The organism is Bartonella sp. CL63NXGY (assembly GCF_042194905.1).
In the GTDB taxonomy this organism is placed as follows: Bacteria; Pseudomonadota; Alphaproteobacteria; order Rhizobiales; family Rhizobiaceae; genus Bartonella.
Genome location: NZ_JBHINK010000003.1, coordinates 100,751 through 158,421 on the forward strand (window position 1 = coordinate 100,751; position 57,671 = coordinate 158,421).

The 57,671-nt window shown below is 39.1% G+C and carries 39 protein-coding genes and 2 pseudogenes (1 of these 41 cut by a window edge); 15 read left to right on the top strand and 26 right to left on the bottom strand.

The annotated features are described in order from the left end of the window. Both pyk and ACFIK0_RS02800 read right to left on the bottom strand, forming a co-directional pair. The coding region (pyk, locus tag ACFIK0_RS02795; protein ID WP_375663454.1) for a pyruvate kinase at positions 1 to 1,224 on the bottom strand (1,224 nt) is incomplete at its 3' end. Further along, positions 1,221 to 1,709 (bottom strand): DUF1036 domain-containing protein, encoded by a 489-nt coding sequence (locus tag ACFIK0_RS02800; protein ID WP_273790491.1) that lies wholly within the window; start codon positions 1,707 to 1,709, stop codon positions 1,221 to 1,223. The genes ACFIK0_RS02800 and pyk, both read right to left, overlap by 4 nt. A gap of 262 nt (positions 1,710 to 1,971) precedes the next feature. Here ACFIK0_RS02800 and ACFIK0_RS02805 point away from each other — a divergent pair, with 262 nt between their 5' ends. Then, positions 1,972 to 2,232, top strand: a complete 261-nt coding sequence (locus ACFIK0_RS02805) for a DUF2312 domain-containing protein (protein WP_005774567.1) — start codon at positions 1,972 to 1,974, stop codon at positions 2,230 to 2,232. Positions 2,233 to 2,769: 537 nt separating this feature from the next. On the opposite strand, the gene rimJ is transcribed toward ACFIK0_RS02805, so the two are convergent. The 4 genes from rimJ to ACFIK0_RS02825 form a co-directional block, all read right to left on the bottom strand. Continuing rightward, the gene (gene rimJ, locus ACFIK0_RS02810; protein WP_375630918.1) at positions 2,770 to 3,333 is read right to left on the bottom strand and encodes a ribosomal protein S5-alanine N-acetyltransferase; all 564 of its coding nucleotides are present in this window, start codon (positions 3,331 to 3,333) and stop codon (positions 2,770 to 2,772) included. 570 nt (positions 3,334 to 3,903) lie between these two features. Beyond that, positions 3,904 to 5,766 (bottom strand): ABC-F family ATP-binding cassette domain-containing protein, encoded by a 1,863-nt coding sequence (locus tag ACFIK0_RS02815; protein ID WP_375659929.1) that lies wholly within the window; start codon positions 5,764 to 5,766, stop codon positions 3,904 to 3,906. After that, positions 5,766 to 6,152 (bottom strand): hypothetical protein, encoded by a 387-nt coding sequence (locus tag ACFIK0_RS02820; RefSeq protein WP_273790493.1) that lies wholly within the window; start codon positions 6,150 to 6,152, stop codon positions 5,766 to 5,768. Before ACFIK0_RS02820 ends, ACFIK0_RS02815 begins: the two co-directional genes overlap by 1 nt. A gap of 100 nt (positions 6,153 to 6,252) precedes the next feature. Beyond that, positions 6,253 to 6,888, bottom strand: coding sequence for a thiamine diphosphokinase (locus tag ACFIK0_RS02825; protein ID WP_273790494.1), 636 nt, complete (start codon positions 6,886 to 6,888; stop codon positions 6,253 to 6,255). 147 nt (positions 6,889 to 7,035) lie between these two features. Between ACFIK0_RS02825 and ACFIK0_RS02830 the strand changes: the two genes are divergently transcribed. Further along, a complete protein-coding gene (locus ACFIK0_RS02830; RefSeq protein ID WP_375654374.1) occupies positions 7,036 to 8,613 on the top strand; it encodes a M48 family metalloprotease in 1,578 nt (525 codons plus the stop codon). Between the two features lie 310 nt (positions 8,614 to 8,923). Here ACFIK0_RS02830 and ACFIK0_RS02835 read toward each other — a convergent pair whose 3' ends face one another. After that, positions 8,924 to 9,835: an RNA polymerase factor sigma-32 gene (locus tag ACFIK0_RS02835; RefSeq protein ID WP_015856975.1), complete on the bottom strand. Its 912-nt coding sequence runs from the start codon at positions 9,833 to 9,835 to the stop codon at positions 8,924 to 8,926. A gap of 577 nt (positions 9,836 to 10,412) precedes the next feature. Here ACFIK0_RS02835 and ACFIK0_RS02840 point away from each other — a divergent pair. The 3 genes from ACFIK0_RS02840 (at position 10,413) to ACFIK0_RS02850 (ending at position 13,245) form a co-directional block, all read left to right on the top strand. Continuing rightward, entirely contained in the window at positions 10,413 to 11,993 is a 1,581-nt protein-coding gene (locus tag ACFIK0_RS02840; protein ID WP_375663455.1) for a hypothetical protein, read from the top strand. Positions 11,994 to 12,014: 21 nt separating this feature from the next. Beyond that, on the top strand, positions 12,015 to 12,356 hold the full coding sequence (fdxA, locus tag ACFIK0_RS02845; protein WP_273790498.1) for a ferredoxin FdxA: 342 nt from the start codon (positions 12,015 to 12,017) through the stop codon (positions 12,354 to 12,356). Between the two features lie 304 nt (positions 12,357 to 12,660). After that, positions 12,661 to 13,245, top strand: coding sequence for a CarD family transcriptional regulator (locus ACFIK0_RS02850; protein ID WP_273790499.1), 585 nt, complete (start codon positions 12,661 to 12,663; stop codon positions 13,243 to 13,245). 904 nt (positions 13,246 to 14,149) lie between these two features. On the opposite strand, the pseudogene ACFIK0_RS02855 reads toward ACFIK0_RS02850, so the two are convergent. The 4 genes and pseudogenes from ACFIK0_RS02855 to rpmF form a co-directional block, all read right to left on the bottom strand. Then, a pseudogene (locus tag ACFIK0_RS02855) lies at positions 14,150 to 14,871 on the bottom strand (tyrosine-type recombinase/integrase); the annotation flags it as partial. A 1,299-nt stretch (positions 14,872 to 16,170) separates the two neighbouring features. Beyond that, positions 16,171 to 16,365, bottom strand: coding sequence for a hypothetical protein (locus ACFIK0_RS02860; protein ID WP_375663456.1), 195 nt, complete (start codon positions 16,363 to 16,365; stop codon positions 16,171 to 16,173). Between the two features lie 145 nt (positions 16,366 to 16,510). Further along, positions 16,511 to 16,705, bottom strand: coding sequence for a hypothetical protein (locus tag ACFIK0_RS02865; protein ID WP_375663457.1), 195 nt, complete (start codon positions 16,703 to 16,705; stop codon positions 16,511 to 16,513). 301 nt (positions 16,706 to 17,006) lie between these two features. Next, the gene (gene rpmF, locus ACFIK0_RS02870; RefSeq protein ID WP_005774555.1) at positions 17,007 to 17,186 is read right to left on the bottom strand and encodes a 50S ribosomal protein L32; all 180 of its coding nucleotides are present in this window, start codon (positions 17,184 to 17,186) and stop codon (positions 17,007 to 17,009) included. Positions 17,187 to 17,611: 425 nt separating this feature from the next. On the opposite strand from rpmF, the gene ACFIK0_RS02875 reads away from it, so the two are divergent. Further along, the gene (locus tag ACFIK0_RS02875) at positions 17,612 to 18,514 is read left to right on the top strand and encodes a polyprenyl synthetase family protein (protein WP_273790503.1); all 903 of its coding nucleotides are present in this window, start codon (positions 17,612 to 17,614) and stop codon (positions 18,512 to 18,514) included. 1,680 nt (positions 18,515 to 20,194) lie between these two features. Here the strand turns inward: ACFIK0_RS02875 and ACFIK0_RS02880 are convergent. From ACFIK0_RS02880 to ispG, 3 genes are all read right to left on the bottom strand, one after another. After that, positions 20,195 to 20,737: a hypothetical protein gene (locus tag ACFIK0_RS02880; protein ID WP_375663458.1), complete on the bottom strand. Its 543-nt coding sequence runs from the start codon at positions 20,735 to 20,737 to the stop codon at positions 20,195 to 20,197. An 855-nt stretch (positions 20,738 to 21,592) separates the two neighbouring features. After that, positions 21,593 to 22,744 (bottom strand): MFS transporter, encoded by a 1,152-nt coding sequence (locus ACFIK0_RS02885; RefSeq protein ID WP_375663459.1) that lies wholly within the window; start codon positions 22,742 to 22,744, stop codon positions 21,593 to 21,595. Positions 22,745 to 23,242: 498 nt separating this feature from the next. Then, positions 23,243 to 24,484: a flavodoxin-dependent (E)-4-hydroxy-3-methylbut-2-enyl-diphosphate synthase gene (ispG, locus tag ACFIK0_RS02890; protein ID WP_273790506.1), complete on the bottom strand. Its 1,242-nt coding sequence runs from the start codon at positions 24,482 to 24,484 to the stop codon at positions 23,243 to 23,245. An 849-nt stretch (positions 24,485 to 25,333) separates the two neighbouring features. Between ispG and ACFIK0_RS02895 the strand changes: the two genes are divergently transcribed. After that, entirely contained in the window at positions 25,334 to 25,618 is a 285-nt protein-coding gene (locus ACFIK0_RS02895) for a hypothetical protein (protein ID WP_273790507.1), read from the top strand. Between the two features lie 2,026 nt (positions 25,619 to 27,644). Here the strand turns inward: ACFIK0_RS02895 and ACFIK0_RS02900 are convergent. The 8 genes from ACFIK0_RS02900 to ACFIK0_RS02935 form a co-directional block, all read right to left on the bottom strand. Next, positions 27,645 to 28,652, bottom strand: a complete 1,008-nt coding sequence (locus ACFIK0_RS02900) for an HlyD family secretion protein (RefSeq protein ID WP_273790508.1) — start codon at positions 28,650 to 28,652, stop codon at positions 27,645 to 27,647. 31 nt (positions 28,653 to 28,683) lie between these two features. Continuing rightward, on the bottom strand, positions 28,684 to 30,312 hold the full coding sequence (locus tag ACFIK0_RS02905) for an MFS transporter (RefSeq protein WP_375630912.1): 1,629 nt from the start codon (positions 30,310 to 30,312) through the stop codon (positions 28,684 to 28,686). A gap of 23 nt (positions 30,313 to 30,335) precedes the next feature. Then, a complete protein-coding gene (gene atpC / locus ACFIK0_RS02910) occupies positions 30,336 to 30,752 on the bottom strand; it encodes an ATP synthase F1 subunit epsilon (protein ID WP_375663460.1) in 417 nt (138 codons plus the stop codon). A 108-nt stretch (positions 30,753 to 30,860) separates the two neighbouring features. Further along, positions 30,861 to 32,486 (bottom strand): F0F1 ATP synthase subunit beta, encoded by a 1,626-nt coding sequence (atpD, locus tag ACFIK0_RS02915; protein ID WP_375663461.1) that lies wholly within the window; start codon positions 32,484 to 32,486, stop codon positions 30,861 to 30,863. A 19-nt stretch (positions 32,487 to 32,505) separates the two neighbouring features. After that, positions 32,506 to 33,417, bottom strand: coding sequence for a F0F1 ATP synthase subunit gamma (locus ACFIK0_RS02920; protein ID WP_375663462.1), 912 nt, complete (start codon positions 33,415 to 33,417; stop codon positions 32,506 to 32,508). A gap of 20 nt (positions 33,418 to 33,437) precedes the next feature. After that, complete coding sequence (atpA, locus tag ACFIK0_RS02925) at positions 33,438 to 34,973, bottom strand: F0F1 ATP synthase subunit alpha (RefSeq protein ID WP_375663463.1); 1,536 nt, start codon at positions 34,971 to 34,973, stop codon at positions 33,438 to 33,440. Then, positions 34,973 to 35,554 carry an ATP synthase F1 subunit delta gene (atpH, locus tag ACFIK0_RS02930; RefSeq protein ID WP_273790514.1) on the bottom strand — a complete coding sequence of 194 codons (582 nt, stop codon included), beginning with the start codon at positions 35,552 to 35,554 and terminating at the stop codon, positions 34,973 to 34,975. Before atpH ends, atpA begins: the two co-directional genes overlap by 1 nt. Positions 35,555 to 37,522: 1,968 nt before the next feature. After that, entirely contained in the window at positions 37,523 to 39,718 is a 2,196-nt protein-coding gene (locus ACFIK0_RS02935; RefSeq protein ID WP_375663464.1) for a primosomal protein N', read from the bottom strand. A gap of 1,152 nt (positions 39,719 to 40,870) precedes the next feature. On the opposite strand from ACFIK0_RS02935, the gene fsa reads away from it, so the two are divergent. After that, positions 40,871 to 41,524, top strand: a complete 654-nt coding sequence (gene fsa, locus ACFIK0_RS02940; RefSeq protein WP_273790517.1) for a fructose-6-phosphate aldolase — start codon at positions 40,871 to 40,873, stop codon at positions 41,522 to 41,524. Here the strand turns inward: fsa and lptE are convergent. Together lptE and leuS are read right to left on the bottom strand one after the other, a co-directional pair. Beyond that, positions 41,521 to 42,129 (bottom strand): LPS assembly lipoprotein LptE, encoded by a 609-nt coding sequence (gene lptE / locus ACFIK0_RS02945; protein ID WP_375637557.1) that lies wholly within the window; start codon positions 42,127 to 42,129, stop codon positions 41,521 to 41,523. The two genes, fsa and lptE, sit on opposite strands and share 4 nt — an antisense overlap. After that, positions 42,116 to 44,758, bottom strand: a complete 2,643-nt coding sequence (gene leuS / locus ACFIK0_RS02950; RefSeq protein WP_375663465.1) for a leucine--tRNA ligase — start codon at positions 44,756 to 44,758, stop codon at positions 42,116 to 42,118. The genes lptE and leuS overlap by 14 nt, the downstream gene beginning before the upstream one ends. A gap of 165 nt (positions 44,759 to 44,923) precedes the next feature. Between leuS and ACFIK0_RS02955 the strand changes: the two genes are divergently transcribed. The 7 genes and pseudogenes from ACFIK0_RS02955 to ACFIK0_RS02985 form a co-directional block, all read left to right on the top strand. Beyond that, positions 44,924 to 45,613 (top strand): YggS family pyridoxal phosphate-dependent enzyme, encoded by a 690-nt coding sequence (locus ACFIK0_RS02955; protein WP_375643243.1) that lies wholly within the window; start codon positions 44,924 to 44,926, stop codon positions 45,611 to 45,613. Positions 45,614 to 46,822: 1,209 nt separating this feature from the next. Further along, a complete protein-coding gene (locus ACFIK0_RS02960) occupies positions 46,823 to 46,993 on the top strand; it encodes a hypothetical protein (RefSeq protein ID WP_273790522.1) in 171 nt (56 codons plus the stop codon). 526 nt (positions 46,994 to 47,519) lie between these two features. Next, a complete protein-coding gene (gene acs / locus ACFIK0_RS02965; protein ID WP_375663466.1) occupies positions 47,520 to 49,463 on the top strand; it encodes an acetate--CoA ligase in 1,944 nt (647 codons plus the stop codon). A 535-nt stretch (positions 49,464 to 49,998) separates the two neighbouring features. Continuing rightward, on the top strand, positions 49,999 to 50,658 hold the full coding sequence (gene ftsE, locus ACFIK0_RS02970; protein WP_273723097.1) for a cell division ATP-binding protein FtsE: 660 nt from the start codon (positions 49,999 to 50,001) through the stop codon (positions 50,656 to 50,658). After that, positions 50,651 to 51,604, top strand: a complete 954-nt coding sequence (locus ACFIK0_RS02975; protein ID WP_375663467.1) for a cell division protein FtsX — start codon at positions 50,651 to 50,653, stop codon at positions 51,602 to 51,604. The genes ftsE and ACFIK0_RS02975 overlap by 8 nt, the downstream gene beginning before the upstream one ends. A gap of 4 nt (positions 51,605 to 51,608) precedes the next feature. Further along, a complete protein-coding gene (locus ACFIK0_RS02980; protein ID WP_273790525.1) occupies positions 51,609 to 52,274 on the top strand; it encodes a YdcF family protein in 666 nt (221 codons plus the stop codon). 1,243 nt (positions 52,275 to 53,517) lie between these two features. Beyond that, positions 53,518 to 53,740: pseudogene (locus ACFIK0_RS02985) on the top strand (Arm DNA-binding domain-containing protein); the annotation flags it as partial. Between the two features lie 1,159 nt (positions 53,741 to 54,899). Here ACFIK0_RS02985 and ACFIK0_RS02990 read toward each other — a convergent pair. Together ACFIK0_RS02990 and ACFIK0_RS02995 are read right to left on the bottom strand one after the other, a co-directional pair. After that, positions 54,900 to 56,888 carry a MacB family efflux pump subunit gene (locus ACFIK0_RS02990; protein ID WP_273790526.1) on the bottom strand — a complete coding sequence of 663 codons (1,989 nt, stop codon included), beginning with the start codon at positions 56,886 to 56,888 and terminating at the stop codon, positions 54,900 to 54,902. Between the two features lie 3 nt (positions 56,889 to 56,891). Then, positions 56,892 to 57,671, bottom strand: the 3' portion of a protein-coding gene (locus ACFIK0_RS02995) for an efflux RND transporter periplasmic adaptor subunit (RefSeq protein ID WP_273790527.1). It continues 447 nt past the right edge of the window; only the last 780 of its 1,227 coding nucleotides appear in the window; the start codon falls outside the window, past its right edge — the gene reads right to left on this strand; its stop codon occupies positions 56,892 to 56,894.

Here is a 57,671-nt window from a genome sequence, read left to right on the forward strand (position 1 = left end):
CAAACGCCGTGCTGTTTCCACAATGGGCGATAAAGCAATAATCGGTCTATTAGGGCGTTCACGAGAGGCGCGCACCCCCGTTGTTCCTGAAGCCGTATAGGCAACGATAGCGGATAGAGCAAGTGTTTCAGCAATCTGACGCGCAGCAAGAGAAATCGCATCCGTTCCTGTTGATTCTGGTGCTGGATGTTGTGCCCCAACCTGAGCAGCATAAGTGTGATCCTGTTCGATTTGCCGCGCGATTCGGTCCATCATAAGCACAGCTTCTTCAGGATAGCGACCAGAAGCAGATTCAGCAGACAACATCACCGCATCTGTTCCTGCATAAACTGCTGTAGCAACATCCGACACTTCTGCGCGTGTGGGAACAGGAGATGTAATCATTGATTCGAGCATTTGTGTTGCCACCACAACAGGCTTTCCTGCTAAACGACAAGCTTTTATGAGCTCCATCTGAAGTGCAGGGACCTTTTCCAAGGGCATTTCCACTCCAAGATCACCCCGTGCAATCATAATACCATCGGATACCTCAATAATTTTCTCTATATGCTCCAAGGCTTGAGGTTTTTCGATTTTAGCCATCAAAGACACCTTGCTTTTCGTCAACTGACGCACCGCTATAATATCTTCTGGACGTTGAATAAAAGAAAGAGCAACCCAATCAACAGGCTGCTGTAAAAGAGCCTGAAGATCCTCCTTATCTTTTGACGTCATCGAATCAAAAGGCAAAATTGTATCGGGAAAACTGACACCCTTTCGATCAGAAATACGGGTTCCAGAAACCACGCGACACTGTACAGAATGACCATCACAAACTTGCGCACGCAGTTCCACCCTTCCATCATCAATCAACAACCGATCCCCTGGTTTAACAGCCGAAAATACATCCTCATGAGGGAAAAAAACACGCTGTGCGTCACCAAGAACATCGCGATTATCTAATGTAAAGCTTTGCCCAACACGCAAATCTTCTTGCCCCTTAGCAAAACGCCCCACACGCAGTTTTGGCCCCTGAAGATCCACTAAAATACCAATGGGGCGTCGAACTGTTTTTTCAACTTCTCGTATAGACTTGACCAAATCACCCAGCATATCACGATCAGTATGGCTCATATTAAGACGAAAAACGTCTGCCCCTGCCCTAAAAAGCTTCTCAATCATCAAACGAGAAAAAGAAGAAGGACCAAGAGTCGCAATAATTTTTACTTTACGTGCACGTTTCACGGTGGAGAATTTCCTGAAAGAGAAGGTATAACTGAATTGTTTAACAAAGACTCATCCGTCAACTGTACCATCCAACTGGTTTGATTTCCGGTATCGATCTCTTTAAATTCAGCCTTTTGATATCCTCGAGGGAAACAATCATGAACCCCTTGAATGGTAAATTGGCTATCTTGTACACACATGGTCACAGAGCCTGCCCAGTTCCCTTTTTTTTGTGCTCCTTCCGCATAAAAATAATAAAACCGTGAAGCAAGAGGCCCCTCAATTAAAGTTTTACATTCCGTCACTGGTACCGTCCACCAGCCTTCGCTCACCCACCCTGAAAATGTACGATATCCAAGAGCAACCCCTACAGACTGTTGGGTTGTATTACAAACTCTAAAGTCAGCTTTTGCAAAAACAACGAGGGGAAACAAGAGCAAAATACTCAAGAGAAAAACTTTTAATCCTTTCTGAAACACCCAATATCGTTTTTTTAAAATCACAAAACTTCCTCTATAATGTCAAATTCTCAAAACAAATTACACATTTCTTTTTTAAAAGCTTTTCAAGTCTAAAACGTATATTTTCATATTTTTCTTTTTATAGCCCTTTTATCAATGCATATATCTTAAAAATTTTACAAAATATTTAAAGTCAATTTGTAAAAAAGCTGTGTAGCTTGATTTACTTTTTATTTTCAAGCTTTTTTAACATAAATTCGTCGTCGAAAAACAACTTTAAATATATAACTTGGAGAAAAATACAATGAACGATACAGTAACCGATCAAACACACGCTATATCCGTAAACCAATTACGCTCTTTTATCGAACGTATTGAACGACTAGAAGAAGAGAAAAAAACCATTTCTGATGATATTAAAGACGTTTACACTGAACTTAAAGGCTCTGGCTTTGATAGTAAAGCTGTTCGAAGCATTATACGGCTGCGTAAAAAAGAAGAGCATGAAAGAATGGAAGAAGAAGCAATCATTGAACTTTATAAAAATGCGCTTGGCATGAATTAAACCATTGATAACATTGGAAATTTTCTTAAGAAAAGAAAATACAAAAAACAAATGGCAAAAAATAAATGAATGTATAAAAATTTCACCCAAACAATAAGCCGTTTGTGTAACTTGTAACGAGACTATCGGTCACAGAATACACAATATTGCAACAGCCCTCACATTTAAAAGGATTTATACAGAGAATTTTTATTCTTATTCTTCAATCATTGTTTATCCACATAAACCCTCACTTGTATGCCAACCCAGTTTGTGATGTGCAAGAGAGGTGTTTTTTATGATTAAACATCAATAAATTTGAAGTGAGAAAGTCTTCCGATATTGAGGACTCTCTTCAAATTGAAAAAAATGAATTATGATGATAAATCAATTTATTATCTACGAAAAGAAACATATGAAAATGGTCAGCAGTTGAAATCCGCTAAACGAGATTCTAAACTATTTATAAAAGAAGAGGTGGTTAAAGATCTTAATCTTTGAGGATAGGGAGAAATTCAGCATATTTACACATTTGATAAAAAGACCCTTAACAAAACTTTATTGGAATCTATTAACGGACTCATAAAGATCATTGATTCGAGAGGTTAGAATGTGATCTCTCCATTTTCCAGAAATCATCAAATAGTCTTTGGCATAGCCCTCTTTTTCAAAATGAAGGCGTTTTAATAAACGTTCGCTTTTTATGTTCTCAGGTCTATAATTTGCCATCACTCTATGTAGATGATAAACATGAAAGATATGGCGTATTAGAGCCGATAAACTCTCAAACATGAGACCTTTGCCTTGTTGTTTTTCATCAAGAGAAAAACCAAGATGACAGGCTTGAAAAACACCCCGAACCACATTTGTAAAATTCACAACACCGATGACTGTGTTTTCATTTTTTAATCGTACAGCATATCGATATGCTTGTCCCTGTGCACTTTCACAAGCAAATGCATTGGCTCGTGTTTCCCAAGCTGTTAGGGTATGATAATCATCAGATCTAACAGGTTCAAAAGGATGCAGATGATTCGCATTACGGAGGTAATAAGAAGACAGTTCAGCTGCATCTTCTAAACCGATCAATGTAGAAATTGTTCGCTTTGTTTTAATTGCCATCATTTTCTCCTCCTAGACAATGTCACAATAACACGTTGATTTATCTTAACAAATCATCATTTTTAAACTCAAATCATAATGTCGAATACAGTAAGCTTTCCTCATCACAACACTTCTTACGTTAGAATCAATGAGGATCATTTGCTTTTCCATCATAAGCGGAGGTGGTATGTTTAAAGCATAAGGTAAAGACAAGGGAATATTTCTTATGAATGCTCTCAAGTTCCAAGGGGCGCTGTAGCAACATTGGGGACTGGCAAAGTATGCAATGGAACTGGCATATTTCCATATACGAAATTTTGAAAAAACTCACGGCAAAGATAGTTTTGTTTCTTTGCCTTGTAAGCTCAGAGCATGCTTGTTTTGCGCTACCATATCACTGCCCCCGTATACAAATCCCAATGACCATCACCTTGAGGTGCTATATGTTACAGTGCGATCTAAAAAGTCTCTGCCATAACTCGTCAACAACACTGTTCGCGCAAAATCAGCCATAAGATCTTGTAACAAATCAAAGAAAAGCGATGATGCAATACGAATTAAAATGCTTAGATATTAATATCTAAAACATTACCGTGAACACGCTTCCATTTCTTCGCGTAAAATTTCAAGCTCTAACCATTCTTCTTCTTTTTGTGTGCAAGTATTTTTCTTTTTTTCCAACGTTGTTGATAAACGCTCAAAACGCTCTTTATCACTGCGATAGAGAGCTGGATCAGAGAGTTCTTGCTCAATTTTTTTGATTTCGTCCTGCAAAACAGCAATTTCTTCAGGCAATTTTTCCAATGCATAAACCTGCTTATAAGACAATTTACTTCGTGTTTTTTTCTCCCGCCCTATCAAGCCATGATCTGTTGATGTGTCCTGCTTTGAAAGCTCTCCCGCATGAGATTTTGAAGGTGCTTTACGCTGCGATAATTCTGTTTTTTTGCGTTGTAAACGAAGAGCATGCTGGTTTTGCGCCATCATATCACTGTAGCCGCCCGCATACAAAACCCAATGACCATCACCTTGAGGTGCCAACATATGCGTTACAGTACGATCTAAAAAGTCTCTGTCATGGCTGACCAACAATACTGTTCCCGCAAAATCAGCAATAAATTCTTGCAACAAATCCAAAGTTTCCATATCCAAATCATTGGTCGGTTCATCAAGAATCAAAAAATTTGCAGGACGAGAAAGAAGTCGTGCAAGCATGAGGCGTGCTCTTTCTCCCCCGGAAAATTCTTTAAGGGGAGTGCGTGCTTGTTCCGGTGAAAATAAAAAGTCTTTCATATAAGAAACCACATGCCGCTCCAGCCCATTGATCACAAGAGTATCACCTCTTCCCCCCGTTAAATAATGCGCTAAAGTTTCTTCTTCATTTAAAATACGTTGCTGATCAAGCAATGCCATAGAGAGGTTATAGCCATGCCTCACCGTTCCACTATCCACGGCTTCTTGCCCAATTAATGCAGAAAGGAGCGTTGTCTTTCCGATTCCATTGGGTCCTACCAACCCGATTCGATCACCCCGCTGAATGCGCAAAGAGAAATCTTTCACGATAATGCGATCACCATAGGATTTTGAAATTTTCTTTGCTTCAAGCACCAATTGCCCAGAATCATGACTTTTTGCTGCTGTCAAAAGTGCATTTCCCGGCTGCCCTTTATAGGTTTGATGACGCTGTCTTAAGTCTTTTAATTCGCCTAAGCGCCGTACATTACGCTTACGCCGTGCGCTCACGCCATAACGCAACCATTGCTCTTCACGAGCAATTTGGCGCCCCAATTTATGCTGTTCGATGGCTTCTTCTTCCAGTGCTTTATCACGCCAATTTTCAAACTCAGAAAAACGCTTTTCCAGTCTTTTGGTTGTGCCACGATCAAGCCATACCGTTGACCGCGTAACATTTTCTAAAAATCGCCGATCATGGGAAATCACCACAATCGCTGAACGCAAAGAAGCCAAAACAGCTTCCAGCCATTCAATGGTTGGTAAATCAAGATGATTGGTTGGTTCATCTAAGAACAAAATATCGGGTTTTGCAGCAATGGCCCGTAACAGTGAAACACGCCGCTTTTCGCCTCCCGAAAGCGTTTCCAATTTTTCCGCCCCAGAAAACCCTAAATTTGTGCGAAGCGTATTGATCCACTGGACATCAGATGTATCGTCCAGCCCCGCTTCCATATAAGCATTAATATCTTCAAATCCTGAACAATCCGGATTTTGTGAGACATAACGGAGCGTTACTCGCGGGTGGCGAAAAATTTCGCCACCATGAGGTTCTAATATTCCTGCGGCAATTTTTAATAGGGTCGATTTTCCACAACCATTACGGCCGACCAGCGCAATACGCGCCCCCTGCTCAACCGATAAAGAAGCTTGATTGAGCAAAGGCGTTTTTCCAAAATTTAAGAAAATGCGGTCAAGCCGCAGAAGCGGCACCGCCATTAACGAACGCGGCGCGGACAAGGTGCTTTATACATCACCCCTCTTGCATCACGGTAAGCACATAATTGTCGTACAGGAACTCTCTGTCCACAAGGTGCTTGGTAAACATGCCCTCTACGACCACGATACGTGCACAATTGTGATACCTGTCTTTGTTGTTTTCTTTGATTTGCAGCTGCACCTGTTACTGTTCCAGCCAAAGCACCAAATGCTGCACCGGTCAGTGCTGCTCCAGGCGTACTTCCAGCAATAGCAGTTCCAGCCAAAGCACCGATTGCTGCTCCTCCTACGCCGTAACGTGCAACGCGTTCATCGTTTGTAGTACAAGCGACTGAACTGAAACCAATGGCTGAAACAACGGCCACTTTAAAAATTGATTTTAACATATCAAAACCTTTCCTTCTCAAGATCAATACATATATCGTTTATGTCGGCACTTCATCACTAGGCCCCCCCCTGCCTTATTCAAAATATATTGGAAGAGCTTTATGGAATAGGTACAGACACTAACAATATAGCTTTTCCAGAACCTAAATGGCAAGAAAAGGTTCCACAAATACGGTTAGAAAGTGTTAAAGAAGAGCCAAATGACACATTTTTGTCACAAATTGGCCATTTTACCCCTTTAAGAGTTAAACCTTTTAAATCAGAAAAACCGATAATACTAAACAAACATCCCTTAGGCAAATCATACGAACAAGGTTTTGACAAAACCGGCCAACCTTCTTCCAAACCGCTTGTCAACAACACTGAAATACCCCTTTCAGCCATCATCAACGCTTGCGTTATATGAGAAAGGCTGTGATCACTTCGCTCCCCTCCCAAAGCACCGCACAAAATAAGCTTTTTAGCGCCATTTTGCAGCGCTCTTTCACATGCCAGAGCACTATCTGTCATATCTTTATCAGAGGGAAAAACTTCACGCGGAACATGACTATATTGACGTATTAAATTCTCATCTGATGAATCAAAATCCCCTAACCACAACTCAGGCGTCGCATTAAGCGCTGCCGCATGACGCATACCACCATCAGCAGCAATTACCCGACTGTTTTGAATTTGATTAAGCAAACGATCAGTGATATGAACATCCCCATTTAATAATATCGTAAATGTTGTCATGCCATACTTTGCCTTTCACAAAATTTTCTTTACAGTGCATTTTTTTATAAGTGAGAGTCATTTTCTATAAACAAAAAGCATGATATAGCCAAACGAATCCTTATCTCTAATGCCTTTCTTAAAGAAACATACGATACAAAGATACAAATGCAATTTGCCAAATTACTCCGCAGAAATAATGTGCACCATGGTCCAACGCACCCCATTTTTCACCGCAATTTTCTTTTTCGCTCGTGCCTGTATAAAGCCACTCTCATAAGTTTAACGTTTCTCCTTTCGGCTTGTCATACACCACTTTCTCAAAATGATAGGCTTTCTTCCACTTCTTCTAAAACGATCAAACGTACCAACAACCACAATATCTATGTCACATTAAGCGCTCTGCAACACCCACGTATTCTGCAAATGTATGGTGGCGCTTATCATGATGCAAAACTTGAACACCTTTTAGCAAAGATTGTCCGTAAACTGGCAGTTGCATCACATAGTTCTCATCAAAGCTATTCTGTAACAATTTTAAACTCAGAAACTGTCAATGCCTTTGCGCTCCCCAATGGCTCGATCTACATCACTCGTGGTATGCTGGCATTAGCCAATGATTCTTCAGAAGTTGCAGCCATTTTAGCCCATGAGATAGCACATATCAGAGCTAATCATGGCATTTTACGCCTGCAAAAAGAAGCCCAATTAAAGATGACCAATCACATGTCTTCACGTCTTCTTTCTTCTATTGGCAAAAAACTTCATAACCCTATGCAAAACAAGCAACAACTCGCGCAATTTTCCCGCAATCAAGAGCTGGAAGCTGATTCCCTTGCACTCGAAATGCTCCAACAATCAGGATATGATCCATTTGCTTCACCGCGCTTTCTTCAAACAATGGAAGCCTATAGTGCTTTTCGTAATATCTCCGGCACCCAAAATGCCTCTCTAGATTTTCTAGCTTCTCACCCAACCACCCCTCAACGCATTCGGCTTGCGATAGAAAAAGCGCGTAAAATCAGTAAAGGGAATAGTACAATATCCGATCATGATTCTTTTCTCAAAAGCATTGATGGCATGATTTTTGGAGGAGGCTTTTATACAGGTTTTGTACGAGGCAACCAATTTATTCACCCACAATTGCGCATAGCTTTTTCTGTTCCAAATAATTTTACAATAGAACATTCAGCACACACTGTTTGGGCCAGTGGACCAGATAAAATTGCGATTCGTTTTGACGCTATTCCACATCCTGCTGAAATATCTGCGAGTGATTATTTGAAAAGCGGCTGGATTCTCGGGCTAGACCAATCATCTATCCGCCCCATCACAATTCAAGGGCTCCCCAATCAAGAATTTACGCGTCAAGGATTCCAAAGCCAAAGTTTACTTGGAGCACAGGCCTATGCTACCAATGATCAATGGCAATTTGATGTGGTTGCCATTCCATTCAACAACCACATCTTTCGTTTTTTGACGGCCGCTCCACATAATTCTCGAAATTTTGCAGAGGTTGCCCAAAAAACGCTACAAAGCTTTCATTCTCTTTCATCTTCACAGTTAAAAAAATTGCAGCCCTTAAAAATCCGTGTTGTTCGTGTTAAACAAGGAGAAACCGTTGCAAATCTTGCAGATAAAATGCAATACACACCATATAAAGAAAAACTCTTTCGCATCCTCAACGCCCTCTCACCAACGCAAACTTTACCCGCAGGTACCAAAGTGAAAATTATTACAGAATAAGCCTTTTTTCTCATCTGCTACAGTTTTAATTCTTTTCTATCTGTATCACGCCCTCCCCCTTAAAGCATATTCGAAAATAAGGAGGAACACTTTAAAATCCAATTTCATCATGCCTCTATAGTCCTCCGTGTGATACATATTTTCTCCAACTAACTCTGCCCCCTGTCTTCCTCTGTTTATCAGTAGCGCCCCCAAGGAGGCATATTCCTAAACAAATATGCCCCCCCCCTAAAACTGACTTCATCATATTCTCATATGCCCCCACTTAATATATTCTCTTTCCTCCTCCCCCCCCAAAGCATTTCACTGCTTATATATCGTAAGCGTCTTCTGAATGAACCGTAAGGAGAGCAGAACGCAATTTTTGCAAAGCCCTAGCTTCAATTTGACGCACGCGCTCTTTCGAGATTCCTAACTTTTCACCCAAAACTTCGAGAGTCGCCCCCTCTTCATTTAAGCGACGAAAGCGAATAATTTCCAACTCCCGTTCGTTGAGAATTTGCAACGCATCGTAAAGCCACTGTGTACGCCGTTGACCATCAATGACTTGCTCAATTAAAGCATCAGGAAGAGGACTATCATCCACCAAAACATCCATCTTAGCAATGGGATTATCACTATTCTCAGAAACAGAAACACTCAAGGAATTATCAGAACTGGAAAAACGAAAATCCATCGTTTCAACATCGCGCACGGAAACGCCAAGCTTTTCAGCGATTGTGCGAAAAATATCCTGTTTTGACAAAGCACTATCATCTTGTATCAGTTTTGCACGCAAACGCCGAAGATTAAAGAAAAGTGCTTTTTGCGAAGAACTCGTTCCCCCTCGAACGATTGACCAATTTCGCAAAATATAATCTTGAATAGAAGCGCGTATCCACCACGTTGCATACGTTGAAAAACGCACTTCCCGATCAGGTTCAAAACGTGCAGCTGCTTCCAATAGTCCCACATACCCTTCTTGGACCAAATCTCCCAATGGCATTTTGAAACGTTTAAAGCGATTAGCAATAGCAATCACTAAACGCATATGAGCCGCTGCAATTTGATGCATGGCATCATCATCACGTTTGTCTTTCCACCGCAGAGCCAAATCATGCTCTTTTTGTCGTTCAAGATAAGGTGCTTGCATAGCAGAACGCATCATATTACGTCCTAAGCTTTTGTCTGCATCGCTATAATTTTTGCTGCTTTTATAAACAGCATTTGAAAGATTACCCATAATAACCCCTTGCGATTAAAATTATCAAAATTGATTTGGCAACGACATCATTGTTCTTTGCTTAAAAAGAACGCAAAAGTTGTTAACTTCTGTATCCACTACTTTAACGTGTAATTTTATAATCGCAATTGTTTTTTTTACTGTCATGGTAAAACTTCTTGTCATAAGACACAATTTCACCTGCAAAATGCCTTTACAACATGCCTTTTAGCCTATGAAATATTTGAAAAAACTTTCTCTCCACTTTTCATGACAAAACAGCAAAAAAAATAAAGTGATCACGCAAAACAAATGCTGTTTTTTGATAACCAATTCCGTTTCCTTTTAAATTGAAGAATTTATTCATGCTTTCAGCTTTACAATACAACTAATAAGTGTAATTTGCAAATATAAAGCATCTAAACTGAATGAAAACTGAATAAAAAAAGAATCATTCAAGTTTTAAAGGCGCAAAGAAACAGCAAAAAATGACAAGAGTGATTGAAGCAAACGCAACAAACGTGTTAAAGAAAGAGCACCATTATGAAATTGTCGCAAAAAGCTTTTGACCAGTGTCACACTGAGAAAGAAAATGATCATGGATAGCAAGATTGTTCAACAGAATGAGATTCTTCAAGATGATATTCTCATTGAAAAACACGGAAGGGGTAAATTTGAAGGTTTTCGTTTTTATGCCAACAAAAACAGTACCGATCAAATAGCTGAGAAGCAAATTTCAACAGAGAATGAGAATTTGATTCTTGCTTTTTCCAAACGCGCGACACGTTTTTGTGCTTGTGCAAATGGAGATTTTACCCTCAGTTCTGATGGAATTGTGCGCTGGATTGGTCAACCCGTAGGACAACTTGTAGCAACAGAAGATTTTTTCAAACCAAAACTGATTGTTTTAGCAGATGAACAACTCACGGGAGAATCCCGCAATAACGTTGTGAAGCGATTAGAACGCTTTGTCACCTTTCATTTTGAAACGACTTTAAAACCCCTGTTTGATTTGCGCAATGCTGATAATTTAACGGATTCAACAAACAGTCTTGCTTTACAACTTTTTAACTCTTTAGGGATTTTACCACGCCGCGAAGTTTTAGACATTGTCAAAAAACTTGCGCAAGAATCACGTGCCGTGCTTCGGCGTCTAGGCGTGCGTTTTGGCGCTTTTCACATCTATGTTGCCGGAATGCTTAAACCTGCTCCGGTTCAAGCCATTACTCTCCTGTGGAATCTTCAAAATGCGGGACAAGATCAAACTGGTTTGGGTGAAATTTTTTCAGCATTATCTGCTGGTCGAACCTCTTTGATTGTTGACCCTACCTATAACCGCAAATTTTATCAATTAGCCGGCTACCGAATCTTAGGACAACGTGCTGTACGGATTGATATTTTAGAACGTCTTGCCAATCTCATCCGCCCCGCACTTCATTGGAAACAAGGAAGTGATCCCAGACCCGATGGAGCCTATGATGGCAAAAGTTTTTTTGTTACACCAGCCATGATGTCCATTCTTGGGGCCAATGAAAACGATATGGAAGAAATCCTCAAAGGACTTGGTTATCAATCGTACAGCATAAGCAATACTGTTTTTGAACAAAATCTCTTTGCACACCAAGCCTCTTCCCCTGTCAATAGGACAATGCAAGATGTTCCTGCAGCAGAATGCGTTGGAAGTCAATGGCAAACAATAAGCGATTTAGAAACAACACGAGAAGAAAAAAATACCTCATACCCAAACACTTTATCCTCTGGTATTGAAAAACATCTCCATAAAACCAATCGCTTACCAGCAGCTGAACCTGTTGGGAATTTTGCCAAATCCCCTCGCTCTACAGAAGAAGGTAAAGTTATTTTATTATGGCATTATAAGCATCAATTTCACCACCACGCACAAAAAAAACATGATAAATTAGGAAATAAGTGGCAAAATAAATCGAAGAACGCTGTAAAAAAAGCGGAACACACAAATGAAAATTCCCCTCAAGAAGCACTATCACAAGCAAAACGCTCTCATAAGTTCCACAAATCCCAAGGAAAACATGCAAATCATAAGCCTTTTCACAAAGAAAAGCGCCTTAATCCTGATTCACCTTTTGCGAAACTAGCTGTACTACGCGATCAACTCACCAATCATAAAAACACGCACCCACTTTCCTCTAAAGAGAATTAAAGTAACAAATGGAGTTTGATCTTGACCCACGTAGTAACCGACAACTGCATTCACTGCAAATATACGGATTGCGTTGAAGTCTGCCCTGTTGATTGTTTTTATGAAGGGGAAAATATGCTTGTTATTCACCCCGATGAATGCATCGATTGTGGTGTTTGTGTGCCAGAATGCCCAGCAGAAGCGATTTTACCTGATACAGAACCAGGATTAGAAAAGTGGTTAGAACTTAATCTTCATTATGCAAACAAATGGCCTAATCTAACCACCCGAAAAGATCCCCTTTCTCAAGCAAAAGAAATGGATGGCGTTCCAAATAAATTAGAAAAGTATTTTTCAGAAAATCCAGGAAGTGGCGAAGAGTAATGATACAGTGTACACCCTCCTCCTTCAACGACTGAAAGACTTCTCTTGTAAAAATAAAAAAATCCTTAAGCGAAATGATTGATTCTTTTAAAGTTTGATGTTAGTGTTATTTTAACATGATCATCTTTCTAAGTATTTTTCTTTGCTTTTTACAGTAAAGCAATGTATTTTTTTTGGATTTAAAAGTACTCGGCTTTTATGCTCACTTAATTGGTACAATATACTTGGTTAAAGAAAACTCAACCCTCAGGTTTATAACCTGTTTTCCGATACATTTGTTGATCATAAGGGAGTAAACTAAAATATGGCATCCCAACATGGAACGTCTTCCAAGACCAAAGAATTTGCAACCTCTGAATATATCGTCTACCCTACACATGGAGTAGGACAAATTATAGCGATTGAAGATCAAGAAGTTGCAGGACATAAATTGAAACTTTTTGTCATTCATTTCGCGAAAGATAAGATGGATGTCAAAGTCCCCATTGCAAAAGCCCTTTCCGTTGGAATGCGTAAATTATCTGCGAGTGACTCTGTCGAACGTGCCTTAAAAGTTTTACGTGGAAAAGCACGTGTTAAACGGACCATGTGGTCACGTCGTGCACAAGAATATGATGCCAAAATCAACTCAGGAGATCTTATTTGTATCGCCGAAGTGGTCCGTGATCTTTTCCGCTCTAATCTACAACCTGAACAATCTTACTCTGAGCGCCAACTTTATACAGCTGCTCTTGAAAGAATGGCCCGCGAAATTGCGGTTATTAATAGTCTTTCTGAAACAGAAGCTATCAATCTCATAGAGATGCATCTCTCCAACAAGCCGGAACGCGAGTTTAAAACTGAGAGAGAAGAAACAGATGAAAACAGTAAAGCTGTCTACGCTGCATAATACACTCTCTCATCATAATGATGATATTTCGATAAAACCAGCGAAAAGCTGGTTTTATTTTTTAACATCCTCTCTGCCCTTAAGGACAAAGTTTCTTAACCAGCGCCAATCTATAAACAATCTAACTTTTCGACAAATTCCTCCTCATTTTCTTTCTTCATAGATAACAAACTGATTAATCATCATAATCTAGCATTATTCATATTAAATTAGAATCTTGAATATGGTAAGATTACTCATTTCAAATTGCTCTCATGTTGAATTAATCAAATCACTTGCTTGTCAATCATAAGCGAGGCTGATCTGTGGGTAAAAACTGTACAAAAAGAGCAAGACACTGTCTCAAGCACCAAAGGATATACCAACATTGGAATCTGGCAAAATGTGTAAGGCAGCAGGCTTGCTTTTTCATGAAGCGTAAAGATCATAGTGCCGTTTATACACTACACCGAGACTTTACCATTTACCCTTCTACAAAACCATTATAACATTCAAAAACGCCGTCATAAAATGGATGCCACAAATATTGAAAAATATTCCTTTTAAAAAACGCGTGACGGTACAACATAAGCATATTTTGTCGTGGGCGCTCTATTTTGCATGAGAAGCATTCCCCCATTAAAGAACGCGATAAAAAAAACATGAACTAAAACCATCATCTCCATTCTGTAAAAAGCATTCCAAATACTTTTGAAAGCAGTAAAGCTCACTTAAAAAATAGCAATAAAAATGAACGTTAGCATTGCCCTTTCAATTTTATATTTTTCCCAAATGAGGTTATATTCTCATTTCAGAGATTACGAGATATACGCAATATTCTTACTCCAATCGGACACATAAAATCTAGAATGATTCATAGAACTCTTAAAAGTCTCAATCTCTGTTTCAAACAAACCGCTAAAGATTGGATATTCTCAGCAGGAATTGTCCAGATATCATCTTCAATCTGATCTTCACGAATATGACGCAAAGGATTAGTATGAACGCCTGTCAGGATAAGCAAACGCAAAGCCAGTTGTGTTATGTTTTGTGTTTTACAGAGTAACTGATAAAAGGCAGGGACATCTTTCCAATCCATAGCTGGTTTATTTTGCGTTTTATGACGTTGTTTCCCTAAGAGCGCGCGTGCTTTTATCGTTGCTTGTAAATCAACATCCAAACCCTAATGCAACCGCATGTTTAAGACAAAGATTAAGACGCTTCAGTGCTGTCTGAGCTGTTCCAGCTTTTGCATGCCAAATGGGAGAAAGCGTATTGCGTATCTCAGTTTGCGTAATCTCTGAAACGGGCAGACAGCCTAATTTAGGGAGAATATAAAGGCGTAAGTGTAAAGACCAATCACAAGCCTCACCATCATTTTTTAATTCAGCTTTACGGCTTTCAAAAGCATCTAAAGCAATATTTTTTAAATAATGGAGATTGCGCATTGCCTCACGCTTTTGTTTCTCACGTTCTTTAATGGGATCACGCCCCTCACGTAAAACAGCCCGCCACCCAGTTGCCAATTCACGGGGTTTGTTTTAAAGAAACATCTCTCAAGGCACCCAAGCCCATTTCGCAGCCCCCGGAAAGGTATAACGGTAAATCCATTGACCACCCCCATCTCTTACGTTTGTGAAGAAGCAAGCCGGCACCATCGTTATATTTGTCAGCTCGTGGGTGTTGTGCTACAGCCCTTGGCTCTTAAGACAATTCATAAGAGTCCTTTCTTATACAAATTTTATCCACACACTCATCCCGCTTGTGACGTGCAAGCAAGTGGTTTTGATTGATTCTAGATAGAGAGATTTGAAATGAGTGAATCTTACGTTATTCGGGGTTCTAATTCAATATGAAAACAGTGAATTATATATATAAATCAATGTGTTGTCTAGTAATGAACAGATAACAAAAAAAATCATAAACTTAGGTAAGCACCACCATAAAATCACTCATAAACCAGCTATGAACTGGAGAGTCGTACCGGCTTTGATAAAATACTTTGCTCATCCCCATACACAACACATTTGGTTTTAAGTTTACTTATTTTTACAAGCTGTTCGCAACAAATCCCTTATATTCACAAAAATAAGAAAAATATATGGACAATTCTTAGTTCAAAAATATGAAAAGACAGCGTGATATTCATAGAAAAGTCTCATGTACCTTTATCAATTAAAAGCACTAAAGATCATTGAATGTGTACACCTTCTGTCTTGTAACGGTTGTCTCTTTTCTGCTCATAAGAAAGCACGCTGGCATCAGCATACACTTAATCCCAATGTTACAACAATTCTTACATTTGAAAGTATTCATTATAGACATTTTTTCCTTTTTTATAGAGTTTTTACTCACATACCATCCCCACTTGTGACCGAAAAGCAAGTGATTGTCATTGATTCAACATGAGAGAAATTTGAAATGAGAAAATCCTACGATAGACCTTCCATTCAAGGCGCAAAACAACAAATGATCTTTATAAATCAATGTGATGTCGATCTCTATTTTTTTAAGGAGAATCACATGTCACAATATAAGCCTATAGACAACCATTGCCTTAAATATTCTCATAAAAAACACCGATATGCTTAAAGCCTTACATAGATCAACTGCCTTAAACGATGATATTTTACGGTCTAATAGGATTCTCTCTATAATCAATAAAGATTAAGTGCGATACAAAATGATTCTATTACTGAGCTAACTTATATCAATACCCAAGCTCTTAACGAAGTCATCATAAAAGACACTGATACAAGTAGCCCTTTATAGCCTCTCAAGAAAACAAGAAAATCATCTCCCACAATAGAATCATTTCTCTACGGCAAAACTTTATCCCACATATGTTCCCAAGAAAAAGCGAAAAACGCATCTTACCCAATGCATTCACTAATGAATCAAGAGAAACTTACCACTGAAAGAGATAAAACGCTAAAGTTTTAACCACTAAAACAGAACGTCCACGATACATTCCCTGTTCCACATCGATAGAAGACGATGCAAGAGAACCTCAACATTCATCTTAAAGCGAAAATGCACGCCCCAAGCGTGCATTGATCGATGAAATAAAAGAAGTTCACCACTGGAAAAGAAAGAAAACGCTAAAGTTTTAACCACTAAAACAGAACGTCCACGATACATTCCCTGTTCCACATCGATAGAAGACGATGCAAGAGAACCTCAACATTCATCTTAAAGCGAAAATGCACGCCCCAAGCGTGCATTGATCGATGAAATAAAAGAAGTTCACCACTGGAAAAGAAAGAAAACGCTAAAGTTTTAACCACTAAAACAGAACGCTCACGATACATTCCCTGTTCCACATCGATAGCAGACGATGCAAGAGAACCTCAACATTCATCTTAAAGCGAAAATGCACGCCCCAAGCGTGCATTGATCGATGAAATAAAAGAAGTTCACCACTGGAAAAGAAAGAAAACGCTAAAGTTTTAACCACTAAAACAGAACGTCCACGATACATTCCCTGTTCCACATCGATAGCAGACGATGCAAGAGAACCTCAACATTCATCTTAAAGCGAAAATGCACGCCCCAAGCGTGCATTGATCGATGAAATAAAAGAAGTTCACCACTGGAAAAGAAAGAAAACGCTAAAGTTTTAACCACTAAAACAGAACGCTCACGATACATTCCCTGTTCCACATCGATAGCAGACGATGCAAGAGAACCTCAACATTCATCTTAAAGCGAAAATGCACGCCCCAAGCGTGCATTGATCGATGAAATAAAAGAAGTTCACCACTGGAAAAGAAAGAAAACGCTCAGTCTTTAACCACTAAAACGGAACGCCCACGATACATTCCCGTTTTCAAATCAATGTGATGAGGACGACGTAATTCACCAGAATTTTTATCTTCGATATAAGTCGGCGCCTTCAGAGCATCAGCCGAACGGCGCATGCCCCTCTTCGCTGGAGAGGTTTTTCGTTTAGGTACAGCCATAAAAAGACACTCCAAATCCATTAAAACAGAAAAAGCAATGTCAAAAATGACAATGCTTCATTTAAAAACACCATAAAATTTTAAGATATTATACACTGATAAAAAAGAAGAGGCAATGTCAAAATGATCCTCCTCTTACTAAAAATGACCTTCTTGTTATCAAAAATGGTGTCACAATAATCAAAGGAATATCAAAAACACTGCAAAATTTGAGAATTTTATACACCAATGAAAGCTTTTTTATAAGACCTTCATTCAATTTTTATTTGGTTTAAAAAGGGATTTGCGCATACAGTAGAGATACGGATAAAAAGAGAAGTTGATTTTTAATAAAAAACGACGCCAATTTATGAAAACAAGAAAAAGCGACAACCTTTCTCTTTAAACTTCATAATTTCATTTTTGTAAAAACAAAGGAAGCAAGAATGCACGAATTTACCACCCTTCTTGCAAAACATAGAGACACCGTTGAAAAGCGGCTTGATACCCTGTTAAGTGATCAAATCCAAAATGGTGAAATTTCACGCCCTAAAAACTTAATCAAAGCCATGCGTTATGGTGTGCTGAACGGTGGAAAACGCTTGCGTCCTTTTCTTGTAATTCAAAGTGCTGCACTTTTTGATGTCCCTGTAGAACATTCTCTTGATGTTGCATGTGCCTTAGAATGTATCCATTGTTATTCGCTCATTCATGATGATCTTCCCGCTATGGATAACGATATACTCCGGCGTGGAAAACCCACTGTCCATGTAGCATTTGATGAAGCAACAGCAATTCTAGCAGGCAATGCCCTCTTAACATTTGCCTTTGAAATTATTGCTCATAAAGCTAGTATTTTATCTACAGATATTAGAATCAAGCTGATCACGTCTCTTGCACAATCGGCAGGGCTTGGCGGTATGTTAGGTGGACAAATGCTGGACCTTGAAGCTGAAAAAAGACCGCAAGAAAGTACTGACATTATCACTCTACAACACATGAAAACAGCAGCCCTGATAAGCTTTGCTTGCCAAGCAGGTGCCATCATTGGCAATGCATCTAAAGAATTAACTGAAAAGCTTACTGATTTTGGTACCTATCTTGGTTTAGCCTTTCAATTAACCGATGACCTTCTTGATGTCACCGCCAACACGCAAACCCTAGGAAAAACGGCTGGGAAAGATGAAACGGCACAAAAAGCCACTTTTGTTCATCTTTACGGCATTAAAGAAACCCAAAAAAAGCGAGATACACTCATCAGTAAAGCAGAAGCATTCTTACATCCTTTTGGCGCTAAAGCACTCCCCCTCCAACAAGCAGCACACTTTAGTGCAATACGCCAAAATTAAACTTCATCCGCCATATTGTACATAGTGTACACCATCATATTTATTGAATGCATAATAGACTTTTCAAAGAAACGTTACCATTAATCTCCATTATAGTCCTTATCATGAAATGGGTGCGACAAATCTTAAGAAGAATTTCATTAAAACAAGCCGCGTGAATTTATAACACAAATGCATTCTGGGTATCCTATTTTGCATGAAAAATGCCTTCCATTAAAGAATGAAAGAAAATGTGAAACAATGCGCAATCACTATGCTTTAAAAGATATTACCGTAGATGCTTTAAAGCCAAATAAAAAACGACCGAAAGAGGAAAACTCGTTTTCTCCTTTATGTCTTTAATCTTCTAACGATAAGGCAAAAAATAAACAGAATAAGTATAAAACAAGGCATTTTATAAACCCGTAAAAAACAATAAAAGAAGTACAATGCTCTAAGTAAATGCCCTCAGTAGAGAATCGTAATTTTTATGCCTTTCCACGCTATCTTGTTGTAGAAGATCAAATATGGTTATATTCTGTAAATTCACTCGTGTATTGCTTGCTCTCTAAAAACACTTTTACAAAAGTGCTCGTTGTTTAGTTTAAGCATCATTTTTTTGAAGCTCGTATTTAAAATATCAGAAAAAAATGAACATAATGGCTATTTTGATTTTTATGCCACCCTCAAAGAACAAAGTCTTTTAACCTAATCTGCTCTGTAAACAGTCTAGTTTCCTACCGAGTAGGTTTCTCTCGCTTTCTACGCATGCGATTCACTTAAACTAAAGACGCAATAAACAAGACTTAAGAATATTCACCATGCACTTCTTAAAATACTTAATGTATCAAACAGGATACCTTCACCACCCCTCAAATGACAGTATGTTACGGCATAACAGGATAAATAAAACCACTAATTTCAATAGAACGAAAAACCAAAGCAGTATTATTACCGATCTCTCTTTTCTTAGCAAGAAAGATATAACACATTGATTTATAATGATAATTCGTGGTTGTTCAACTTGAATAAGAACCCTGAATATCATAAGATTCTCTCATTTCAAATCTGTGTATGTTAAATCAATCAAATCACTTGCTTGCACGTCACAAGCGGGAAAAGCCGTGTGGGGCAAAACATCAAAGAAAAGACTAAAAAAATGCCTCTTATGAACCGTCTTAAAAGCCAAGGGCTGTCCGCAACATTAGGGGCGAGAAAAGTGAATGATTGTGTCGGCATGCTCCTTCAAAAGCAGAAACATTTTTATTTACAAAATTGTGTAATAACTTCAATTGAATAATAATCATGATCACTGTACAACTTTAATTCGTCACACTCTTTATCTCGTTTATTCAATTCATCGCATAAAAAGAGAATTGATAAGATTAAACAGAGAATGATCATTGCAACAGAAAGATAAAGAAAATCCTTATTATTATATATAATAGCGCAATCTAATTTGTGATAAGTAGTTTTTTCAATCCAAGTGCAAATTTCCTCCTTCAAGTGAAATTTTCTTATTAAAATGAAGAGCATCATTGTAAGTGAGCCTATACCTGTTGTAAAAGCTGGAAAATATGTCCACCTTTTGAAGCCATAATAAAAAAACATGCAACATGGCCAAGAAAATGCCGCGATTATCAAGAGTATTATAGCCATTTAATATCCTTCGAGAGAATTTTTCTCACTACCCATTAAATGTCATTTGTAAATTCTTCTTGGTTTCATCATGTCATATATCGTGTTTAGCTCTATGCAAAAACGCGCTATTTGTTTAGTATTGTCATCATGACCAGCTCTCATACTAGACACAAGGTCAATAATTTGTGTTGTTGGGCTAATACCATTTCCACTTGAAGAATTAAGAAATTTTTTCGCATAATCAATCATGGGGTCGGTAGAATTCATAGACATATTATAAGCCCAGATAAAATCGCTTTCTCTCCAATTATAGTCATTCCGCAAACTGCTTATGACATTGGGTAGCATTGCCCATGACATCTCCTCATTATAATCACCGCGCAATAAATTAACAAAACGTCCACATAAAACAATCAGTATGTGACGATGCCATATAATATCAAATTTGGGCGCTATATTCTGATAGCCACGGCTATAGACGAAATTTCTTGCTTGTTCCTGCTTTTGAAAATGTTCAAAAACCTCGTATTTTTCACTTATATATTCTTCGTAAAGGTTATTGTACTGCTCTAGACTATCTACGCGCGTACATCCCAACAACACGGATACAAAAAAAAAGAGTTATAAATGTTACAATATGCGTTATGGATAACGATTTCACCGCTTTATCTTTTAATAACTACAATTTGTACAGCCTAACAGATTCCTATCAAATATATCAATATGTGCTGGTTTCTTGTGGCTTATTTATAGCAAATTGTACTCAACAATATTTCTGTACTTGGTTTTATTCCCTCTCAAAGAGGGGGCTGTCATTCAAAGTTTCCATAGATAAGTTTACTATCTAGATTAAGAGTATTTTCTAACATCAGAAAATACAGAGCTAACGCCGCAACCAAAGAGAAAATACTCAAAAATGAGAATGAAAGATGTTGTTATCTCAACAAGATGATTGATATTTTAAAGGAGGCAATGGTAAAATCCGCTAAATATACTAACAATAAAATAGATCATCAAAATATCAAAATCGATCATAAGGGAATTCTTATGAGGACAGGCTATAAATTGTCCAACTGTTTAAATTAGCTCTAATGAGATAAAGTGTTACCAGCAAGGAACCAATGAAAATGGGGAAAACTGCTCCATCACCATTCCTTAATAAGCATATAATTCAGCACAATCATTTTCTTTATCAGCGTCCAATCTTATCAGCAACTCTTGGCGCAATATTCATGAGCAGCATTTTTATTTCCTTTTTAACGATTATTACGCCACGCCTACTTATAAGGACAAGCGGATGACTTTGATTGCTTCAACATACATAGATTTTAAATAAGAGTAACTGACACTATTCAGCTTTCTCATTCAACATGCAAAAACAACGATGTGCCTTAATAAATAAAAGCCTTGCCCCACTATGAAACCCTATAAAACACGTATCGTAATAAGTTAATATTTTCACTGAACTTTTTTGAGAGTTCCTTCTAAAAAAAATACCGCCAACAAGTAAATCAATAAATAAATAGCAAAAATATAAACGAGTGAGAAAAAGCCAAATATATTGACCATATACGCACTCATGTAAAAAAATACCAATAAGCTAAATCTCCCAACGGTTGACAAGAAAGATTCATATGTAGCCCTGAAATGATCACTAATACTATCATGCAAAACAACTTCTACACGAAGATATGTATACTTAATGAGATAAAAAATCATACAGACTAAAATGACAGCAATTTCTTTTCTTGGTTCAAAGAAAGCAATGGTAAAAATCAGTGAAGCCGAAAGAAACAACAGTAAAATAAAATTCACTCTTTCACTTAGTTTTGTAAAGAGAAAACTAGCCAAGAGCTGAGAGAGCAATATCAATGAAAATGTCACACCAAGATCAAAATAAGTGACATTAATATCATAATCTTTAAATATCCACTGCCAATATTGCGAGAATATATTGAAAAAAATCAATGAAAAATAAAAGCATAAAGAGATATAAGGAACTTTAATAAAAATAGATAACATCTCCTTAGCTGCACAAATGAGAGAATTCGCTTTATTTGGTTTTTTCTCCCCCTTCAAGTCATCAAGAAAAAACAAACCAAATAGTGTTGTCATCAACATTAAAAACGCCGCGATATACCATATATATTGGCTAGAATAATCAGCAAAATATGCCCCGATTAAACTGAATATAAACATGCCGATGTAATTATATTGAGAGCTGGAACCAAGCACTTTTTTAGTGGATGTCACTTTTGCTTTTGCATATTGAACAAGTAAAGCATTATAAGCCCCAGCAATTAATGTTAGCGATAAGGCATTAAAAGTTTCTGCCAAAAGAAAACCATAAAAGCTTGTAGAAAATCCCATGAGAAAGAGCCATGTAGCAGCAAAAGCAGCTGCCAAAACGATCGATATTTTATAACTTTTTCGATCAGCAAAATATCCCAGAGGAATATCGGTAACCATCATAATAAAAGCCTGAAACGACTTAATGACACCTATATCAATAAGCGTTAAGCCTTTTTCAAGCATATAAAAGACAATAAAGGCGCCAGTTAAAATCCTTATACCATTAAATAAAAAGCCAAACGCTAATATACTTGTCATGCATTCCCCCAATAACGCCCAAAAAGGCACCCGTATACATCATTTATGTCAATATAAAAGCTTATATTTTACGACAAATAGGACTATAATCGCTATAAGGATTTCCAATCCTATCAATTTGATACCCCAAAAAATGCTGGGAAAATGCCTGAAAAATCAATAAACAATGTTCTTTCTATAATTTGATATTTGAAGAATCCGTTAAATATTTTACTGTCTCAAGAGCAGCCAAAAAACCAGCAACAACATTTACGGATCTATTAAAGTATTCATATCGTTTTGCTTAATAGTCTTAACACACTCAAACTCATTAATATCCTTCATAAGCTTCTGATTCTAAAACAGGTATATCATCTGGTTTTACCTAAAATAATAAGCAACCAACAACAGTATTGACCATAGCTAAAGCAGCATACAACAGCACCCTCTTCACATTGAAGACAGCTTGTTTTAAAAAACGACACACCATTTTTACTTCAGCCTTATGCGATTTTTACCTCAACCTTGCCCAAAGCGTGTATGAATATAATCACTCAAAAGTGCTTCAAATTCTTCAGCAATGTGATCACCCCGCAAAGTTTTTACCTTTTGTCCCTCAATAAAAACAGGTGCCGCAGGACTTTCCCCCACTCCAGGCAAAGAGATTCCAATATCCGCATGCTTTGACTCCCCCGGTCCATTGACGATACATCCCATCACAGCAACCTTCAAGCTTTCAACGCCAGGGTATTTTTCACGCCAAATAGGCATATTTTTGTATAAATCTGCTTCAATTTTTTGCGCCAATTGTTGAAAGACCGTTGAGGTTGTGCGCCCACAACCAGGACAAGCCGCAACAACAGGCAAAAATTGCCGAAAACCCATCACTTGCAAAAGTTCTTGCCCCACCTTTACTTCTCGTGTCCGATCACCACCAGGTTTTGGCGTTAAGGAAATTCGTATCGTATCGCCAATCCCTTGCTGTAATAAAATACCCAAAGCCACCGAAGAAGCAACAACGCCCTTTGTTCCCATCCCAGCTTCCGTTAATCCCAAATGAAGAGCATAATCACAACGCGCCGCTAAGGTGGTATAAACAGCAATAAGATCTTGGACGTCACTCACTTTAGCAGAAAGAATAATTTTATCACGTCCCAACCCCATCTCTTCAGCGCAAAGAGCCGATTGCAGAGCAGACTGCACAACAGTTTCCCGCATCACTTCAGCAACCGATAAAGGATTTTCTTGCTGTGCATTTTCATCCATAAGCCGTGTTAACAATGCATTATCAAGAGAGCCCCAATTCACGCCAATGCGAATAGGTTTATGATACCGACAAGCAATCTCAATAATTTCTGCAAATTGACGATCTTTTTTTGCGCCAAAACCAACATTTCCAGGATTGATGCGATATTTTGCAAGCGCCTCAGCACACGCAGGATGCTCAGATAAAAGCTTATGACCAATATAATGAAAATCCCCAACCAATGGTACAAAAAATCCTAACCTCTCCAATCGCTCCCGTATTTTTGGTACAGCAGCGGCCGCTTCATCGCGATCAACAGTAATTCGAACCAATTGTGAACCAGCTTGCCAAAGAGCAGCCACTTGAGCAACAGTTGCATCAACATCAGCGGTATCTGTATTGGTCATTGACTGTACAACTATCGGGCTCTGCCCCCCAATGATCACATCACCAACAGCAACACCAACAGATCGACGACGCTCAAGTGGTTTAGATAAAAAATAGGTCGTATTCATCAAGTCCTCAAATTTTTAAAACCTGCGCTATCAATCATTACTTACATTGACTTCCTCCGCGCTTCAAAGGACGAAAATTACACCGCCCACCAATCTTAACAGATTGCTCTCAAAAGGTTCTACCTACTAACACTGATGCAATTCAACTCATAGGTGGATTCATTCTATAGACGCACCGGATAAGTTCTACTACTTCTGTTCAAGTTTATACTTCTACACTTGGTTGATTCAAAAAGAAACTGAAACCAAACAGAGACAATACTGTATTTTTTAGTTGCATGCCGATACCTTACATCAACGTCACCACAAAACAGTGTTTTACAACACAACAGATAACGCCTAACAAAACACCATTTTTAAAATGCATGAAAGACATCGCCAAATTAATCCAACATATTGATTTATAATAATCTATTTTTTACAAATTTGAATGCTAAACCCAAATATCGTAAGATTTCCTCATTTTAAATCTTCTTAATTGAATCAATCAATACCACTCCCTACAGCCACAAGAGAATATGTAGATAAAAACTCCTTATAAACTATTTCAAGTGCCAAAAGATATCCCAACACTTTAAACAAACAAAAAAATGAAGACATCGCCCACCATCTTTATGATGAATCTTACACCATTTTGTAAAAATTTTTACCTTACATCCTTAACAAAAACCATCATGAAATGAACTCGGACACATTAAAAAATGCCTCATTAAACTCAAACTCTTAATTTTCATCTCACCCACGCGCGGCATTATCAATGCAACTTTTCAATTTTCAAGCCGTTATAGCAAAACCCCAAACACAATTCCAACTGTCACGCAACAATTTAACACATGAAGGAGTCAATAAATGTGTCTATTTTCACCCCATAGAAAAAATGCTAAAATTAAAAAACGTATAGCACAATTAAAAAGAGAGCTGGTCCCCGTAAATCATTGGAGTTTTCAAAATGATAGCTTTGAAAACATTTCTGAGCTGTTTAACACATGGAAACAAAAAGGCCGTCACGCACTTTATCACCTCAACGAACATGCTACAGAATTAAAGAAAAAAGCGAAAGAAAATCCTAAAAAAACCCTCGCATTAGCAGCAGGAATTGTTTTAGTAAGCTTCTTGCTAATCCGTAAACATTAATAACGCAATCAATAACCTTCCCTTTTAATGCCCGATTCAAAGCGGGCATTTTTATGGTTTACAAAATATAAACTTTACGTCTTTCTCCTAACTTTACGCCCTCTCCCAAAAGGATAAGTTTTCCAGCCATCCAGCCAGTCTATAATCCAGCTTTTGTCTATCGGAAACCTATCAACGCATGCGATTCACATCACCACCCCTCAAAGGAAAACATTTCTAAAGGCAACAAACAAGCCCTACAACGAATGTGCTCCCCACACAAACACTTAACGCATCAAAAAGATGCCTGATACCACACCTAAAATGAGGATATTCACGGGACAATAAGATAACAACTCAAATATTCAATCCAAAACTTCCCCCAATTTCCCAGCCTTCCCAAAACTTCATTGTGTATATAGACTAAAAATAAAGAATTAATACTGGAAAAGCTTACACTTTTACTCTATACGCCCCCGATTGTCATTTTAATTGGGGAAAGGGGAGGATATTTTGATATTGAAAACCCACACTCCTCTCACTACCAGGTATTTTTTATAAAAAATACCTTTAGACAAAAGAAATGTTTCTCAACAACAATCATTGCATTTTCCTTTGAATTTCACACGAGCGTATTTGCAATAATTCTTCTATTTTTTTCCAACTCATTTTGCCAAAATATAGAACAGATTAAACAAGAAAAACAACAGCTTGCACATTTTAAAAATCCACTCGATGAAATAAAAAAACGACATGGTTTCTTAAATAAAACATCCGCAGCTCTTCAAAGAACATTCAAAAAGCAAAAGAGTCATGGCCTCCATCGCTCTAATTTTAGTCACTTTCAAAAATTGACAGGTATCAGCAGTAGCAAAAATACTGAAAAGAGGAAAGAAAAATTCTTATACTAAAGAGCCATTAAAAAACGCAAAATCAAAAGCCGCAGTTGATATTTTTGATGAACAAAAAGCCAAAACACAACATAGAACAAGCTATTTACGAAAAAGCGCGTGAAAAACAAAAAAACCATAAAACAGCTTATTGATCAACTTAAAAGTCCTAAAGATACTGATCAAATTCAGCCCATTCAAACACTCTACGCAGCCCTACAGATTCACGAATACGAGTTCTACAAATGAAAGCCTCGGCAATAACCCAACAAAGAAAATTAGAAAACGACACAAAGATTATACCCAACCACTCTATAGTCATTAAACTAAAAAAAATTGTGAAAACGTACGAGTAGCTGATCATGAACTTGCCATAGAACGTCAGAAAAAAGCTGAAGAGGAAGCTAAACGAAAAGCCGAATATGAAAATGGGAAGCTGAAGCTGAAAAACGGAGAGCTGAAAGTGAAGTTAGAGGACGAGCTAAACTTTAAGAATTACAGTGAACATAACAAGAGAATATTCGTAAAATATTTGGAACTGAAAAACAAAAAGAAAACGAAGGCATATTGACCTAGATAGATAACGATTTAGTCCCTTACAAAGACAAATAGACAACACCACACATCTTTCATCGGCTATATCTGCTCCGGTAACTACATTTTATACGCTCTATAGTGTGTCCCCATAAAGTACAATATTATGTATAAGCGTTTTTTAGCTAGATTATTGCGACAGTTTTCAAACTTAGCATCATTGTTATACACACAATACACATTGATAATAACAACACATCTATCAGAGATAGATTTTTCAATGATCTGCCTCACATCATTGCAAATATCACATAAAGAGTACACTCAGATAAAAAGAAGAGCCTCCTTTCCACACCTCAAAAGATGATGTTGCTAGAAACGACAGGCAAAGCTTCCAATACTCCATCCCCCCCTACTGAGTTATTTCAAAAGAAATGGAAGTGAGTAAAGATGCATGCGCTTTAATATTCTAAGGCACATTATTTTACATCATGAAATAGAATAATAAGAAGCTTAAGAGCTTTAAAAGATGTAGTATAGCAAACCAAACGAAATCTTCTAACGTGAATATCCATTTGCTATAAGTAAATGACGCAAAAATTAAACTGAAAAAACCCAAAATTTTATCCTCCAGAATCGACTCGCTGCGAAGTATCTACATAGGTAACCACGGACATGCCAGGAATGAGTTTTTCAATCCCTTCCTGTCCAGGATCTAAAGCAATCCGTACTGAAATACGTTGCGCAATTTTGATAAAATTACCAATTGTCGTATCCGTTTTTAACAATGAAAACTCTGAGCCTGTAGCAGGTGCAAAACGAACCACACGCCCTGTTAACTTTTTGTTGTTCAATGCATCAACAGAAAAAACAACCGGTTGTCCCACACGCATCTGAGAAAGTTGCGTTTCCTTATAATTAGCAATAATCCAAATATCATCAGAAATAACAGAGACCAATTGTGTCCCCGGCATAACATATTGCCCTACCCGCGCTCCAACTAATCCAATATAGCCTGTTCGAGGAGATAAAATCTTTGTATGATCGAGATTAAGTTTTGCCAACTCAACACTCACCTTCGCTCCAGAAATTTCTGACTGTAAACTTTGCCGTTCAAGATCCAATTGTTTTTGCAATTGGCGTTTTGTTTCGAGAGCTGTCAAGAGTTGTGAAAGAGGACGAGAAACAGAACTTGCCGCATCACCAAAACCTAACTTTTTACTATCTGGAACAACATTGGAAAATGCTCGTGAACGCGCCAACTCCACCTCTGCTGTATTAATCTCGCCCTGCAAAAGCTGTGCTTGTAATTCAATACTTGCCAGTTTTGCATTTTTTGAATCGAGAACAGCCTGTGCCCGTGCAAGCTGCTGGCGAAAAAGAGAATCATCGAGCTCAAAGAGCAGCATTCCCTTTTCAACGCGTTGATAATCTTGCACATAAATCCGTGCAATCACCCCAGAGATCTGTGAACTAACCAGAGTAACATTGCCCTTAATGGAAGCATTATCGGTTATTTGAATGTTACTCACAAAAGGAGGAAGTCTCCAAGCCCACAAAATCAGCAAAACACCCGTAATACCCGATAGGAATGCAACAATCGTAGCTTTTGACCGTAATGTTTTTATCATTTTTTTGCACCCCTCTTTCTATGACATTACTCTACTTTTCTAATGCGCGCAAAGAGCATGACTTAACAATCATTGTGACAAGAAAAATAACGAATACAACCATTGAAATATAAAAATAAAGCCGAAAAACGTCATCATAAGCAAAAATATTTGCTGTTAACTTAAATTTCTCTATCAACATAGAAGTACCTTGCTCACTTCTCAAGCCATTGGGAACAGAAACACCATAAGAAGGCGAAAATAAAGTATTCATCTCACCAGAAATAAGCGGATCAGTAATAATAATATTTTGTGTTAAGGACTCAAAGTTTTTATGGGCAAAATAAAACTGTAGGCTGCCAAAAAAAGCCGACCCCATCAATCCCCCTGTCACTTGCGTTAACAAAAAAACAGCAATAAAACTTAAAACGTAACGCGGTCCTCGCTCACCAGCGATCACAAACCCTTTGAAAAGAGCAGGAGGCAAAAAAAGTGCATAACTAAAACTCACCAACCCTTGGCTCAACATCATATCTTTCGGACGCGTTAAATAGTTTACATGACTGTCTAAATAAGCTCCCAACGCCAAACAACCTAAAGATAACAAATAAAAATAATCCTCACGCCCCGCCCGTAAAAAAAAGACACAAACAGCCCCCCCTAACAGAATCCCTAATGTCACCGCAAGATACATGGGCGCCATCTCACGATTGAGCAAACCAAAAAGATTAAAAAACCCTACGGGCAAATTTGACCGCTCCAATAAAAAAACATGAAAGATCAATAAAATAAAAACAGATTGGATCATTTCTTTACTGAAAATCCAACGTAAATCAATCAACGGTTTTTCTCTATTAAGCTCAATAATAATAGCAATAGCCAACGAGAAAATAGCAAGTGCGAGCCCCCAACCAATCCATGGTGCTTCATACCACCAATACAATATGCCAACAGACATGATCACAGCATTTAATCCAAGACCAAGAGCAATCAAACCATAGCTTATCCAATCTAATTTTTGAATAACCTTACTACGCACAACAGGAGTAAGAGGCAAAGTATAGATACAGACCAAGCTGATAAGAACCAACCCCATTTCCAGAGCGGAAAGACTGGAAAAACCACCATTTTCCAGCAAATCAGGAGAAATCAAACGTGATAAAGGTGCCGCTAAAGCCGCATTCATATAATTCAAACTAAGACCAATAGTAAACTTCTTTGCTGGAGCAAAAGCCTCCATCATATAAAGCAGCGCAAGCGAAGCCAAAGGAGCAGCAGCAATCCCAGCAAAAAAGCGAATAATCAATGCAGAACGCAAATCCGTAACAAAGAGCTGCAACACGCAAACCAAAACAAAGCCAAGAATTGATAATTCAGCAAAAGCGCGTAGCCCAAATTGATAGCGGATTTTGATCAACATAATCGCTACACTCACATTTGGCGCCATATAGGCCGCTACCAGCCATGTCGTCTCGGCCAAAGTTGCATGAAAATCACCCGTAAGATGGACAATATTAGACTGAACAATATTAGCCCCTAAACCATAAGCCCATTGCAAAATAAGAGAAGCCAAAATATAAACAAAGCACTTTGGCAAAGGTCCCGCAAAGACACGACCAGGACGAGGAAAGGGTTTTGCGCTCCTTTTAGCAGACACAACCGTACTCTTTTTTCCGCTCATGTCACCTTTTCCTGTATACTCTGCTACGCTTCTATCAATACAGCACCATCAGCTGACAACTGCTGGAAAAAAGACTCTATTTTATGATTGTCCTCATCACTTATCCCTCCTTCTAACGTCGCTTGAATCTGCAAAATCTGCTGTTCTAATGCATCAAAAGAAAGATTCTCTACAGCCACAACGTGCTCTACCAATAAAGAGCAGCCCGAAAAGGTAATATTTGCAACGCCCCCGCATACAGCAAATAATTTTTCACCCAAAGAGGTGCGAACACGAACACTACCCAACACAATACTTGCCACCAATGGCGCATGATGCGCCATAACTGTCAAATAACCTGAGGCTGAAGGAAGAACAACAGACACTACCTGCTCTGAAAACACAATTTTTTCAGGCGATATAAGCTCAAATAAAAAATGCTCTTCTCTATTGTTTTCCACAAAAGTCTCCACAATACCCGATATAAGGACTCTCTGTTTTCTTCAACGATGCGTCCTTTTTAACGAAAAATACCCATGACAGTTTTTTCTTGAATAAGAAGCTTCTTACTAAGAAGCCTCTGCCATGAGACGCTTTCCTTTTTCAAGTGCTTCATCAATCGAACCAACCATATAAAAAGCAGCTTCTGGCAAATCATCATAATCACCAGCACAAAGACCTTTAAAGCCTTTGATTGTCTCTTCTAAAGAAACGAGTTTCCCCGGCGAACCAGTAAAGGCTTCCGCAACATGGAAAGGTTGTGAAAGGAAACGTTCAATTTTACGCGCCCGCCCCACCAGCAACTTGTCATCTTCAGAAAGTTCATCCATTCCAAGAATAGCAATAATATCCTGAAGCGCTCTATAACGTTGTAAAATGGTTTGTACTTGACAAGCAACTGTGTAATGCTCTTCCCCCACAATCAATGGATCCAACATACGTGAAAAAGAGTCAAGCGGATCAACCGCTGGATAAATTCCCTTTTCCGCAATAGAGCGCGAAAGAACAGTTGTTGCATCCAAATGAGCAAAAGACGCTGCAGGCGCCGGATCCGTCAAGTCATCTGCCGGAACATAAATTGCCTGAACGGAAGTAATAGAGCCTGTTTTTGTACTGGTAATACGTTCTTGCAACGCCCCCATATCCGTTGCCAAGGTAGGCTGATACCCAACAGCAGAAGGAATACGCCCTAAAAGAGCAGATACCTCAGCTCCTGCTTGCGTGAAACGGAAAATATTATCCACAAAGAAGAGAACATCTTGTCCTTCATCACGGAAACTTTCTGCAATTGTCAATCCTGAAAGAGCCACACGCGCACGCGCTCCTGGTGGTTCATTCATTTGCCCGTAAACAAGGGCACACTTTGACCCTTCCGTTGAACCATTATTCTCTTTTGGATTCACATTCACGCGGCTTTCGATCATTTCATAATAAAGATCATTTCCTTCACGTGTACGTTCTCCCACACCAGCAAATACAGAATAGCCACCATGTGCCTTTGCAATATTGTTTATAAGCTCCATAATGAGAACGGTTTTTCCAACACCAGCACCACCAAACAAGCCAATTTTACCCCCTTTAGAATAAGGGGCTAACAAATCCACGACTTTAATACCGGTGACGAGAATTTCCGAAACAGTCGATTGCTCAACATATTCAGGTGCCTCTTGGTGAATAGAACGTGTTTTGGTTGAAGCGATTGGTCCCACATTATCCACCGGCTCCCCAATCACATTCATAATACGTCCCAACGTTGCTTCTCCTACAGGAACGCTAATTTGTGTGCCTGTATCCACAACCTTTTGGCCCCGCATCAAACCATCAGTCGTATCCATAGCAATCGTACGCACGGTATTTTCACCCAAATGCTGCGCAACTTCTAATACCAAGCGATTACCTAAATTCTCTGTTTCCAAAGCGTTGAGAATATTTGGCAATGCACCTTCAAATTGCACATCAACGACAGCACCAATAATCTGCTTGATTTCACCAACAGCGCCTTTTGCACGCTCTTCTTTTTTTGCGGATGTATCTTTTTTTACAGGTGTATCTTTAGCTGCATCACGCGCAGGTACAGAGGAAGCCTTTACATCCACTTGAGATTTCGAAGCGGCTTTTTTCACGCTGGAACGAGCAGCTGGTTTCTTTTTTTCACCTTTTTCTGTTCCTTTGCTTGAGGTTACTGCTTTTACCATCAATCCTTACCTTCTCCATTTAAAGCGCTTCAGCGCCCGCAATAATTTCGATCAATTCTGTCGTAATCTGTGCTTGACGTTGACGATTATAAGCCACCGTCAATTTACTAATCATTTCACCCGCATTGCGCGATGCATTATCCATAGCTGTCATCTTGGCGCCCATCTCACCAGCAACATTTTCCAGCAAAGCCCGAAAGATTTGCACCGAAAGATTACGTGGTACAAGGGCCTCTAAAAGAGACGCAGCATCAGGTTCATATTCATAAACAATCGATTGTGAACCTGTGTTATGATCGGTTTGCTCCACAACATCTATTGCCCCAACAGCTGCTTTTGAAGCAACCATTGGAATCAAATCCAAAGCTGTTGGACGCTGATTAATTACGGAAACAAATTCAGAATAAAACAGCGTACAGACATCGAAAGCGCCTTCATTGAATAAATCAACAATCCGTTGACTAATCATCACTGCCTCTGCAAAACCAATTCGCTTTACAGCATGCAAATCGATATGGTCAATTATCAAGCCTTTGTAATCACGCGATAAAATATCCGCGCCTTTTTTACCCACAGTGATAATTTTTACTATTTTATCAGCCGCCAACAATGCCTTAATCTGTTCACGTGCACGACGAGCAATTTGCACATTAAAAGCACCACACAAACCGCGCTCAGCAGTACACACCACCAAAAGATGCACATCATCGCGCCCCGTACCACGCATAAGAGCAGGCGCATCAACACCATCTACATCAGCAGCAACACTGGTCAAAATATCAGCCATTCTCTTCGCATAAGGGCGTGCAGACTGCGCTGCCTCTTGAGCACGATGCAACCTTGCCGCTGCAACCATTTGCATAGCTTTGGTAATCTTTTGTGTTGCTTTAACCGAAGCGATACGGTCTCTAAGATCTTTTAGTGAAGCCATTCAAGCATTCCATCAATTCATCACGAGAAATTTTTCGCATAAGTATCAAGAACAGTTATCAACTTATCTTTCAGCTCATCTGTTATTTGCTTTTGCTCAGCAATTGCCTTTAAGAGATCTTGATAATCACTACGCAAAAGCACCAAAAGTCCCTGCTCAAACCGCGCAACATCAGAAACCGCCAAAGCATCAAGATAGCCATTCACACCCGCGAAAATAACCACCACCTGTTCTTCTGTTTTGAGTGGAGAAAATTGTGGCTGCTTCAACAACTCTGTCAAGCGCGCACCCCGATTTAACAAACGCTGGGTTGACGCATCCAAATCAGAGCCAAACTGCGCAAAAGCTGCCATTTCACGATATTGCGCCAATTCACCTTTAATCGAGCCAGCAACTTGCTTCATCGCCTTAATTTGTGCGGCAGAACCAACACGCGATACAGAAAGACCAACATTTACAGCAGGACGAATTCCTTGATAAAACAAATTAGTCTCTAGAAAAATTTGTCCATCAGTAATCGAAATCACATTTGTAGGAATATAGGCAGAAACATCATTTGCTTGCGTTTCAATAACTGGCAAAGCTGTCAACGACCCAGATCCATTTTCCGCATTCAACTTTGCAGCCCGCTCTAAAAGACGCGAATGCAGATAGAAAACATCTCCCGGATAAGCTTCACGACCTGGAGGACGACGCAATAAAAGAGACATTTGACGATACGCTACCGCCTGTTTTGACAAGTCATCATAACCGATCAAAGCATGTTGCCCATTATCACGGAAATACTCACCCATAGCACATCCAGCAAGAGGTGCAATAAATTGCAATGGTGCTGGATCAGAAGCGGTCGCTGCAACAATAATAGAATATTCCAGCGCTCCACGTTCTTCTAAAACTTTAACGAATTGTGCCACAGTCGAACGTTTTTGACCGATAGCCACATAAATACAATAAACTTTATCTTGCTCTCGTCCAGCCCCTTTTTCATGAAAAGGTTTTTGGTTTAAAAATGTATCGAGCAAAATTGCTGTTTTTCCTGTTTGGCGATCACCAATCACCAATTCACGCTGCCCCCGTCCAATAGGGATGAGTGCGTCAATCGCTTTCAATCCGGTCGACATCGGTTCATGGACAGACTGACGCGGAATAATTCCAGGAGCCTTAACATCGACACGACGACGCTCTGTTGCTTTAATGGGCCCCTTACCATCTATAGGGTTTCCCAACGCATCAACCACACGCCCAAGCAAAGCGGGGCCCACAGGAACATCGACGATAGCGCCTAACCGCTTTACACAATCACCTTCACGAATATCACGATCTGAGCCAAAAATGACCACACCAACATTATCAACTTCCAAATTGAGTGCCATACCGCACACACCGTTTGGAAAGGCGACCATTTCCCCTGCTTGGACATTATCCAAACCATAAACGCGAGCAATACCATCTCCCACAGAGAGAACCCAACCAATTTCTGAAACCTCAGCCTTTTGGTCAAAGTTTTTGATTTGCTCTTTTAGAATTTTTGAAATTTCAGATGGTCTAATATCCATCAGCTGACCTCTTTTTTCAATGCAAGCTTAAGCGAAGACAATTTTGTGAGAAGGGACGTATCAATTTGAGACGACCCCACACGAACGATTAATCCACCAAGAATTGTTGGATCCACAATGATGTGCAGCAAGACTTTTCCTCCAACAACACCTTCCAAAGCCTCACACAACTCTTGTCTTTGTTGAGAACTTAAGGGGCGCGCAGAAACAATTTGCGCAGTAACCTGCCTACGAGCGCGTGCAACACAACGCTGGAAAGCATGTAAAATACCAAATACGGCACTAAGCCTACGGTTTATTACAATAACGCGTAAAAAATTACCAATGACCTGCCCTGCGTTTTTATCAGCAAATTTGATGTTTGCACAAACAGATTGCATCACCTTAATTTGCTCTTTAACTGAAAAGAATGGACTGAGCACAAAGAATTTTAAATCCTTATTCTCCAAAACAAGCAAAAGATCCTCTACTGCCTTTTCAACCTTTTCGACGTTTCCGGCTTCTTGAACGCAATCAAAAAGCGCTTGCGCATAGCGTTGATCTACCAACGGCAGCGGTATGAGAGAAAATGAATCCGACACGAAATACCGCCTCTTTCCCTTGAGCGACTCTCTGATAGTTATCAGATGAAATGAAACAGACATTCTCAATCTTAAGAATCTTCTTCTTAAAACCTAGAACAAAAATCACTTGGTTTCTAGCATAGACATAGCCGACTCGCAACACCACAAATCGCTGCTTTTCAAAAATTTTAATAAAATATTCAAAATATTTTTGAAAAGCATTTTTTTAGATATACAGGATGGCATCACAGTTTTTTTATGCCTCTTTTTGACATTCTCTGAGCGATTTTTTCACTCTCTTTGATTTTTCTTCAAACGCTCTTGTCACCAAACGCTCTTGTCACCATAACAAAACATTCCCTTTATCACCACAAAACCTTTAACGAAAGACGACGGCGACTGAAAAAGTCTATTATTTCAAACTGATAAGAAAGAAAAAACAATGAATATCCTCCTAAAAATTAAAGAAAACATTGATCTTTTTTCTTCAAACACCCACTCCTTTTAAAAAATTTTACCAAGTAATATTTTCTTGTAAGCACACTCTTTTAATATACAAAACATTGATTTATAATGATAATATATCATTTTTCATACCGGATGAGCTTCAAATATCGAAAGATTCTCTCTTTTCAAATTTTTTTATCAAAATCACTCCCTTGCTTCATCACAAACAAAAAAGGAAATGATTAAAGAAAACAACACCTCTTATAAACGCTCTCAAGTACCAAGAGTTTTCGTAATACTCAAAGCTAAATAATAAATGGCGCCATTTTATACCTTTATGAAATAAAGATGGGGAGCCTTAACGTGGTTTTTTCATTCATGAAAGCTTTGATATTCTACACTCGAAAAACATCGTAAAATGAATTCGAGTATGCTGAGAAACATTTGCTTAAACAAGCATATGAATGTAGTAATACAATAGATGTTCTGTAATATTCCGCTTTGGGCGTTCTGCTTTACATGAAAAATGTGCCCCGTTAAAGAACGAAAGTAATAAAAGCATGAAACAATGGATAATCTCCATTTCACGACAACGCCTATGAATGCTATAATAGTAACCCCATTGAGCAGCCCCATCTTTACACTTATGAAAGAACAAGCCGGCACCATCACACACTTTGCCATCTCCCAATTTTACGACAGCCCTTAATTCTTGAGATGATTAGGTATTTTGGTCCTCTCTTGTATAGTTTTACGCGACACATGCTCCCCCATCTGTAACATGCAAACGAATGGTTTTGATTGATCAATATAAATAGATTTTAAATAAGAGAATCCTACGATAGTTGAGGCTATAATATGAATAACGGCATATTATCACTATAAATCAATATTTATTATTTATAAAAATTATTATTATGGATGCTTTTGAAAATTCTAGAGCCGAATGAATAAGGATGACAACGATGAATGCTCATTTTGACCTTCACGTTCCAAAATGAGTCCGTGTTCTCGTCAAAGATAAATAAAATAGATATATGCAATATTCTCGCCCTAATCTAGCATATAAACGCAGGTACGACTCGTACAGCGCTGATACATCTTATGAACGCTGCTTCATAAGGCTTTAAGGTCAAATAATATCAAAAACACGTCCCTCATTAAGCCCACATAGCGTCACTTTATATGGCACTATATTGTACTGATTTAGAAAAAGCATAGATCAATATCAATTTGAACGCGAATAGAATTGGGTATTTTGGGTGTACAGCTAAGCATTTTCAGCCCTTATAAAAAGAATCCGCCTATCAAAAGAATACTGTCCCTCATACAAAAAAGGAGTAAAAGCCGAAATGATAGTGCCCTCGAAGAAGAGAGGCGCTTCTGCTGGTTTTATAACAAAGATATTTTTTCCCGTAGCTCTACTTAATGCAATGTACATGTATCATATTTTGCTGCCTGGATGCTTATTCTGAATAATATAAGAGTTCAAGTAAAGCATCTTAAGCAAAGAGACCTTCACTTTATGCGATACTGGTTTTAGAAAAAACTTTGCGGATCAATATCAATTTGAACCCGAACGGAACTGGGCATTTTGGGTGTACCGCTAAGCATTGCACGTATAAACCCTTGTATATCAAAAGAACGCTGTCCTTGCAGCAAAAGCCGAAAACGATAACGCCCCCGAACCAAAGCCAAAGGCGCTTCTGCTGGTCCCATAACCGAGATATTTTTTTCCCGTGGCGCTGCTTGACGCAATGCGCGCGCATAATGTTCTGCTGCTTGGCGCTGTTGTGCAGAGATAATCAAAGAGGCAAGCCGCCCATAGGGAGGCAAATGATAATGCTGACGCGCTGCAATCTCACGTGTGTAAAAATCTTCTGGCTGGCATGCAAGTAAGGCTTTGATAACCGGATGATCTGGTTGATAAGTTTGCAATAATCCTAAACTTTTCAATCCCACACGCCCTGCTCTTCCGGTAACTTGAGAAAGCAGCTGATAGGTACGTTCACTTGCGCGTAAATCGCCATTGGCAAGACCAAGATCAGCATCAATAACGCCAACCAGAGAGAGCTTGGGAAAATGATGTCCTTTAGCGACTAACTGTGTTCCAATAATAATGTCCACATCGCCATTTGCAATGGCTTGTAATTCGCTTCGCAACTTCCCAATCCCTCCTTTGAGATCTGTTGAAAGGATCAATGATCGCGCTTGAGGAAAAAGCATTTGTGTTTCTTCGGCAATTCTTTCCACACCCGGTCCACAAGCCACAAGATGATCTAATGTCCCGCATTCAGGACAGGCTTGAGGAAGTGGTTCATGATATCCACAATGATGACATTTCAGTTGCCCGTGCGCACGATGTTCGACCAACCAACTTGAACAATCGGTACAATGAAAACGATGTCCGCAAATTCGGCATAAAGTTAAAGGTGCATAACCACGACGATTAAGAAAAAGAAGAGCTTGTTCGCCCTTATCAAGCGTTTGTTTTAAAGCCCTTTCAAGAGCAAAGGAAATAAAGCGCCCCTTTTGCACCCCTCCTTGGCGCATATCAACCACCCGCAACTGTGGAAGTGCAGCTTCTTTAAAACGGGAAGGTAAATGCACCTTTTGATAACGCCCTTTTAAAACATTGGCTTGGCTTTCAATCGACGGTGTGGCTGAAGATAAAATAACAGGAAAATGCTCAAAAGAGCCCCGTGCAACAGCCATATCACGCGCATGATAAAAAATGCGCTCTTCTTGTTTATAAGCGCTATCGTGCTCTTCATCGACAACAATCAAGCCAAGCTCATGAAAGGGAAGAAAAAGTGCTGAACGAGCCCCCGCAACGACACGCACCCGCCCTTCTGCAACTTGTCGCCAGACGCGTTCTCTACGACGTGGCGTCAAATCAGAATGCCATTCTGCTGCCGCAGCGCCAAAACGTGCATAAAAACGATCTAAAAACTGCTGTGTTAAAGCAATTTCCGGCAATAAAATTAAAACCTGCTTGCCCTCTTTAAAGGCTTGAGAAACCGCTTCAAAATAAACCTCTGTCTTTCCTGAACCCGTAACACCATCAAGCAAAAAAACTTGAAACTGAGAAGATAAAACACCTTCCCGCAATAATGTTGCTGCTTCACTTTGCGCTCCCTGCAACTGAGGGAGACAAAAATCAGGATCAGGCATTGCCACAAGATCAGGAGCAGGAACCTTAACATCTTCAAAAATTCCTAGCGCTTTTAAACCTTCAACAACAGAAACCGAAGTTCCAGCCGCATGTGCCAGACCAGAACGTGTCCATATCTTCTCATTACGCACCAATTCCAAAACCCGTGACCGCGCTGGTGTGAGACGTTCTACATTTCCACCACAATATCGCAAACCCAGCATCTGCGCTTCCGGCTCTAAAGCAGCCGGTACCGACAAAACCAATCGTGCTACAAGACCAAAAGGCGCCATTGTATAGCGACTAACAAAACGCAAAAATGTGATCATTTCTGCTTTTAATGGGGGGCAATCAAAAACATGAAGCAGAAAGCGTAATTTTTCACGCGCCACCGAAGCAGACTTGTGCCCATCGGCTGTCTGCTCTCCAACATCTACAACAAAACCGCAAAGCTCACGCCCCATCAACGGAACCCGAACAAAGGAACCAACGTTCACCTCCATAGAAGATGGAACTTTATAACTATAAGCGTGAGCAACAGGAAGAGGAACCAATACGGATACAATCTTTTCCTCTATCATGCTTGAATTCATCTTGTAAACCAATCTACGACCTATTGAGCATCAACAAGTCTACACCTTATCTTTAAACACTCTTATAAAATTCATTGCAGGATTCAATCCCCCCGATCACAACACTTTTCTAACAAAAATTCTTTTTAACACGCATTCCCTCACCAAAGTGCCAATATAAAGAACCAATCTCATCGTCTATAACAAAAAACTCTATAGCAAAAAAACAGCACTATTCTTCTGTGTAAATAAAACGCATCACTATTAAGCATTCAACATGCTATCGGTTAAGTGCATCCTTCAACAAAGCGATCCCATAGTATGACCTCTTCCCAACGCACACGTTTATTTTTTTACCGCCTCATATCTCAATTTATCTTCAACAAACTGATTTATAAAGATATAATCATCATTTTACCTATTGTAATAAAAACCCTCAATACGATGATTTTTTTTCATTTCAAACCCATCGAGGAACATTTGTAAATCCTTATTGATGAAAAAGTATCCCATGATTTTAATTATAAGGAGAATAATATTGCAAATGGAACCGTTACAATATTCACCTTGGCTTTGTGCCAAAAAGTGAAAACACGTGTATACATCTTTCAGCTTGATTGAAAATCAAGCAACAATACAAGCAGCACAAAAGCGTATTTTTGAAGAATGGAGAAAACAGAATAAATCAATGTAATTGACCATAAAAAAAAACCCTTCATGCGTAAAATTTTACAGGCGTTCTTCAACAGTGTTTTACGACAAAATAAATCCATCCGCTTTCATCAAAAACAAAGTTAAACATACCCCCTAAAAAAGGAAGGTATCTTATGATGCACTCTCAAATATCAAGAGCAATCGCAAATAGGAAATGAGCAAAGTGTTTGATAATGCTAGCTTATTTCCATAAATATAAAAACACCGCTACGCAAAGATGCCAATACGCAAAAATGTTGGTACGCAATGAATTCTATGCCTTATCACGAGCAACACTATGAAATGGGTGTGGAAACGATAAATCATATTTCTTTACCGAAAACGGATACATGATTAACACCATAGCATTCTTGTTCTTTACACAGATATTAATTCTTTCTCTTGCTTTTGCAGTCAACAATAGCGCATAACAAAAAATAGGATAAAGCTAAAAAAAAGAGGTTAGAGATGAAATTTTTTGTGGATAGCGCCAATATTGAAGAAATTCAAGAGTTACAGAATTTAAGCCTTGTTGATGGTGTTACCACCAATCCCTCTCTTATCCTAAAATCAGGACGCAATATTCTTGATGTTACAAAAGAAATTTGTGCTCTCGTTAGCGGACCTGTTTCTGCTGAAGTTGCAGCAACGGAATTTGAAAGCATCATGAAAGAAGCAGCTGTTTTAGCAAAGGTTGCCGACAATATTTGTATCAAGCTTCCTTTAACACTCGATGGATTAAAAGCCTGTAAAGCCCTCACAGCAGCAGGACTAAAAACAAATCTCACACTTTGTTTTTCTGCCAATCAAGCCTTATTAGCCGCCAAAGCAGGCGCAACATTCGTTTCACCTTTTATTGGTAGACTTGATGATTGTGGAAATGATGGAAGTGAACTGCTTCATGAAATTCGCACAATTTATGATAACTATAACTTTGAAACACAAATCTTGGCCGCTTCAATCCGCACCGTTAATCATGTCAAAGAAGCAGCACTAAGCGGTGCTGACGTTGCAACAGTTCCACCAGCAATCTTAAAAGCACTAGTCAAACATCCTCTCACCGACAAAGGGTTGCAAATATTTCTCGACGACTGGAAAAAAACAGGACAAAATATTGCTTAATGTCTAGAAATTTTATTGGAAAGATCTTTTGAAAGTAACAAAAAGATCTGTTCAGCCAACTCTTCCGCAACACGTTTTTTTGCATCTTCTTCTGCTTGCAGCGTTGCATATTCTTGACGAAGTTGCTCAAAAGATGCATTCATCATTGCTGTTCCTTTTGCAACAAGAGTATTTTTCATATCCTGCAAAGTATAAGAAGCTCTGCTCATAACAGTTCCAACAGAAGGTCGTCCCTTTCTCTTTTTCTCGAAATCAACCTCTATCTGCATAGATTCTCTTGTAAAGACGGATATCTGCAATGCCAATTTATAAGTAGGTAGAGAAGGTTTAGCACCATTTCCATACAAAAGAAAAAGCAGATGATTGCGCACCATTTGACCAAAACGATCCGAAGGTTCTTCCACAACAATAGAAGCAAGCTTTTGCGCTAACCCCAAAGAAGCTTGTCCAGAAGGGTATCCAGAAGCAGGATTCCCATAAGAAGCAGAATCCATTGTCATTGCACTCTGCAACTCTTGACGGTAAAGCGGTTCAACTTTGCATCCACACAACAGTGTGAATACACCAGCTAAAATGACAAGAATAGAACTTCTAAAAAACGACATTCACAATCCTTTGTGGAACAACAATGATTTTTTTCACAGGCTTTTCAACCAGTTGCGCCTTTACAAAATCTAACGCCAAAACCGCTTCTTTAATCATCACCTCATCAGCAGTTGCTGCAACGCTCACCTCACCGCGTTTTTTACCATTAATTTGTACTGGCAAAGTATAGCATTCCGCAACGGTTAACGCACGATCATAAACAGGCCAAGCAAGCGCAGACATTAAAGTTTTTCCTCCTAAAGCAGCATGACATTCTTCTGCTAAATGGGGCATCATGGGTGCAATCATGGCAAGAAAAAAATCCATAGCTTGACGTAAAGAAGCTTTCATTTCATCGTCAACACTTTCTATCCTATTTAACAACGGTACCATAATATTCAAGAATTCATAAAGGCGTGCAATAGCCCGATTAAAAGCGAATTTTTCCAAATCATCTTCTACAGCGCAAAGCGTGCGATGTGCGACCTTTGAGAGTTCCAAAGCCGCCCCCTGATGCCCTGCACAAGGCGCCACATCCTTTAAAATAGAAGCACTCACAGCCACATGGCGCCAAACACGCTGTACAAAGCGATGTGCACCTTCAACACCAGATTCTGTCCAAATGACATCCCGCTCGGGAGGAGAATCTGACAACACAAACCAACGCACAGTATCAGCGCCATAAGATGCAATAATATCATCAGGATCAACGACATTCTTTTTTGATTTTGACATTTTCTCAATCAAACCAATCGTCACTTCACTTTGATCGGTTAATTTATAAGCACACCGCTTTCCATCTTTTTCAACAATCGAAATTTCTGCTGGAGAAACCCACCCTTGATCATCCCGATAGGTTTCATGCACCACCATCCCTTGGGTAAAAAGCCCCTTAAAAGGCTCATCTACCGTCACATGACCGACCAATTTCATAGCACGCATAAAAAAGCGCGCATAAAGAAGATGCAAAATGGCATGCTCAATTCCACCAATATATTGTTGCACAGGCAACCATTCAGCTGTTGCTTGTTTGTCAACAGGTCCCTGCGCAAAAGGAGCCGTAAAGCGTGCATAATACCAAGAAGAGTCAACAAATGTGTCCATGGTATCGGTTTCGCGTTTGGCAGGTTGACCACAGGAAGGACAAGTAACATTCTGCCACCTTTCATGTCGTGCAAGAGGATTTCCTGGTTGATCAAAAGTAACATCATCAGGCAACACAACCGGTAAATTGGCACGTGGAACAGGAACAACCCCACAAGTTGTACAATGGATCATCGGAATGGGGCACCCCCAATAACGTTGACGTGAAATCCCCCAATCACGCAAACGAAATTGCACTGTTTTCTTCCCTTGCGGTTGCCCATTGAGCATTTGTTTTTCAAGCTTTTTAGCAGCTTCTTCAAAAGCTTGTTGGGGTGTTAAACCATCCAAAAAACTGGAATTGATCATCACCCCATCACCCGTATAAGGTGTTTCAGTAATAACAAAATCTTCTGCTTGCTCTCCTTTTGGCAAAACCACCGGTTTTATTGGAAGATCATATTTACGCGCAAAATCGAAATCTCTCTGATCATGAGCCGGACAACCAAAAACAACCCCTGTTCCATAGTCCATAAGCACAAAATTCGCGATATAAACAGGAATATGTACTGTTGAATCGAAAGGATGAACAGCCAAAAGGGGCGTGAGAAACCCTTGTTTTTCAGCTGTTTCAAGTGCTGCTGTTGTCGTTCCACCACACCGACAATTTTCAATAAAAGCACTCAACGCTTTGTCTTTTTTTGCCAAAGCTTGTGCAATAGGATGATCAACAGACAGAGCCAAAAAGGAAGCGCCAAACAGTGTATCAGGACGCGTTGAATAACAAACAACCTCATCAAATTTCTCACAAACATCATCAGCATCACCCGCCGACTTTAAGGCCCAACGAATCAGCAAACCTTGTGATTTTCCAATCCAGTTTTTTTGCATGGTGCGAACTTTTTCCGGCCATTGGTTCAGCTCTTCAAGCCCTGCCAAGAGATCTTCACTAAAGTCGCTAATTTTGAAAAACCACTGCGTCAACTCACGTTGTTCCACCAACGCACCAGAACGCCATCCCCGCCCATCAACAACCTGTTCATTGGCCAAAACAGTATGATCAACAGGGTCCCAATTCACCTTAGCCACTTTACGTGCTACCAACCCCTTTTGATAGAAATCAAGGAACAACATTTGTTGGCGGTGGTAATATTCCACATCACAAGTTGCAAATTCACGCGCCCAATCGAGTGAGAGTCCTAATTGTTTTAATTGCCCGCGCATGACCGCAATATTTTGATAGGTCCAAGTTTTAGGATGCACTTTACTTTGCAGAGCAGCATTTTCAGCTGGCATACCAAAAGCATCCCACCCCATGGGATGAAGCACATTAAAACCCTTTGCCCTTTTATAGCGTGCCACCACATCCCCCATGGCATAATTGCGCACATGCCCCATGTGAATACGGCCAGAAGGATAAGGAAACATTTCTAAAACATAATATTTTTCACGAGCATCTTCTTGAAGAGTCTGAAAAATTTTCTTTTCATCCCAAATTTCTTGCCATTTTTTTTCTCTCGCACGTGGATTATAGCGTTCGCCTATATTATAATGTCCAATTGTCATTCCCATTATACTCTTTTAATAAAACAGAACCAAAAACTTGTTTTATTATGCTTGACCATGGATTAACCTCATCGTCAACATTTTCGTGAAATATTTCCCTAAGTATTTTATAAAACTTTAAAAAAAACGACCAACTCTTGAACAAAAAAGGTAAAGCACAAAAATATGAATACACAAACGCCCCTCGATGCCCCTTCCGTTGAAGCATGGCAAAACCTTCAAAAAGACATTGCAGCAATATGCCAAGAGCTACAACGCCCCGTAGAAGAAATTGAACTTATCGCTGTTTCAAAAACTGTTTCTGCTATTGATATACGACCCCTTTTGCAAGCAGGCCAATCTTTGTTTGCAGAAAACCGCGTACAAGAAGCAGCACAAAAATGGCCTGCTTTACGTCAACAATTTGAAAATATTAAACTTCATCTCATCGGTCCCCTACAATCAAATAAAACAGCAGAGGCGGTAAAAATTTTTGATGTTATTCAAACGGTTGACCGTGAAAAAATAGCCAAAAGCTTAGCTGAAGAAATGGAAAAACAAAAAAGGCATCTTCCTTGCTATGTTCAGGTTAACATTGGCTTAGAACCGCAAAAAAGTGGTATCGCACCACAAGAAGCTACATCTTTTGTCAACCAATGCAAAAACAACTATGGACTTGATATCATCGGACTTATGGGCATTCCCCCTGTCGATGAAAACCCCGGCCCCTATTTCGCACTGTTAGCAAAATTAGCAAAACAAGCAGGTCTTCCAAAGCTTTCCATGGGCATGTCCAGTGACTTCAAAACCGCTCTACAGTTTGGCTCTAACGTCCTTCGCATTGGCTCTGCTTTATTTGGAAAACGTCCTGTGTAAATTCATTCCCCCTTCATATAATCTCCCTTGAAAATTCTACGAACAAGCCAAAAACAGCAGAAATGAGAAAAAATATTTCCTTCAATATCAATAAAAGAGCAATTCTAGCAAAAAAGATTCCAGTCCCTCTTTCATCCTGTTAGCAGGATAAGCAAAAAAGCTGGTTTCTCAAATCTCTCACCGGCACATCCACAACACGTACAATAGCTTCAAGATAGCATTGCAATTTGGCTCTCATATTCTCGCACATTGGCTCTACTTTACTCCCCTCTGACCGCCTCTCCAGCAAAAGCAATATAAAAAATAAATCCTTATATAAAGGCAAAATGATAAGAGGGGCGTTGCGCATGAATGAAAAAACTGTCGCGAAATAAATAATTACAAAAGAATATTGAATAAGATCATCGCAATGATTTCCATTGAAAATCATGAATTCTCTTAACTTCTCCAACACGCGTAAACAATTTCCCCACATGCCAATGGCATAAAGCAGACAAAAAGAGGCTTATGGTTACATAATACAGTAACAAAACTCTTTCATGTAAGTCACTTGAGCAAAATAAACATCTCAAATGCTCAATAGAGCACCAAGAACCGCGCTAAACAACATGATAGCAATCTATAAGGTCAACGATAGCATAGAGGCTTTCCATGCTCTACAAAGCATAACATACGGTCAATATTCGCCTGAAAAATAAAAGAACAAATCCCGTGCATATGCGCATAATACATGCACGCAAAACAATGGAAATGAGAACGATTTCAATAACGATATTCCTTTATCATTATTCCTTTGTCGATCTCGTAAACAAAGAGAAAAACTTCAACTTTTCATATGCCTAATTTTTCTAATTTTAAACTTTAATTAAGGAAAAACAGGGGATATTTCTTATATTTTAAAATATTGCAAATAATATTATTATCTTCTTAAGAAGAAGATTTCATGTATACATAGTATAGATATTATTTATACAGTATTTTTATTGTTATTTTTAAAATTTATCTTTGACATTTTTCTAAAAATACATGATAGCCATTTGAAATGTATCATTATGATACTACTTTTAATGTAGATAATTAAGGAGAATTAATATTTTTGGTTCATGCAGCACATTCGGTCATATAGCGACAAAGCCTTCTTTTGGTCATTCGCACAATTCAAGACCTACTCATGGAAATGCATGCAGTCCTAATGCTTTTCTTTCTCACATGAATGCACAAGGTTTTGACTATGCAGTTGCAGGAGGGATAACCGGAGCAGCATTGGGAGCTGCAACTGGTCCAGGTGCACTTATGGGTGGACTTACTGGTGCCACGACTGGTTTCTTCGGAGGTTTTGGTTTAAGGTTCGTACAGAAAGTTCATGAGTGTTGGTTCTAATTTTTAGAGAGCAACTATAAAGATATCTCTGAAGTTAATAATTTGTAATTATATTATAATTTGGATTGCGTGATGACAGATCTTATCTCTAAAATTATTGAAACGCTTATAGCAACATTTTTTTTTGGTTTAATATATCTTTTTTATTATAAGTTTATTTATTATAGTTGGAAAGATTCTCTAAAAAAATCATTATTAATAAGCTCAATATTCTTTCTTGTTAGTCTTTTATTTAACTATATTGGTTTATATCAAATTTTGAGAAATATTTTATAATAGACATTTTTAAAATGTCTTAGTGTGTTTATAAAAAGCTCTATACCGCAATAGGTTTTGCTATATTTGAGTATCCTAAAAACATAGAATACCCTCTTTAATATCATCACATCAGATTTAAAAATTGACTATTCTAATCTTTGTCATTTAGTCTAACCTCACAATGAAAAGCTTTTGGGAAAACTCTGCCACAAATATAACCATACAAAAATACAGAGGCAGATTTTCAAAACAATAAAAAGAGGGAAACATGACTGAAAAAATCTATCCAGTATCAGAAGAGATCAAAAAAAATACTTTACTCGATGAGGAAACTTATCAACAATGGTATCGAGAAAGCATCGATGATCCAGAAAGCTTCTGGGCAAAACATGGTCAACGCATTGAATGGTTTAAACCTTTTACAAAAGTAAAAAACACTTCTTTTAACGGAGATGTCTCCATTCAATGGTACGAAGATGGGATAACAAATGTTACCTATAATTGCATTGATCGCCACCTGAAAATCCATGGAGACAAAATCGCGCTCATTTGGGAAGGAGATAATCCTTATCATGATAAAAAAATAACCTATAACGAGCTTTATGAACATGTTTGTCGTTTTGCTAATCTTTTGAAAAGCCGTGGCATTAAGAAAGGCGATAAAGTAACCATTTATCTCCCCATGGTACCCGAAGCAGCCTATGCCATGCTTGCTTGTGCTCGCATTGGAGCTATTCATTCGGTTATTTTTGCTGGCTTTTCTGCTGAGGCAATAGCAGGACGCCTTGTCGATTGTGAATCAACCTTCATTATTACCGCTGATCAAGGCTTGCGTGGCAGCAAACGGATCAACTTAAAAGACAATGTTGATCATGCCATTGAGATAGCCGCGCGCCAAAACGTGCAGGTGGACCAAGTCATGGTTATACGGCGAACTTGTGGACCCATTCAATGGGTAGAGGGGCGTGATTTTTGGTACCACGAAGAGATAGCTCATGCCAAAACAGCTTGTCCACCAGAACCAATGAATGCTGAAGATCCACTTTTTATTCTTTATACTTCAGGCTCCACCGGCAAACCCAAAGGTGTTTTGCATACCACAGCGGGCTATCTTGTTTTTGCCTCGATGACTCACCAATATGTTTTTGATTACCACCCCAATGAAGTTTACTGGTGCACAGCTGATATTGGGTGGATTACCGGTCATTCTTACTTGGTTTATGGACCTTTATGCAATGGTGCGACCACTTTAATGTTTGAAGGCACACCAACCTTTCCTGACAAAGGCAGATTCTGGGAAATTGTCGACAAACACCAAGTCAATACGCTCTATACAGCACCAACAGCTATCCGCGCCTTAATGGGAGCAGGAAATTCGTTTGTTGAACACTCAAACAGAACATCGTTGCGTCTCTTAGGCACGGTAGGAGAACCGATTAATCCAGAAGCATGGGAATGGTTTTATCATATAATTGGAAATGACCGTTGTCCGATTCTCGATACATGGTGGCAAACGGAAACAGGAGGGCATATGATCACGCCCTTGCCCGGTGCAACACCCCTCAAAGCAGGATCGGCCACACGTCCTTTTTTTGGTGTTCAACCCCAAATTGTTGATGCCCAAGGCAATGTTTTAGAAGGTGAAGCAGAAGGCAATCTTTGTATCAGTGATTCATGGCCCGGACAAATGCGCACACTTTATAAGGATCATGAACGCTTTATTCAAACTTATTTTTCCTCCTATAAAGGAAAATATTTTTCAGGCGATAGCTGTAGGCGCGATAGCGACGGTTATTATTGGATCACAGGACGAGTTGATGACATTCTCAATGTCTCGGGGCACAGGTTAGGAACTGCTGAAATTGAATCAGCTCTTGTTTCTCATCCCGCTGTATCAGAAGCAGCTATTGTGGGTTACCCGCATCCCATTAAAGGACAAGGAATTTATAGTTTTGTGACTCTCATGGAAGGAACAGCGCCAAGTGAAGAATTGCAAAAAGACCTTATCAAGCATGTGAGACAAGAAATAGGCTCTATTGCCATATTGGATAAAATTCAGTTTGCTCCGCAGCTTCCCAAAACACGATCAGGGAAAATTATGAGACGTATTTTACGAAAAATCGCTGAAAACGATTTTGATACTCTCGGAGATATTTCAACCCTTGCCGAACCACAAGTTGTTGAAGATCTGATTGCCAACCGACAAAACTAAAAAACACGACGCAATACAACATACGGTGGTTTTTGTTTTTTTTGCTAAAATTATCTCAGCATTATTACGAAAACCACCAAGGAGAATAAAAAACAAAACAATGCATGAGAAGCTCAATCATTCTAACAACAAACGCTTTTTTTCATAACAGGTAAGAAATAATTTAAGCAAAAACCTCAAGATTGGGATGCGAACAAGAATAAGAAAGTAAGATAAAAAGAGCAACATAGCTTTTTAAAATCACCCAATGTCCACTCAATGCAAAAAAAGCCTCTGAGTAAGAAGGAAAAATAGTTCTGATGTTTATGCTAGAATCCCTTTGAAATTCCTGCTAAAATCATAAATAAAGCTAAAAAAAGAAAGTATAAGTGATAATATTCTTGAGCAAAAATATTTATCGATAACGAGGGTGTATAAAAAATATTGAAAACCATGAAATCTAAAATAAACAAGCTTACAACAAAAATCTAAAGCAATGAAAGTAAGAGTTCTTAGAATAAATGATGCAATATAAAATCAGGAGTAATAATAAAAAGTGATTCATTTTGAAAATGTCGGCCTACGCTATGGAATGGGCCCTGAGGTCCTTCGTGATATTAGCTTTCATATTCCTCCTGGATCATTTCAATTTCTCACAGGTGCCTCTGGAGCAGGGAAAACGTCGCTGATGCGTCTTATGTTTTTGGCACTCAAACCCACCCGCGGTCATATTGATCTCTTTGGAACAGACACAGCATTACTCAAACGACAAGAGCTCCCTGCGCTGCGACAACGTATCGGTGTGGTTTTTCAAGATTTTCGTTTACTCGACCACATGACCACTTATGAAAATGTCTCCTTACCTTTACGCATTAAAGGACAAGAAGAAGCAACCTATCGCAGTGAAGTGGAAGATCTTCTCTGTTGGGTAGGTCTTGGAGATCATATTCATGTTTTACCACCGGTTCTTTCCGGTGGGGAAAAACAAAGGGTAGCCATTGCACGCGCACTCATTGATCAACCTGAAATTCTACTTGCCGATGAACCGACTGGAAATGTCGATCCGCCCTTGGCAAAACGCCTCCTCCGTTTGTTTATTGAATTAAACCGTTTTGGAACGGCTGTTATCATTGCCACCCATGATATTGCCTTAATGGAACAAGTTGCAGCACGGCGTATGCTTCTCCATAACGGACGGATGACGATTCATGAATAAGTCTTTCCCCATTTTTACAAGCAATAAAAAAAATACAACAGCGATTATTCCCAGTGGTAATATTTCTGGAAAAGCATTGGTTGCCGTAATTGCTATTATGACATTTCTTTCAAGCCTCACCTTAATCGGTGTTGATTTAGTCCAACATGCCGCCCAAAATTGGAGTAATCAGATTAGCTATGAAGCAACAATACAAATACGCCCCATTGACAATGTTGATATCAACAAAGCACTCCGTGATGCCGTACAATTGGTTAAAACATTTTCTGGTGTACAAGATGCAAAAATTGTTGACCAAAAAGCTACAGAAAAGTTACTGGAGCCATGGCTTGGAACAGGCTTCAATGTCAATGAACTACCCCTTCCCCGCCTCATCATTGTGACCCTGAATGGGGATGAAAAAATCAATTTTGCAGCCATTAATCACGCCATTAAAACCCAAATTCCAGGAGGTCAATTTGATGATCACCGTGTTTGGGTTCATCGTTTTGCGACCATGGCACACACCACTGTTTTCATTGGTTTTTCAATTTTAGCATTGGTTCTAGGTTCTCTTATCCTCACCATCATTTTTGCCACTCGCAATGCATTGGCAGAAAATACACATATTATCAATGTCTTATATTTCCTTGGTACTGAAACTCTTTTCATTGCTCGCCAATTTGACTGGCATTTTTTTAAAACCGCGCTGCGTGGTGCTTTATATGGTGGTCTTACAAGCATATTTCTGTTTTCAGCCTTTTGTCTCTGGACGAATTATAACTTGGGAAGAGTGGAAGCTAGCCAAATAACAGCTTTGTTTGGACATCTTTCCATAAGTTCCATCCCCTACGGAAAAATCATTTTTCTTATTATTTTCGTTTCTTTTCTTACCACCCTTACAAACCGCATGACTATTTTAACACAACTGAAAAAAATCGATCAATGTGAAAACAGTTTATTTTAATTTTATGACTCACAACACTTACAACTCATTGACGCAAAACAATTTAGAACGTCCTCTTCCAAAACGGCTCCACTATAGTTGGTCTCCCCGCTTTTTATTTCGCTATTTTCCACCGACAACCCTTACTCTTTCAATCATTGTTTTCATTTTCTGGAGCGGTTTTATCATTTTTTCTGAAAAAACTGAACGACTTTCTCCCCCACAGCCTCTCCCCAAAGCTGATGCCATCATTGTGCTGACAGGCGGAGAAAACCGAATAGAGACAGGACTTAATCTCTTACAAAGGGGGCTTGGTTCACGTCTCCTCATCAGTGGTGTAAATACCACAACCAACCTGAAAAGTCTCATGCATAACATGCATATTACCCGACGGCTTATCTCCTGTTGTATTGACATCGGGCATCAAGCGATTAACACCAGAGGAAATGCTAAAGAAAGCGCCGATTGGATCAAAAAACACCACTATAAAACCCTTTATATCGTCACCCATGATTACCATGTGTGGCGCTCGATGCGAGAACTTAAATATTTAATGCCTGATATCCATTTCATTGCCTATCCTGTTAAAAAGAACAATGCTGAAAGCGCAATACAACAGATCAATCAAATCCGCATTCTCATATTCCAATATATTAAAACGCTCCAAGTCTATATCAGAACCGCATTCTAATCTTTATCCCTCTGACTTTTTAAAAATCTTGCCATCTTCTGACCTCTTCATACCTTTCTCTCATACTCTTCCACAAGAGGTTGCTTCTATAAAAGCTCGACAGAGCTACCTTCATACAACACAGAACACCCCACAATACATGTATCACTGTATTGCACATTCACCCAAAACATCTCTTACATCCCAAACATATCTCACAGCACGGGATCTGTACATGCCATCTCAATATATAAGCTCTTGTAAATAGAGCCCCCAGACAACTATAAGATCTTCAGACTTGTTATAGAGATCTATTTATACCACCGTCTTTACGCTTCATAAAAATGCAAACCACCCCACCCTATATTTTGCCGCCCCCAAGTATTACGATAGCTCAAGCCTCTTGGGATGATTGGTAAGAGGCATGCATTACGCCTTTCTTAAACACAAACATACCAACCTCGTATGACATGCAAAGAAGTAATTTTAATAGATTTAAAATGAGAAAATTTATGATACTTAGATTTCTCATTCAACAGAGAGAATGTTAAACTATCATTATAAGTCAATATATTAGTAACAATCTCTTATTCTAAAAAGCATCTTCTTAAGAGCATTTTAGATCACAGATAGGAATAAGCTCAAAACGCACACCGCTACAAATACCCCACGTTTTTTATCGCAATCTTTTTTGAAATCATTTCGCTCTCTAAGATCACTTTTTGTCTGGTTTCCTCCCAGAAAAAGAACGAAAATTTGTAAACTCTATTGATCTGTAAACAATAATAACTCAGCTTCTTGTCTAACGCGTTCCACCTGCTCACTTCAATATCAGAACACCTCAAAAGACAGATTTCATAAGAATTGTGATTTCCTCTCAACATCTCAAAGGACGATGATTCCTATCAGCAACGATTTGTAAACAGTTCACTTTCTCTGGACAGGTTCCTCTCAGCTTCCCCATTTATATGGTTTACTCACATAAAGCTCGACAAGAAAACCCCTCTGCCTGAGAATATTCATCACTGCCGCTAAAGCTCATGCGTCATAATTTTAGTGACCTCACTGCCTAAGGTGCTTTATTACATACAACATATTGATTTATAATGAAATTTTATTACGCTACAACTTGAATGAGAGCTCTCAATATCATCAGATTCTCTCATTTCAAATCTGTTCTCTATTGAATCAATCAAAACCACCCGCTTGCACATCACAAGCGGGATGAGTGTGTGGATAAAAACTGTACAAGAAATGACTAAAAATGGCTCTTATGAACCGTCTTAATGCAAGGTCTATCGCAACACCCACGAGCTGGCAAATATAATGATGGTGCCGGCTTGTTACTTCATAAGCGTAAAGATGGAGGTGCTCAATGGATTTACCGTTGTACCATTCACGAGCGCCGTCGTGAAATGGGATTGGGTGCCTTAAGAGATGTCTCTTTAAAACAAGCCCGTGAATGTGCAAACCAATGGCGCTCTGTATCGGACTTGTAGCAGGAGGGAGAATAACCACCATACCAACTAGACATACCATTGCTCATAACTAGCGCCATTATGTTCTTTAGCAGCATAACTGCAGCTTGGTATTACGATGTTCTCTTACTTCATCTCACACCTGCTGAATATGAGCTTATTCTTTTTCAATAAATGAAAGCCCTTTTCATTCATACATCATTCAAAATAAGAAGCTATCCGCCTCTCAAACTTTTTGTCTTCCTCACCAAAACCATTAAATCAAACCTGCATTTCACGGTATTAGTTCTTAAGATCACGCCCCCCTACCGAGTATCTGACGGCATCCTTACCCTAGAAACTCAAATGGCTTGTTTATCCTTCAGCTCCAAAATCATGAGATAAGGCAGAAAAAAGCGATGCCTTAAACAAAATATTCTAAAGAAAGCTAAGTTACTCGCATAAAGGAACAGAAAATGGCTGTGTCTTAGGTCACATTTTAAAACTTGAGCACGATCATAATTTATTTGCATAAACCTAAACACCTATAATTTGCACCACCCTCTGCAAAACCAAAAGTGAGAAATACTCATAACCTCTTTTCCGAAAATCTTAAAAATACTAAACGAAACCTCTTAAACTTCTCAGCTATCTCGATACCAGTTCATTTTTTTGGAAGAATGGAGGTTTAAGCTGTTTTTGGCATCAACCTTCTTTTTTGTTCTTTTGTTTGTTAGCAGATACACTATTCACTTCCCCGCCTCTTTTTAAATTAAATCTTAAGAACCGTCGCGCAATCTATTTCATTTGTTCTCCTCTTCATATCTCAGAAGACGAAGATTTTTAACAAAATTCAGTCTGCAAGCAATCTCATTCTAACGGGTTCCATTTAACTTCTCCTTAATAGGATTTACTTCCATAAGACTCGACAAGAAAGATTTAAAAATATTCATCATGCATTCTCAAAACATTTAATGCCTCAAGAAGGCTTATATGCCTATCATATCTCACATGATGTAGTCTGCTATAAGAAACGTTCACCTCTAGTGGTACGCTCCACTTAATAAACAAAGCGTTTTCTAAAATAGAGCAGCAAATAATGCCAAACTTTTCCCATTCATGTTTCGCTTCATAAACGCTTCATCCAAGTGGAAAGCATCACGAACAAACATGACCCAATTGATAAAGCTTAATCGCGTGAAAGAGCGACAACAGGGTCAAGCCGTGAAGCTTGCCGCGCTGGAGAAAAGCCAAAACATATTCCAATGAGTGTTGAAAAAGTAAGAGACATAATGATCGATTCAATAGTATAAACCAAATGGATAGGTGCCTTAAACAGAAGAAATAAGCCACCGATAGAAAGCCCAAGCAAGATCCCCAAACCACCACCAATCACACAAACCAAAATCGCTTCAATGAGAAATTGCTGTAAAATATCACTTTGCCGTGCACCAACTGCCATACGCACGCCGATTTCATTGATCCGCTCAGAAACAGTGACCAACATAATATTCATCACCCCAATACCCCCCACAATCAGGGAAATAGCTGCAATTGAAGAAATTAAAAGTGTTAAAATATTTGTACTCTCCATAACACGTTCACGGAAGAATTCAGAATTTCTAATGAAAAAGTCCTCCCCGCCATGCCGCATAATGAGAAAACGTTTTATCATGGTCTCCGCTAAATGTGAATCAATATCATCAGCAATTCTAACAGTAATTGCACGAACTTCTGTTGTGCCAAGAAAACGTGTCTGCACTGTTGTATAGGGCAAATAAAGCTGTAACGTATTTGATGTATCTCCACTTGCATTATTTTGCGAATCAACAACACCAATAATACGCGCTGGAACATTCCCCACATGCACCACCTTTCCAAGGGGGCTTTCATAGCTATGGGGGAAAAGAACAGACAATGCTTCTTTCTCGATCACGAGATCAACCGCCCGATCATGGACACTTTTTTGATCAAAAAACTGTCCTTTGAAAACTTTGAGCCCCTGTGTCTGAAAAAATTGTTCTCCCACCCCCGCAATGACGGCATTAACTTCAACTGCACCAAAACGCACTTTCGAGCTTGCTGAAATCTGTGGTGTTACACCAGAAACATAAGGTAATCCAGACAAGGCTTCTGCATCAGCTTCAACCAAACTGGTTATTTTTTCTGCTTGTGGATCAGAAAAACTTTTACCAGGAAAAATGGTTAATGTATTAGTACCCAAACTTTTAAAATTTTCCAAAATTTTTTCTCGTGTACCATTCCCTAAAGCCACCATAGCAATAATCGCCCCAATACCGATAATCACCCCAAGCATTGTTAGAAAAGTCCGCATGCGATGTGCATTCATTGCCAACAGAGCCATCACAAACGCCTCACGGAATCGCTCAAAAAAAGAACGAAAAAAGCCCAGTTTTTGTTGGCCTTTTAGATTTTGTTGTTCCTGAAGAGATTTTCTACCAACTTTTGTTTTTGCAACCCTTGACCGCTTATCAGCAATAATTTCCCCATCACTGATTTCGATAATACGCTCTGCTCTTTCAGCCACCTGCATATCATGGGTTACAATGATAATAGTACGCCCTTCTTGATGAAGTTCATCCAAAATATGCAATACTTCTTGCCCACTCTTTTTGTCCAATGCACCAGTTGGTTCATCTGCAAGAATGACCTCCGCATTATTCATGAGCGCCCGAGCAATAGAAACACGTTGTTGCTGACCACCGGAAAGCTGATTTGGACGATGATTTATCCGATCACCCATGCCCAAACGCGTTAAAAGATCCTGTGCACGCTTTTTTCTTGCTTCCACGGCACATCCCGCATAAATAGCCGGAATTTCAACATTACCAAGAGCTGTCAATTCATTCAACAAATGGTAGCGCTGAAAAATAAAACCAAAATGATTACGTCGTAAAGCCGACAATTCATCCGCAGAAAGAGAAGCTGTTTCTTTACCAGAGATCCAATAACGGCCAGAAGTTGGACGATCAAGACAGCCTAAAATATTCATCAAGGTAGATTTACCTGAACCGGAAGCACCTACAATTGCCACCATTTCACCACGTTTAATGGTAAGATTGATGTTTTTCAAAACGGTAACAAACGTTTCGCCCGCAGGAAATTTGCGCACAATATTTTCCAAGACGAAGACAGCATCTGCTTGATTTGTGCTCATGCTTTAACTCTCGTCTTCGCTATGCATGTTAGAAGACTCTGGCATCACTCCATCAGACGAACTGGTGATGACGACATCACCCTCGTTAAGTCCTGAAATAATCTCTGCCATAACCTTATTATTCAACCCAACACTCACCTGTTTAGTAACCACCTTATTTTCCCCCACCAAAACAGAAACCCATGCTTTACGCTCTCTTGTCTCATCGCGTAAAGCATCACTTGGAACCAACAAGACATTCTGCGCGCGCCCTAAGATAATATGAACTTGAGCAGTCATATAGGTTCGCAAAAAATTGTCCGCATTATCAACATGTAGAATTCCATTGTAATAGATAGCCGATGATATTAAAGCACTAGAACCACTCACCATACCAGGATTAATACTCACATCAGCACGAATTGCTTCAGGAGCCGGCTCTACTTTTTCTAAAACGCCTTCATAACGACGCTGTGAATTACCTAAAACTGTAAAATAAAGTGGTTGTCCAGCTCGGACTTTAAGAATATCTGCTTCTGAGATTTGCGCCTTGATCGTCATCTTTGATAAATCACCCAAAATAACAATTGTTGGCGCCGACTGAACCGCATTCACATTCTGCCCTTCTTCCACAACTGTTGCCAAAACCGTTCCCGCTGAAGGGGCAGTGATGCGTGTATAACCTAAATTAACCTCTGCACTCTCCACATCAATTTGTGCTTGCACAATCTGCTGACGAAGTTGTTCAATTTGCGCCTCGCGTATTTTCACCTGTGTCGCAGCCTCATCGAGGTTCGCCCGTGA

What these genes read in the sequence shown, in the direction of transcription:
- rpmF (WP_005774555.1), bottom strand. Translation starts at nt 17,186, where the DNA reads ATGGCTGTACCTAAACGAAAAACCTCTCCAGCGAAGAGGGGCATGCGC.
- ACFIK0_RS02895 (WP_273790507.1), top strand. Translation starts at nt 25,334, where the DNA reads ATGTGTCTATTTTCACCCCATAGAAAAAATGCTAAAATTAAAAAACGT.
- fsa (WP_273790517.1), top strand. Translation starts at nt 40,871, where the DNA reads ATGAAATTTTTTGTGGATAGCGCCAATATTGAAGAAATTCAAGAGTTA.
- ispG (WP_273790506.1), bottom strand. Translation starts at nt 24,484, where the DNA reads ATGAATACGACCTATTTTTTATCTAAACCACTTGAGCGTCGTCGATCT.
- ACFIK0_RS02955 (WP_375643243.1), top strand. Translation starts at nt 44,924, where the DNA reads ATGAATACACAAACGCCCCTCGATGCCCCTTCCGTTGAAGCATGGCAA.
- ACFIK0_RS02835 (WP_015856975.1), bottom strand. Translation starts at nt 9,835, where the DNA reads ATGGGTAATCTTTCAAATGCTGTTTATAAAAGCAGCAAAAATTATAGC.
- ACFIK0_RS02825 (WP_273790494.1), bottom strand. Translation starts at nt 6,888, where the DNA reads ATGACAACATTTACGATATTATTAAATGGGGATGTTCATATCACTGAT.
- ACFIK0_RS02975 (WP_375663467.1), top strand. Translation starts at nt 50,651, where the DNA reads ATGAATAAGTCTTTCCCCATTTTTACAAGCAATAAAAAAAATACAACA.
- ACFIK0_RS02905 (WP_375630912.1), bottom strand. Translation starts at nt 30,312, where the DNA reads ATGAGCGGAAAAAAGAGTACGGTTGTGTCTGCTAAAAGGAGCGCAAAA.
- ACFIK0_RS02875 (WP_273790503.1), top strand. Translation starts at nt 17,612, where the DNA reads ATGCACGAATTTACCACCCTTCTTGCAAAACATAGAGACACCGTTGAA.
- ACFIK0_RS02815 (WP_375659929.1), bottom strand. Translation starts at nt 5,766, where the DNA reads ATGGCGGTGCCGCTTCTGCGGCTTGACCGCATTTTCTTAAATTTTGGA.
- atpA (WP_375663463.1), bottom strand. Translation starts at nt 34,973, where the DNA reads ATGGATATTAGACCATCTGAAATTTCAAAAATTCTAAAAGAGCAAATC.
- ACFIK0_RS02805 (WP_005774567.1), top strand. Translation starts at nt 1,972, where the DNA reads ATGAACGATACAGTAACCGATCAAACACACGCTATATCCGTAAACCAA.
- ACFIK0_RS02830 (WP_375654374.1), top strand. Translation starts at nt 7,036, where the DNA reads ATGCAATTTGCCAAATTACTCCGCAGAAATAATGTGCACCATGGTCCA.
- acs (WP_375663466.1), top strand. Translation starts at nt 47,520, where the DNA reads ATGACTGAAAAAATCTATCCAGTATCAGAAGAGATCAAAAAAAATACT.
- ACFIK0_RS02960 (WP_273790522.1), top strand. Translation starts at nt 46,823, where the DNA reads ATGAATGCACAAGGTTTTGACTATGCAGTTGCAGGAGGGATAACCGGA.
- rimJ (WP_375630918.1), bottom strand. Translation starts at nt 3,333, where the DNA reads ATGGCAATTAAAACAAAGCGAACAATTTCTACATTGATCGGTTTAGAA.
- ACFIK0_RS02865 (WP_375663457.1), bottom strand. Translation starts at nt 16,705, where the DNA reads ATGTATCGTGGACGTTCTGTTTTAGTGGTTAAAACTTTAGCGTTTTCT.
- ACFIK0_RS02935 (WP_375663464.1), bottom strand. Translation starts at nt 39,718, where the DNA reads ATGATAGAGGAAAAGATTGTATCCGTATTGGTTCCTCTTCCTGTTGCT.
- ACFIK0_RS02885 (WP_375663459.1), bottom strand. Translation starts at nt 22,744, where the DNA reads ATGACAAGTATATTAGCGTTTGGCTTTTTATTTAATGGTATAAGGATT.
- ACFIK0_RS02900 (WP_273790508.1), bottom strand. Translation starts at nt 28,652, where the DNA reads ATGATAAAAACATTACGGTCAAAAGCTACGATTGTTGCATTCCTATCG.
- ACFIK0_RS02850 (WP_273790499.1), top strand. Translation starts at nt 12,661, where the DNA reads ATGGCATCCCAACATGGAACGTCTTCCAAGACCAAAGAATTTGCAACC.
- leuS (WP_375663465.1), bottom strand. Translation starts at nt 44,758, where the DNA reads ATGACAATTGGACATTATAATATAGGCGAACGCTATAATCCACGTGCG.
- ACFIK0_RS02990 (WP_273790526.1), bottom strand. Translation starts at nt 56,888, where the DNA reads ATGAGCACAAATCAAGCAGATGCTGTCTTCGTCTTGGAAAATATTGTG.
- lptE (WP_375637557.1), bottom strand. Translation starts at nt 42,129, where the DNA reads ATGTCGTTTTTTAGAAGTTCTATTCTTGTCATTTTAGCTGGTGTATTC.
- ACFIK0_RS02860 (WP_375663456.1), bottom strand. Translation starts at nt 16,365, where the DNA reads ATGTATCGTGGACGTTCTGTTTTAGTGGTTAAAACTTTAGCGTTTTCT.
- ACFIK0_RS02980 (WP_273790525.1), top strand. Translation starts at nt 51,609, where the DNA reads ATGACTCACAACACTTACAACTCATTGACGCAAAACAATTTAGAACGT.
- atpD (WP_375663461.1), bottom strand. Translation starts at nt 32,486, where the DNA reads ATGGTAAAAGCAGTAACCTCAAGCAAAGGAACAGAAAAAGGTGAAAAA.
- ACFIK0_RS02820 (WP_273790493.1), bottom strand. Translation starts at nt 6,152, where the DNA reads ATGTTAAAATCAATTTTTAAAGTGGCCGTTGTTTCAGCCATTGGTTTC.
- ACFIK0_RS02840 (WP_375663455.1), top strand. Translation starts at nt 10,413, where the DNA reads ATGGATAGCAAGATTGTTCAACAGAATGAGATTCTTCAAGATGATATT.
- ACFIK0_RS02920 (WP_375663462.1), bottom strand. Translation starts at nt 33,417, where the DNA reads ATGGCTTCACTAAAAGATCTTAGAGACCGTATCGCTTCGGTTAAAGCA.